Annotated in this window: 50 protein-coding genes and 1 riboswitch (2 of these 51 cut by a window edge); of the genes, 33 read left to right on the forward strand and 17 right to left on the reverse strand. The window is 71.8% G+C overall.

Annotated features, from left to right (window positions below):
- The 3 genes in view from ASE15_RS15980 to ASE15_RS15990 are tightly spaced (at most 48 nt apart) and all read right to left on the reverse strand, a layout consistent with a single transcriptional unit that may run on beyond the window.
- A protein-coding gene (locus ASE15_RS15980; protein ID WP_056764354.1) for a DinB family protein crosses the window boundary here: on the reverse strand, positions 1 to 36 show its 5' end (the start). Its footprint begins 717 nt before the window's first position; only the first 36 of its 753 coding nucleotides appear in the window; it begins with the start codon at positions 34 to 36; its stop codon lies off the left edge, out of view.
- Positions 37 to 84: 48 nt separating this feature from the next.
- Complete coding sequence (locus ASE15_RS15985; protein WP_056764356.1) at positions 85 to 1116, reverse strand: hypothetical protein; 1032 nt, start codon at positions 1114 to 1116, stop codon at positions 85 to 87.
- Between the two features lies 1 nt (position 1117).
- A complete protein-coding gene (locus ASE15_RS15990; RefSeq protein WP_056764359.1) occupies positions 1118 to 2176 on the reverse strand; it encodes an SPFH domain-containing protein in 1059 nt (352 codons plus the stop codon).
- 97 nt (positions 2177 to 2273) lie between these two features.
- Here ASE15_RS15990 and ASE15_RS15995 point away from each other — a divergent pair, with 97 nt between their 5' ends.
- Entirely contained in the window at positions 2274 to 3068 is a 795-nt protein-coding gene (locus ASE15_RS15995) for an NUDIX domain-containing protein (RefSeq protein WP_056764362.1), read from the forward strand.
- A 4-nt stretch (positions 3069 to 3072) separates the two neighbouring features.
- On the opposite strand, the gene ASE15_RS16000 is transcribed toward ASE15_RS15995, so the two are convergent.
- Positions 3073 to 4062: a YafY family protein gene (locus ASE15_RS16000; protein WP_056764364.1), complete on the reverse strand. Its 990-nt coding sequence runs from the start codon at positions 4060 to 4062 to the stop codon at positions 3073 to 3075.
- A gap of 108 nt (positions 4063 to 4170) precedes the next feature.
- Between ASE15_RS16000 and ASE15_RS16005 the strand changes: the two genes are divergently transcribed.
- Complete coding sequence (locus ASE15_RS16005) at positions 4171 to 4647, forward strand: VOC family protein (protein ID WP_056653153.1); 477 nt, start codon at positions 4171 to 4173, stop codon at positions 4645 to 4647.
- Positions 4648 to 4697: 50 nt separating this feature from the next.
- Here ASE15_RS16005 and ASE15_RS16010 read toward each other — a convergent pair whose 3' ends face one another.
- The 3 genes from ASE15_RS16010 to ASE15_RS16020 all read right to left on the reverse strand — a co-directional run bounded on the left by ASE15_RS16010 (position 4698) and on the right by ASE15_RS16020 (position 7550).
- Entirely contained in the window at positions 4698 to 5654 is a 957-nt protein-coding gene (locus ASE15_RS16010; RefSeq protein ID WP_056764367.1) for an IS481 family transposase, read from the reverse strand.
- Between the two features lie 98 nt (positions 5655 to 5752).
- Complete coding sequence (locus ASE15_RS16015) at positions 5753 to 6574, reverse strand: hypothetical protein (RefSeq protein ID WP_056764369.1); 822 nt, start codon at positions 6572 to 6574, stop codon at positions 5753 to 5755.
- Positions 6543 to 7550, reverse strand: a complete 1008-nt coding sequence (locus ASE15_RS16020; protein WP_056653147.1) for a type IV toxin-antitoxin system AbiEi family antitoxin — start codon at positions 7548 to 7550, stop codon at positions 6543 to 6545. Before ASE15_RS16020 ends, ASE15_RS16015 begins: the two co-directional genes overlap by 32 nt.
- A 366-nt stretch (positions 7551 to 7916) precedes the next feature.
- Here ASE15_RS16020 and ASE15_RS16025 point away from each other — a divergent pair, with 366 nt between their 5' ends.
- Together ASE15_RS16025 and ASE15_RS16030 are read left to right on the forward strand one after the other, a co-directional pair.
- A complete protein-coding gene (locus ASE15_RS16025) occupies positions 7917 to 9167 on the forward strand; it encodes an inorganic phosphate transporter (protein WP_082618509.1) in 1251 nt (416 codons plus the stop codon).
- Positions 9164 to 9445 (forward strand): hypothetical protein, encoded by a 282-nt coding sequence (locus ASE15_RS16030; RefSeq protein WP_056764371.1) that lies wholly within the window; start codon positions 9164 to 9166, stop codon positions 9443 to 9445. Before ASE15_RS16025 ends, ASE15_RS16030 begins: the two co-directional genes overlap by 4 nt.
- Before the next feature lie 72 nt (positions 9446 to 9517).
- On the opposite strand, the gene ASE15_RS16035 is transcribed toward ASE15_RS16030, so the two are convergent.
- Positions 9518 to 10069 carry a hypothetical protein gene (locus ASE15_RS16035; protein ID WP_056764374.1) on the reverse strand — a complete coding sequence of 184 codons (552 nt, stop codon included), beginning with the start codon at positions 10067 to 10069 and terminating at the stop codon, positions 9518 to 9520.
- Positions 10070 to 10269: 200 nt separating this feature from the next.
- Here ASE15_RS16035 and ASE15_RS16040 point away from each other — a divergent pair, with 200 nt between their 5' ends.
- On the forward strand, positions 10270 to 14718 hold the full coding sequence (locus ASE15_RS16040; RefSeq protein WP_056764376.1) for a DUF5979 domain-containing protein: 4449 nt from the start codon (positions 10270 to 10272) through the stop codon (positions 14716 to 14718).
- Between the two features lie 54 nt (positions 14719 to 14772).
- Here the strand turns inward: ASE15_RS16040 and ASE15_RS16045 are convergent, their stop codons facing one another.
- The 3 genes from ASE15_RS16045 to ASE15_RS16055 are packed head-to-tail and all read right to left on the reverse strand — an operon-like array spanning position 14773 to position 17052.
- On the reverse strand, positions 14773 to 15894 hold the full coding sequence (locus ASE15_RS16045; RefSeq protein WP_056764379.1) for a low specificity L-threonine aldolase: 1122 nt from the start codon (positions 15892 to 15894) through the stop codon (positions 14773 to 14775).
- A 19-nt stretch (positions 15895 to 15913) separates the two neighbouring features.
- On the reverse strand, positions 15914 to 16549 hold the full coding sequence (locus ASE15_RS20935; protein ID WP_056653123.1) for a hypothetical protein: 636 nt from the start codon (positions 16547 to 16549) through the stop codon (positions 15914 to 15916).
- A 56-nt stretch (positions 16550 to 16605) separates the two neighbouring features.
- The gene (locus ASE15_RS16055) at positions 16606 to 17052 is read right to left on the reverse strand and encodes a YchJ family protein (protein ID WP_235534478.1); all 447 of its coding nucleotides are present in this window, start codon (positions 17050 to 17052) and stop codon (positions 16606 to 16608) included.
- 28 nt (positions 17053 to 17080) lie between these two features.
- On the opposite strand from ASE15_RS16055, the gene ASE15_RS16060 reads away from it, so the two are divergent.
- Positions 17081 to 17545: a VanZ family protein gene (locus tag ASE15_RS16060; RefSeq protein WP_056764381.1), complete on the forward strand. Its 465-nt coding sequence runs from the start codon at positions 17081 to 17083 to the stop codon at positions 17543 to 17545.
- A gap of 85 nt (positions 17546 to 17630) precedes the next feature.
- Here the strand turns inward: ASE15_RS16060 and ASE15_RS16065 are convergent, their stop codons facing one another.
- Positions 17631 to 19220 (reverse strand): asparaginase, encoded by a 1590-nt coding sequence (locus ASE15_RS16065; RefSeq protein WP_200960564.1) that lies wholly within the window; start codon positions 19218 to 19220, stop codon positions 17631 to 17633.
- Between the two features lie 179 nt (positions 19221 to 19399).
- Between ASE15_RS16065 and ASE15_RS16070 the strand changes: the two genes are divergently transcribed.
- A complete protein-coding gene (locus tag ASE15_RS16070; protein ID WP_056653118.1) occupies positions 19400 to 20146 on the forward strand; it encodes an SDR family NAD(P)-dependent oxidoreductase in 747 nt (248 codons plus the stop codon).
- Positions 20143 to 20685 carry a MarR family winged helix-turn-helix transcriptional regulator gene (locus ASE15_RS16075; protein ID WP_056764383.1) on the forward strand — a complete coding sequence of 181 codons (543 nt, stop codon included), beginning with the start codon at positions 20143 to 20145 and terminating at the stop codon, positions 20683 to 20685. The genes ASE15_RS16070 and ASE15_RS16075 overlap by 4 nt, the downstream gene beginning before the upstream one ends.
- A gap of 85 nt (positions 20686 to 20770) precedes the next feature.
- Here the strand turns inward: ASE15_RS16075 and ASE15_RS16080 are convergent, their stop codons facing one another.
- A complete protein-coding gene (locus tag ASE15_RS16080; protein WP_056764385.1) occupies positions 20771 to 21400 on the reverse strand; it encodes a hypothetical protein in 630 nt (209 codons plus the stop codon).
- 180 nt (positions 21401 to 21580) lie between these two features.
- On the opposite strand from ASE15_RS16080, the gene ASE15_RS16085 reads away from it, so the two are divergent.
- The 10 genes from ASE15_RS16085 to ASE15_RS16125 all read left to right on the forward strand — a co-directional run bounded on the left by ASE15_RS16085 (position 21581) and on the right by ASE15_RS16125 (position 34371).
- Positions 21581 to 22351 carry an SDR family oxidoreductase gene (locus ASE15_RS16085; RefSeq protein WP_056653109.1) on the forward strand — a complete coding sequence of 257 codons (771 nt, stop codon included), beginning with the start codon at positions 21581 to 21583 and terminating at the stop codon, positions 22349 to 22351.
- A 160-nt stretch (positions 22352 to 22511) separates the two neighbouring features.
- Positions 22512 to 23534, forward strand: a complete 1023-nt coding sequence (locus tag ASE15_RS16090; protein ID WP_157257683.1) for a LacI family DNA-binding transcriptional regulator — start codon at positions 22512 to 22514, stop codon at positions 23532 to 23534.
- A 208-nt stretch (positions 23535 to 23742) separates the two neighbouring features.
- A complete protein-coding gene (locus ASE15_RS16095) occupies positions 23743 to 25008 on the forward strand; it encodes an ABC transporter substrate-binding protein (protein ID WP_235534481.1) in 1266 nt (421 codons plus the stop codon).
- A gap of 95 nt (positions 25009 to 25103) precedes the next feature.
- Positions 25104 to 26033, forward strand: a complete 930-nt coding sequence (locus tag ASE15_RS16100) for a carbohydrate ABC transporter permease (RefSeq protein WP_056653611.1) — start codon at positions 25104 to 25106, stop codon at positions 26031 to 26033.
- Complete coding sequence (locus tag ASE15_RS16105; protein ID WP_082609061.1) at positions 26030 to 26962, forward strand: carbohydrate ABC transporter permease; 933 nt, start codon at positions 26030 to 26032, stop codon at positions 26960 to 26962. Before ASE15_RS16100 ends, ASE15_RS16105 begins: the two co-directional genes overlap by 4 nt.
- Positions 26959 to 28593: a glycoside hydrolase family 2 protein gene (locus ASE15_RS21555; protein WP_235534484.1), complete on the forward strand. Its 1635-nt coding sequence runs from the start codon at positions 26959 to 26961 to the stop codon at positions 28591 to 28593. Before ASE15_RS16105 ends, ASE15_RS21555 begins: the two co-directional genes overlap by 4 nt.
- Positions 28509 to 29462 carry a hypothetical protein gene (locus ASE15_RS21560; protein ID WP_235534486.1) on the forward strand — a complete coding sequence of 318 codons (954 nt, stop codon included), beginning with the start codon at positions 28509 to 28511 and terminating at the stop codon, positions 29460 to 29462. Before ASE15_RS21555 ends, ASE15_RS21560 begins: the two co-directional genes overlap by 85 nt.
- On the forward strand, positions 29459 to 30691 hold the full coding sequence (locus tag ASE15_RS16115) for an AGE family epimerase/isomerase (RefSeq protein WP_056764389.1): 1233 nt from the start codon (positions 29459 to 29461) through the stop codon (positions 30689 to 30691). The genes ASE15_RS21560 and ASE15_RS16115 overlap by 4 nt, the downstream gene beginning before the upstream one ends.
- Positions 30688 to 32589, forward strand: coding sequence for a PfkB family carbohydrate kinase (locus ASE15_RS21890; protein ID WP_082618510.1), 1902 nt, complete (start codon positions 30688 to 30690; stop codon positions 32587 to 32589). Before ASE15_RS16115 ends, ASE15_RS21890 begins: the two co-directional genes overlap by 4 nt.
- Before the next feature lie 399 nt (positions 32590 to 32988).
- Positions 32989 to 34371, forward strand: a complete 1383-nt coding sequence (locus ASE15_RS16125; protein WP_056764391.1) for a cellulase family glycosylhydrolase — start codon at positions 32989 to 32991, stop codon at positions 34369 to 34371.
- Positions 34372 to 34487: 116 nt separating this feature from the next.
- Here the strand turns inward: ASE15_RS16125 and ASE15_RS16130 are convergent, their stop codons facing one another.
- Positions 34488 to 36401, reverse strand: a complete 1914-nt coding sequence (locus tag ASE15_RS16130; protein WP_082618511.1) for a glycosyl hydrolase 53 family protein — start codon at positions 36399 to 36401, stop codon at positions 34488 to 34490.
- A gap of 108 nt (positions 36402 to 36509) precedes the next feature.
- Complete coding sequence (locus ASE15_RS16135; protein WP_056764393.1) at positions 36510 to 38579, reverse strand: beta-galactosidase; 2070 nt, start codon at positions 38577 to 38579, stop codon at positions 36510 to 36512.
- A 201-nt stretch (positions 38580 to 38780) separates the two neighbouring features.
- On the opposite strand from ASE15_RS16135, the gene ASE15_RS16140 reads away from it, so the two are divergent.
- From ASE15_RS16140 to ASE15_RS16160, 5 genes are all read left to right on the forward strand, one after another.
- Entirely contained in the window at positions 38781 to 40094 is a 1314-nt protein-coding gene (locus tag ASE15_RS16140) for an ABC transporter substrate-binding protein (RefSeq protein WP_056764395.1), read from the forward strand.
- 161 nt (positions 40095 to 40255) lie between these two features.
- Positions 40256 to 41218, forward strand: a complete 963-nt coding sequence (locus ASE15_RS16145) for a carbohydrate ABC transporter permease (protein WP_082609058.1) — start codon at positions 40256 to 40258, stop codon at positions 41216 to 41218.
- Positions 41219 to 41220: 2 nt separating this feature from the next.
- Entirely contained in the window at positions 41221 to 42162 is a 942-nt protein-coding gene (locus ASE15_RS16150) for a carbohydrate ABC transporter permease (protein ID WP_082618512.1), read from the forward strand.
- 134 nt (positions 42163 to 42296) lie between these two features.
- Positions 42297 to 43331: a LacI family DNA-binding transcriptional regulator gene (locus ASE15_RS16155; protein ID WP_056653599.1), complete on the forward strand. Its 1035-nt coding sequence runs from the start codon at positions 42297 to 42299 to the stop codon at positions 43329 to 43331.
- A gap of 128 nt (positions 43332 to 43459) precedes the next feature.
- Positions 43460 to 43579: riboswitch (SAM riboswitch) on the forward strand.
- Between the two features lie 300 nt (positions 43580 to 43879).
- Positions 43880 to 44527 carry a nucleotidyltransferase domain-containing protein gene (locus ASE15_RS16160; RefSeq protein ID WP_056764397.1) on the forward strand — a complete coding sequence of 216 codons (648 nt, stop codon included), beginning with the start codon at positions 43880 to 43882 and terminating at the stop codon, positions 44525 to 44527.
- A 147-nt stretch (positions 44528 to 44674) separates the two neighbouring features.
- On the opposite strand, the gene ASE15_RS16165 is transcribed toward ASE15_RS16160, so the two are convergent.
- Positions 44675 to 45328, reverse strand: a complete 654-nt coding sequence (locus ASE15_RS16165; RefSeq protein WP_082618514.1) for a chitinase — start codon at positions 45326 to 45328, stop codon at positions 44675 to 44677.
- A gap of 90 nt (positions 45329 to 45418) precedes the next feature.
- Positions 45419 to 46534, reverse strand: coding sequence for a hypothetical protein (locus tag ASE15_RS16170; RefSeq protein ID WP_157277253.1), 1116 nt, complete (start codon positions 46532 to 46534; stop codon positions 45419 to 45421).
- A gap of 141 nt (positions 46535 to 46675) precedes the next feature.
- On the opposite strand from ASE15_RS16170, the gene ASE15_RS16175 reads away from it, so the two are divergent.
- The 10 genes from ASE15_RS16175 to ASE15_RS16220 all read left to right on the forward strand — a co-directional run.
- Positions 46676 to 47137 (forward strand): hypothetical protein, encoded by a 462-nt coding sequence (locus ASE15_RS16175; protein WP_157277254.1) that lies wholly within the window; start codon positions 46676 to 46678, stop codon positions 47135 to 47137.
- A gap of 289 nt (positions 47138 to 47426) precedes the next feature.
- Positions 47427 to 48467, forward strand: coding sequence for a LacI family DNA-binding transcriptional regulator (locus ASE15_RS16180; protein WP_056653069.1), 1041 nt, complete (start codon positions 47427 to 47429; stop codon positions 48465 to 48467).
- A gap of 80 nt (positions 48468 to 48547) precedes the next feature.
- Positions 48548 to 49435, forward strand: coding sequence for a carbohydrate ABC transporter permease (locus tag ASE15_RS16185; RefSeq protein WP_231907857.1), 888 nt, complete (start codon positions 48548 to 48550; stop codon positions 49433 to 49435).
- 4 nt (positions 49436 to 49439) lie between these two features.
- Complete coding sequence (locus tag ASE15_RS16190; RefSeq protein ID WP_056653063.1) at positions 49440 to 50267, forward strand: carbohydrate ABC transporter permease; 828 nt, start codon at positions 49440 to 49442, stop codon at positions 50265 to 50267.
- 89 nt (positions 50268 to 50356) lie between these two features.
- Entirely contained in the window at positions 50357 to 51643 is a 1287-nt protein-coding gene (locus ASE15_RS16195) for an ABC transporter substrate-binding protein (RefSeq protein WP_056764406.1), read from the forward strand.
- Between the two features lie 106 nt (positions 51644 to 51749).
- Positions 51750 to 52928: an ADP-ribosylglycohydrolase family protein gene (locus tag ASE15_RS16200; RefSeq protein WP_056653595.1), complete on the forward strand. Its 1179-nt coding sequence runs from the start codon at positions 51750 to 51752 to the stop codon at positions 52926 to 52928.
- A complete protein-coding gene (locus ASE15_RS16205) occupies positions 52925 to 54310 on the forward strand; it encodes an ADP-ribosylglycohydrolase family protein (RefSeq protein ID WP_056764408.1) in 1386 nt (461 codons plus the stop codon). The genes ASE15_RS16200 and ASE15_RS16205 overlap by 4 nt, the downstream gene beginning before the upstream one ends.
- On the forward strand, positions 54307 to 55302 hold the full coding sequence (locus ASE15_RS16210; protein WP_056764410.1) for a ribokinase: 996 nt from the start codon (positions 54307 to 54309) through the stop codon (positions 55300 to 55302). Before ASE15_RS16205 ends, ASE15_RS16210 begins: the two co-directional genes overlap by 4 nt.
- Positions 55299 to 57416, forward strand: coding sequence for an SUMF1/EgtB/PvdO family nonheme iron enzyme (locus ASE15_RS16215; protein WP_056764412.1), 2118 nt, complete (start codon positions 55299 to 55301; stop codon positions 57414 to 57416). Before ASE15_RS16210 ends, ASE15_RS16215 begins: the two co-directional genes overlap by 4 nt.
- Positions 57413 to 57524, forward strand: partial view of a CaiB/BaiF CoA-transferase family protein gene (locus tag ASE15_RS16220; RefSeq protein ID WP_056764414.1) — the beginning only. The gene runs 1097 nt beyond the window's last position; the window shows 112 of its 1209 coding nt (coding positions 1-112); it begins with the start codon at positions 57413 to 57415; its stop codon lies beyond the right edge, outside the window. Before ASE15_RS16215 ends, ASE15_RS16220 begins: the two co-directional genes overlap by 4 nt.

Here is a 57524-nt window from a genome sequence, read left to right on the forward strand (position 1 = left end):
GCCCTCGAACTCCTTCGTCCCGGAATAGGTCGTCATCCCTCCACCATGACCGACCTCGGGCGGTCCTGCCCGGCGACGATCAGGTCACCCCACGACCAGCCGCAACCGGTTCTCCCCGACCCGCACCGTGACCTCCTGGCCCCACGACGCGACGAGCCGGTCCGACTCGACGCCGTCGCCGAACACCACGAGCTGGTCCGACTCGACCGTGAGCCGGAGCTCGCCGCCCGCGTCGAGGAGCCCCTCGGTCAGGTCTGCTCCCGTCGCGGGTGACGGCCACGCCTCGCGCACGAACCATGCGAGTGCCGGGTCGGTGGGGCCGGGGAGCCGGCGTCCGCCGCGCTCGCGAGCGATCGACGCGCACCACCCCGTGGCCCCGGCCCCCGTCGCGACGATGACCCCTGACGAGGACTGGCGCTCGTTCCTGACGGATCCGCGGGTCACGCCTCGACCGCCGGACGCGTCGCCCGGACCGTCCGCCGCGATCCGGTAGCGCGCCGACTGGTGCGACGGGTGACCGACGAAGACCTCGTTGAGCGCGGTGAGGACCTGACCGTCGTCGAGCGACGCCCGGACCGTGGTGAGGTCTTCGGTCCGCAGCCCGAGCACGTGGCTCGTGGCGCCGTCGTCGGGCCCGCTGGGCGCGCGCCCGTCCGTCCCGCGCCCGCCCGTCTCGTGAGCTGCCATCGCTGCTCGCGTCGCGCGGCCCGCGCGCTGCAGGAGCCCGACGGCCGTCGGGACGTCGAGCCGGACGAGCGCGCCCGCGTTGGTCCCCGGCTCGGGGTCGACGCCCAGCACGGGCTGGTCCGTGAGGTACTTGGCGACGTTCGCGACCAGGCCGTCCTGGCCGACCACGACCACGACGTCCTCGGGGGCCACGAGGAACCGGCCGAGGTCGGCCCGCTCGACGTCGGCACGACGCCACTCCTCGGGGATCGCGGCGGCGACCCGGGCTCGCGCCGCGGTCACGGTGTCGTGCCGCTCCTGGACCGCGGCAAGGGTGCGGCCGCGCGAGCGGAGGAAGAACTCGGCCTGCCCACGGGTCGCGTGCCGGTCGAGGAGCTCGTCGAGCTCGGTGCGTCGGTGCACGACGACGGCCCGCCGCTGGAGGGGCACGTCAGGCTCCCCGGTGGGCGGGGGCCACGGGGGCGCCCGCGCCCGCGCCGGCGGCCGAACCCGCTCCCGCTCCCGTGAGCGCGGCGAGCGCCCCGCTGAGGAGGTCGGGCGTGATGGTCAGGCTGCCGATCTTGGGCAGGGCCCCGGCGAGGTCGCGCATCGCCACGGCCAGGATGGTCGACTGGTCCATTCCCTCGTAGACGTCCATGACGGTCCGGAACTTCGCGTTGTTCGCCTCGCCGATCCGGCGGATCTCCTCGGCCTGCGCGAGCGAGGTCAGGTCGCGCCGCTCGGCCGCGGCCCGGGCCTCGACGAGGGCGGCAGCCGCCGCCTCCTCGGCCTCGCGCCGCGCGTTGGCCCCCTCCTGCGCGACGAGCTGCTCGCGCCGCGTCGCGAGCTCGATTCGGCTCGCGAGCTCGTTCTCCGAGATGGTGCGCTCGCGCTCGACCGCGAGCGCCCGCCGCTCGTACGTCGACCGGTCGGCCTCGGCCTGGACGTGCTCGCGCAGCGGGGTCTGCAGGGCGCGCTCGACGTCGCCGTCGGGACGGACTGCGAGCACGTGGACCCCCAGGACCTCGATGCCCGTCGAGGCCAGCCGGGCGTCGGACCCCAGCGCCTCGACGAGCTGGGCCCGGACCTGGCTCACGCCCTGCTCGAGCGCGGTCGTGAGCGGCACGGCTGCGAGATGGTCGATCGCGTGGCTCTGCGCGAGCTGGCCGATGATCGTCGCGACCTGGTCGCGGCCCGTCGTCGTGGCGGCGCCCGAGTCGGGGTCGATCCCGAAGTCGAGGCGCTGCGAGACGACCGCCGGGTCGGCGAAGCGGTAGGTCACGTTGACCTGGACCGTGACGTCCTGGTGGTCACGCGTCGTGGCGTGGAAGAGGACGGGCAGCTCCTGGTCGTCGACCGGCACCTCGCTGAGCACCGACGTGCCTGGCCGGAACCAGAACGCCTGGCCGATCCCGTGGTGCGCGACCCGTCCCGCCTTGAGGTGGATCACGGCGCCCGTGGGGCTGCCGAGGAAGTGTCGCAGCCAGGGGTAGCGCTTGATGGTGGCCATGGGAGGCTCCGTCCGTCGTCGTTGTTTGTGTCACATTGACGATAAGCCTCGACCGTCTTTAGAGTCAACTTGACGATAAGCAGGTAGGGTGGGGAGCATGAGCCCTCGCGAGACGCCCGCGTCACCCGCGTCAGCCACGCCGCCTTCGGCCGCCCGGATCCCGGTCACGGTCGACGTCGTCGCGCTCACGGTCCGCGACGGCACGCTCCAGGTGCTGCTCGTGACGCGCCTGCTCGACCCGTTCCGCGACCGGCTCGCCCTGCCGGGCGGGTTCGTCCTCGCGGGCGAGACCCTGCCGCAGGCCGCGGCTCGCGAGCTCGCCGAGGAGACGGGCGTCGCGGTTCCCGGGCACCTCGAGCAGCTGCGCACCTACGGGCCGCTCGACCGGGACCCGCGCGGCCCCGTGCTCTCGGTCGCGCACCTGCTGCTCGCGCCCACCTACGGCCTGCCGGCCGCGGGCAGCGACGCCGCGCAGGTCGGCTGGTACCCCGTGGACGAGGCGCTCGCGGACGGCGCCGGCCTCGCGTTCGACCACCACCGGATCCTGCGCGACGGTGTCGAGCGCGCCCGCGCCAAGCTCGAGTACTCGACGCTCGCGACGGCCTTCTGCGGCCCCGAGTTCACGATCGCCCAGCTCCGTGCGGTCTACGAGGCCGTGTGGGGCACGCGCCTCGACCCCCGCAACTTCCATCGCAAGGCCGTCGGGACCCCGGGGTTCCTCGTCGAGACGGGGGAGTCGACCTCGGGCGGGACGGGCCGGCCCGCCGCGCTCTACCGGCTCGCGCCCGAGGCGGAGCGGGCCGCCGGGGCGCGTGACGTCGTCGGGAAGGACGAGGCCCCTGCGTCGGTGCCCGCCGTGCTCAACCCGCCCCTCATGCGGCCCGCCGGGTGACCGGCTACCGCGCGCCCGCCTCCCCGGGGCCCTCCGCCGGCTCGCGCGCGCCCGCGGAGTAGAGGTCGGCGAGGCGGCGCAGCAGGTCGCGCAGCTCGGGCGGGTCGAGCACCTCGAACGGGGTGTCGATCGTCGCGAGGAAGCCCGCGACGTCGATCAGCGAGTCCGAGCCGGTCTCCAGTACGCACGTGCCGTCGTCGGACCCCGTGAGGATGCCTGCGGTCGGGGTGACGCGCGCGGCGATCTCCGTCGCGGGCGCGAGGAAGCGGATGCGCGGCCGATGACGCCAGGCGGTCGACCCGACGCCCCGCACGACGTGCTGGGCCACGTCGGGCTCGGGCGGCTCGCGCGGCGTGAACCGCGGACCGCCCGGGGTCCGCGGGCTCATGCGGTCGGCGCGGAACGTCCGCCAGTCCTCGCGCGCGGTGTCCCACGCGAGCAGGTACCAGCGGCGGCCCGTGTAGACGAGGCGGTGCGGCTCGACGTCGCGCAGGGTCGCCAGGCCGTCGCGCCCGACGTAGTCGAAGCGCACGCGCTCGCTGCGGCTGATCGCTGTCGAGACCGCGGTGAGGACCTCGGCGTCGACCGTCGGGCCGCCCGCCGCTGCCGACACGGTCGCGCGGCGCAGCGCGTCGACGCGGTGGCGCAACCGCGACGGGAGCGACCGCTCGAGCTTGGCCAGCGCCCGCACCGACGTCTCCTCGATGCCCGTGACCGAACCGGCGGCCGCGGCCTGGAGGCCCACGGCGACCGCGACGGCCTCGTCGTCGTCGAGCAGGAGCGGGGGCAGCTCGGAGCCCGCCGCGAGGCGGTAGCCGCCCGCGGTCCCGGTACGCGAACGCACCTCGTAGCCCAGCAGGCGCAGGCGTTCGACGTCGTTGCGCACCGTGCGCGTCGTGACGTCGAGGCGCGCCGCGAGGTCCGCACCCGACCACTCTCGCCGCACCTGGAGCAGCGACAGCAGCCGCAGGAGCCGTACCGAGGTATCCAGCATTCCTCGAGTCTCGCAGCGATTGAGGAACCGCACGTTCCACAAGGGTCTCTAGCGTGGGAGACATCAGCACGAACCGTTGCTGGACCGCCCCGGACGAGGAGCCCGACGATGAGCGACACGACCCGCACGACCCCGAGCGCGACCACCGCACGCACCGCTGCCACGACCCCGCGCGGCCTGACGACCGTGAGCTTCTGGTCCGACGACGTCCCGGCCGCGGTCGCCTGGTACACCGAGGTGTTCGGCGTCGACCCGTACTACGTCATGCCGCCCGCGCCGGCCCCGGCCGCGTACGTCGAGTTCCGGGTGGGCGACTACCAGCACGAGCTCGGCATCATCGACCGTTCGTACGCGCCCGCGGGCGCCGCGACGCAGCCCGGCGGGGCGGTCGTCTACTGGCACGTCGACGACGTCGCCGCGACCTACGAGCGACTGCTCGCGCTGGGCGGGACCGAGTACCAGCCCGTGACCCCGCAGGGCGACGGCGGGTTCGTGACCGCGGCCGTCGTGGACCCGTTCGGCAACGTGCTCGGCGTCATGGAGAACCCGCACTACCTCGCGGTCCTGGAGGGGCGCGAGGGGTGAGGACATCTCGCCTCGGTCGACGGACTAGGTGTACCCGGCCAGGACGTTGGTTACAGCCGGCTGATCGGGGGTTGCCCGCCGAGGGCTTGATGGCGACGTCGGGTGTTGTAGTACTCGAGCCAGGGTGCCAGGGCTGCGGTCCGTTCGTCGTTCGAGGTGAAGACTTGTCGGTAGGCCCATTCGGTGGTCAGGGTGCGGTTGAGTCTTTCGACCTTCCCGTTCTGCCAGGGGCAATGCGGCTTGATGAACTTCTGCTGGATGTCGTGGGCGGCGCACAGATCCCGCAGCGACCAGCGGTAGGCCCAGGCGTTGTCCGTCATGAGGCGTTCGATCCGGGTGATGCCGTGGGTGGCGAAGTAGCCGATCGCGCGGGTCAGGAATTCGGCGCAGGTGGTGCCCTTCTCGTCGGGGAGGATCTCGGAGTACGCCAGCCTGGAGTGGTCGTCCACGAGTGAGTGGACGTAGTCATACCCGGTCCCGTGCTTGCGGTCTCGGTTGTCGTTCTCGGCACCGCGGCCGTGGGCTCGCCACCCGCCGCCGTCCGGGATGCGCCCGAGCTTCTTGACGTCCATGTGCACCAGTTCGCCCGGCCGGTCACGTTCGTAGCGCACGGTGATCGCTTTGGAGGCCCGCAGGCGATCGCCCGTCATCGGGTCCAGCACGGCCAGGTGCGGCATGTGGTGGCGCGCCAAGACCCGAGAGACCGTGCGGGGCGGCACGCCGAGCTCGGCCGCGATCTGGTCCCGCCCACGCCGCTGCTCCCGGCGCAAGGCCACGACCCTGGCCTCTGTCTCGGCGCTCGTCCTGGTCGGACTGTGGTGCGGGCGCGAGGACCGGTCAGCCAAGCCGGTCTCGCCCTCGGTAGCGAATCGGTGCAGCCAGTGCCGCACTGTCTTGCGTGAGACGCCCATCGCCGCAGCAATGTGGGCCTGCTTCCAACCATCCCTGCGGCGCTCGACGATCAACATCCTGCCGCGAACGGTCAGACGGGCATTAGCGTGGGACACGAGGACCTCCGGGTTGTGAAGACTTCGACATCTCCACTAAGCCCGGAGGTCCTCCCTTCGACAACCGGAACTGGCACCAACCTCACGGCCGGGTACAACTAGGTGGACTCGACGGACATTCCCTGGTGAAAGGCGTCGATGAGCGCGACATGATGGTCGTGCCGACCGGTATCGAAGAGCGATCTCCCCATGTCCTGAGCGAGGAGTCGGCGGGCAGACGAGCCAGCGAGGATGGACGAGACGATCGGTGCCGTCTCTGGGTTCAGCAATGACCGGACCATCCGGCCGGCGTGCTCGGCCCCGGCGAGCACAGGATCAAAGTCGTGAGCCTCGACGAGCGGGAAGTGCTCGCTGTACAAGAACTGGAGAAGCGGACCCGAGCTGAACCACGAGAGCATCGTCCTCAGGTCAACCGCATCCTTGGTGTCCCGGTCTCGCCGGTCGTTCCAGGCGACGAGCTTCAGGAGGCACTGCGCCGCGGGGGACGGAATTTTCGCGATGATTCCGTCGGGCAATGCCACGTGCAGCGCATCCGTCGCCGCCTCGTGAAATCCGATGGCGCTCATCTCGATCTCGTCCGGCCAGGTGATCGTCCGACGGGCCGTCTCGAGCGGGCCGAAGGGCACGATGTCCACAGGGATGCCATCGATCACGAAGCGGTGCGCTTGTGGCCCCTGGCGCCTCAGCGGGGCGGTCAACCGAGCGAACGCCGCCCAAGAATCGACGGCGATGGCGATGTCCACGTCCTTCGTCTGGCGGGACGGGACTGCTTCCAGCACTCCGATCGAGAAGACTGTGCGGGCGGTCGCGCCGACGAGCAGCACAGGGGTGTCGAGCGCAACGGCGAGGGGCTGCACCACCCTCATCACGTGTGCGGCAAGGACGACGTCAGGATCGGTCGAGTCGGACAAGGAGATCATCGGTCGTCCTCAGCTCGTTGGCGGCCTGTCTCTGGCGAGGGTCGCCCGAACCGAGGAGATCGGCATAGACGAGGGTGCTTGGAGCGACGAGGTCGTCTCCGCGCTCTGGCGGAGGCGTCCAGAAGCGCCGACGAACCTCGACGTCAGCGACCGCCGTCGGCCCGTCAGCCTTCCGCCAGTGATGACGCGCCGCGAGTGCGGCGGGCAGATGCTGCGCATAGAGCACCGTATTCCTGGTGGAGAGCTGCGTGCCCAGCAGGTCGGCGGCGGTCTCGCCTCCGATCAGGACGTCCGAAGAGCGGATCCCGTCCAGGTCGTCCCGCCACCACCCCGGGGCGCGCGACGTGAATCGTCCCAGATCGAGGGTCGGTGCGGTCGAGAGGTTGAAAAGCTCGACCCAACGGTCGAGCAGCGCACCCGTCCGGAGCAGGCGTCGGCGGTTCCTGGCGACATGGAGGAAGCCCGAGCGTTCAAGGTCGTCCATCACATAGGTCGTCGAGCCGAGCGAGGTCCCGGCTCGGGCGCTGATGGTGCGGTACGGAGCATCGGCGAGATCCTCCCAAGTGAGCAGTGCGAAGACCACCCGGAGACCTGCGGGACGAAACGCGGCCGAAAGACCCGCACGAGTGGTGCTCGGCTCCGGGATGCGGCGTCGGCCTTGGATGTCGATGAGCACCTCGCCGAGGTCGAGCCGCATGTTCCCCGCCTCGTCCGCAGAGTCGACAGCCAGCGAGCGGAGGGTGTCGGCGACGTTCATCGAGAGATGCCGAGTCAGGATGAGGGGGGGAAGGTCGGAGTGGATCGGCAGGCTCGCGGCGCTCCGACTCGTCAGGTCGGGTCGGATCAGCAACTGGTAGCGCCGCTGGACTCCCCGGACGCGGACCTCGGCCGTCCGAGGGTATGACTCCAGGACGCGGAGGTCGACGCCGGCGCGACGGAGAGTCCCCGTCACTCGATCGACGATCTGCGCGTTCATTTCATCATCACGTTCAGCGCTAGTGAACATAGGTCAATAATGAACACCGGTGCTGCTCTGTCAAGTACCCAGCCTGTTCCCCGGCCGTGTCGTCGACGCTGGTGCCATGGTGCCGAGGGGACCATCCTGGGTGTTGATCAGTGAGTCGTGAGGCGTTCCTGCTGGAGCGTGCCGGTGCACGTTCCTGGAGAGTGGTCAGAGCACACTGACTCGTCCGGATGGCGAGCCGGAACCGCCCATCCGGCCCGCTCCGCGCAGCCCCCACAGACCCTTTTCGAAGGGCCTTCGAACGCCAGATGAACACCAGGTGAACAGTCGTCGAAGACTCGCCGACTTGGTTCATTCCCCCGTCGAGCACCATTCACCATGGAGTACGTGACCGAGACGATCCTGCTCGCGCTCGTGGTAGTGACGGCCCTGGCCTTCGACTTCACGAACGGCTTCCACGACACCGGCAACGCGATGGCCACGTCCATCGCTACACGTGCCCTCAAGCCCAAGACCGCCGTCGCGCTGTCTGCAGTCCTCAACCTCGTCGGGGCGTTCCTGTCCCTGGCCGTGGCGGCGACCATCGCCAAGGGGATCGTGGACGCGAACATCATCACCCTCGAGGTGGTGCTCGCCGGTCTGGTGGGCGGTATCACCTGGAACCTGCTGACCTGGTTGCTGGGTATCCCGTCGAGCTCCTCGCACGCCCTCATCGGCGGCGTCGTGGGCTCGGTCCTGGCTGCGGTCGGGACGAGCGGGGTCCTGTGGACCGGCGTCCTGTCCAAGGTGATGATCCCGGCGCTGCTCGCGCCCGTGATCGCGATCGGGGTGGCCGCGCTCGGCACCTTCCTGGTCGCGCGCATCACCAAGGACCTGCCGCAGGACACGACGAGCCGCGGCTTCCGCTGGGGCCAGATCGGGTCCGCATCGCTGGTCTCGCTCGCGCACGGCACCAACGACGCACAGAAGTCGATGGGCATCATCCTGCTCGCGCTCATCGCGGGCGGCGCGGTCCCGGCCGACTCGGGCGTCCCGTTCTGGGTGGTCCTCGCCTGCGCGACCTTCATGGCCCTGGGTACCTACCTGGGCGGCTGGCGCGTCATCCGCACGCTCGGCAAGGGCCTCGTCGAGATCGACTCGCGCCAGGGCATGGCGGCCGAGACGTCCTCGGCCGCGGTCATCCTCCTCTCGAGCCACTTCGGCTTCTCGCTCTCGACGACCCACGTCGCGACGGGCTCGATCCTCGGGTCCGGCGTCGGCATGCCGGGCGCGAAGGTCCGCTGGGGCGTCGCGGGCAAGATGCTCGCCGCCTGGGGCCTGACGCTCCCCGCGGCCGGCCTGGTCGGAGCGTTCTGCTTCTGGCTCCAGGACGTCATCGGCGGCGTCGGCGGGACCGTCGCGGTCTTCACGCTCCTCATCGGCGTCTCGGCCGCGATCTGGATCGCCTCGCGCCGCAAGCCGATCTCCGCGGACAACGTCAACGACGAGTGGGACGGCGACGAGACGCCGGCCGCCGTGGTCGACGCCGCCGAGACCTTCACCGTCGTCGCCGCCGAGGCGACGGCCGAGGCAGAGGCCACGGTCGCCGCAGCCCCGACCACCACCCGTCGCGAGGGAGTCCCCGCATGAGCGAGTTCATCCAGTTCGACGCGCTGCTCCAGGTCGTCGTCGCCGGTGCGATCGTCGGTGCGGGGCTGCCCGCGCTGTTCGCGCTGGGCGTCCGCCTGCTCGCCCCCGCGGGGGGCGCCGCGCTCGCGGTGGAGGGTGCGTCGTCGGGCACGGACGCCGCCGGCCCGACGACGGCACGCCCCACGGGCGTCCGTCTCGCCGCAGCCGTGCTGTGCTTCGGGACCGTGCTGGCCGCGTGCGCGGTGGGCATCTGGTTCCTGGCCTCCGGCGGGCACTAGCTGCGCGACCACTCCCTGACCTGCAGGAGGCCGTCCCGTCGTCACGACGGGGCGGCCTCCTGCGTCGTGAGGTCAGGCCGGGCCGAGGAGGTGGGCCGCGAGGTCGAGGAGCTCCTGCTCGGAGACGCCGTCACCCATGAGGCGGACGACCCCGGCGGGGGACGCGTCGATCGTTACCGTGGTCCCAGTCGCCCCGGAGAGCGAAGGACCCGCCGAGACCGCGAAGTCCGTCGAGAGCTCGGACACCTCGCGCCACCCCTCGAGCAGCCCGACGTCCCCCGAGGGGCCCGAGTAGACGTTGAGCATGCGGCCTTGCTCCTGGGCGGGTGCGTCCGCGTAGACCGCGTTCGTCGTGCCGCCGTCCATGTCGACGACGTTCACGAAGAAGAAGCCCTCGGGGAGCAGCCCCGCGTCGAGCTCCTCGGCGGTCTGTCGGACGAGCGCCTCGGCCGCAGTGAGGCTCGGGGCGGGAAGGGGCTCCTCGTCGGGAAGGCCGGTGCTCCGGTGCGTGGGGGTCGGCGGTTCGGTGTTCCCGTCCGCGCCCGTGGTGCACCCTGCCAGGGCGACACCGCCCAGGAGCGTGGCGAGCACGACGGTCGGGAGCTGCTTGTCTGCGATGCGCACACCGGATCCTCGCAGAAGGACCGCGATGCGTCCGGGATATACCACGTTCGTCCTGCAATGTCCGTCATATCGCCCTCTACGGCGGGATAATGCGCGGTTCTGTGACAGAGGGCACATCGATCTCGCGTCATGACCGACGATCTGCGAGGTCTCCTCGGTAGGAAGTTGGACGACCGTCCACGAAACACCAGGAGAGTGTCATGAGTACCCCCTTCAGGGTTCGCAGCCGAGCGGCCTCCCCGCTCCAGCGAACCGTCGCCGCGGCGACGTCCGCGCTCCTCGCCCTGACGGGGGCCGTCGCCCTCGGGGCCGGGCCGTTGGCCGCGCCCGCCGCCGCGCAGCTCCCGATGTGCCCAGCACCCGGCGAGATGCCCGGCATCGGGAACACTCCCGAGTTCACCGACTCGAACATCGCGGTCTACGCCGGAGGCAACTACTCGGCGACCGGCACCGCGGCCGAGTCCGAGGGCCTCCTGGTCGTCATGGGAGACGCCCTGTTCGACAAGGCAGGCGGCGGGACCTACAACGTCGGCTCCGCGGGGGTCGGGTCGCAGATCACGCCCCCCGGTGGGACGACCATGCTCGCCGTGGGCGGGAACCTCGTCGTCGGTCCCGTCACGAACATGGACGTCGGCGCCCAGGTGGCCGGCGGCGGGAACGTCGACGTCGGCGGGACCATCACCAACACGATCCCGATCGCCCTCAACGGTGGCACGGCGACGGCGGGCATGGGCGCGGCGGCCGTCGCGCCCTACACGGACTTCCAGGACGTCATCACCGAGCAGTCCCAGATCCTCGCGGCACCTGCCGGTACCCCCGGAGCGATCGAGTCGTGGGGCGAGGTGCGCTTCACGGGCGACCCGGCGAGCACCTTGCACACCTTCACGCTCGACGGCACGCAGCTGAGCTCTCTCGACCGGAAGTTCTCGGTGTACCTCGACGGCGTCGGCGGCACCGCCCCGATCGTGATCAACGTGACGGGGCCCGTCGTCGACTTCGACACCCAGTCCGTCTTCCTGAACGGCACGCAGGTCAACGCGCTCTCCTCGGCGGAGTTCGGCAACGCCGCGTCCCGCATCCTCTGGAACTTCGTCGACGCGACGTTGCTCGAGCTCGGCGAGAACGACCAGTTCATGGGGTCGATCCTGGCGCCGCTCGCGGACACGACCCTCAAGACCAGCACCAACGGACGCGTCTACGTCGGAGGAGACCTGGCGGTCCTCGGGACCGGGGGCGGGATCGAGCAGCACAACTACCCGTGGATCGGCCCCGGCCCCTTCGCGTGCCGAGACGCCTCCGGGGCGACGTTCTCCGTCGCGAAGAGCGTGACCGGCAGCGGCGCAGACGCCGTGCCGGCCGGGACCACGTTCGAGGTCGACTACTCCTACGTCCTGGACGGCACGACCATCACGGGCACCCTCGACGTCCTCGCGGACGGCACCGCGGTCACGGGTCCGCAGGGCCTGCCCGAAGGCACGGTCGTCACGCTGTCCGAGCCTCGACTGCCTACGGTCCCCGGTGTCGAGTGGGGAACGCCCACGTTCGAGCCGAGCAGCCCGGTCACGCTGGGCGCGGGCGGTACCGTCGCGGTCCGCCTCACGAACACCGCGAACCTGGTCGACGCCCCGGCCGGCGGGTTCTCCGTCGCCAAGGAGCTGCTCGGTTCCGCGGCCGGACAGGTCCCCGAGGGTACCGAGTTCACGGTCGCCTACGCCTACGAGCTCGACGGCCAGACCCAGCGTGGCACCCTGACGGTGCTCGCTGACGGGACGTTCGTCGACGGTCCGCAGAACCTTCCCGTCGGGACGGTCGTGACCTTCACCGAGATCGACCTGCCCGACGTGGCCGGCGTGGTGTGGGGTGCGCCGACGTTCAGCCCGGAGTCCGTCACGATCAGCGACGGTGTCGACGCCCAGGTCACGGTGACCAACACCGCGGCACCCGTGGTCGTCCGCGTGGGCGGGTTCTCGCTCCAGAAGGCCGTCACGGGTGAGGCCGCCGACCTGGTGCCGGGCGGCACCGAGTTCACGGTCGCGTACTCGTACGAGCTCGCGGGCGCCCCCGTGACGGGCACGCTCGTCGTGACGGCCGACGGTACGGTCGTGAACGGCCCGCAGAACCTGCCCGCGGGGACCGTGGTCTCGTTCGACGAGGTCTCGCTTCCCGACATCGACGGTGTGGTGTGGGGCGCTCCGGTGTTCAGCCCGGACACCCTGACCGTCGCGGCGGACGAGAACCCCACGATCGTCCTGGCCAACACCGCGACCGATGCGCCCGCGGGTGGGTTCTCGGTACAGAAGCTCGTGACCGGTGAGGCGTCCGGCCTGGTGCCGGGCGGCACCGAGTTCACGGTGTCGTACTCCTACGCGCTGGACGGGGTGCCGACGTCGGGCACGCTGAGCGTCCTCGCCGACGGCACGGTCGTCGACGGCCCGCAGAACCTGCCGGTCGGGACCGTCGTGACGTTCGCTGAGGTCTCGCTCCCGGCCATCGACGGCGTGGTGTGGGGTGCGCCGACGTTCAGCCCCGCGACCGTGACGATCGTCGACGACGTCAACGCCGAGGTCACGGTGACGAACACCGCGACCGACGTCCCGGCGGGTGGCTTCTCGCTGCGCAAGACCGTCACCGGTACGGCGTCGGGACTGGTCCCCGCAGGTACCGAGTTCACGGTCACCTACTCCTACCAGCTGGACGGCGTGCCCACCTCGGGCACGGCGACCGTCCTCGCGGACGGCACGCTCGTGAACGGCCCGCAGAACCTGCCGGTGGGGACCGAGGTCACGTTCGGTGAGATCAACCTGCCGACCATCGACGGTGTGGTCTGGGGTGCTCCGGCGTTCAGCCCGGCGACCGTGACCATCGCGGACGACGTCGATGCCCAGGTGACCGTCACCAACACGGCCGATGCGGTCGTCGTCCCCGTGGGCGGGTTCTCGCTCCGGAAGGTCGTCGAGGGCGCTGCGTCCGGCCTGGTCCCGGCGGGCACCGAGTTCACGGTCGAGTACTCCTACGAGATCGACGGGGCCACCACGGGTGGCCGGCTGACGGTCCTCGCGGACGGCACGGTCGTGAACGGCCCGCAGAACCTGGTGGCCGGCACCGTCGTGACGTTCGCGGAGGTCGCGCTGCCGGAGATCCCCGGCGTGGTCTGGGGTGCTCCGGTGTTCAGCCCGGAGTCCGTCACGATCGGGGACAGCACCAGCCCCGAGGTCACGCTGACGAACCGTGCCGACCTGACCGTGGGTGGCTTCTCGCTCCAGAAGGTCGTCACGGGCGAGGCCGCTGACCTCGTACCCGAGGGCACCGAGTTCACGGTCACGTACGGGTACGAGCTGGACGGGGTGCCGACGTCGGGCACGCTGAGCGTCCTCGCGGACGGCACGGTCGTGAACGGCCCGCAGAACCTGCCCTTCGGGACGGTCGTCACGTTCGACGAGCTCGACCTGCCGTCGATCGACGGCGTCGTGTGGGGCGCCCCGGTGTTCAGCCCCGAGACGCTCGCGATCGGCGACGGCAGCAACCCGACGGTCACGCTGACCAACACCGCGACCGACGCCCCGGCCGGTGGGTTCTCGCTCCAGAAGGCCGTCACGGGTGAGGCCTCCGGCCTGGTGCCGGGCGGCACCGAGTTCACGGTGTCGTACTCCTACGAGCTGGGTGGCGTGCCGACGTCGAGCACGTTGACCGTCCTCGCGGACGGCACGGTCGTGAACGGCCCGCAGAACCTGCCGGTCGGGACCGTCGTGACGTTCGAGGAGATCGACCTGCCGTCGATCGACGGCGTGGTGTGGGGCGCCCCGGCGTTCAGCCCGGCCTCGGTCACGATCGAGGACGACGTCACCACCGAGGTCACGGTGACCAACACCGCGACCGACGAGCCCGCCGGCGGCTTCTCGCTGCGCAAGGTCGTCGAGGGTGCGGCCTCGGGGGCCGTGCCCGCGGGCACCGAGTTCACGGTCACCTACTCCTACGAGCTGGACGGCGTGCCCACCTCGGGCACCTCGACCGTCCTCGCGGACGGCACGCTCGTCGACGGCCCGCAGAACCTGCCGGTCGGCACCGTGGTGACGTTCGGGGAGGTCGACCTGCCCGAGCTCTCGGGCGTGGTGTGGGGCGCCCCGGCCTTCAGCCCGGCCACGGTCACGGTCGCGGACGGCACGTCCGCCGTGGTCACGGTGACCAACACGGCCGACGTCGTGGCGGCCCAGGTCGGCAGCTTCTCGATCCTCAAGAAGATCGAAGGCCCGAACGCCGCCAAGGTCCCCACGGACACCGAGTTCACGGTGACCTTCGCCGGGACCGTGAACGGCGAGCACCAGGAGGGCACGCTGACGGTCCGCGCCGACGGCACGGTCGTCGATGGTCCGGCGAACCTCCCGGCCGGGACGGTCGTCGAGCTCGAGGAGACGAGCCTGCCGAAGATCGACGGCGTGAGCTGGGGGACCCCGGCCTTCACGGTCGACGGTGAGAAGGTCTCGTCGATCACGATCGGTGCCGGACAGGTCGTCGAGGTGACGCTCACCAACACCGCGGGCAGCGGGCTGGCCGTCACCGGTACGGGGGCACTGGGGATCGCCGCGGCGGCCCTGCTGCTCCTCGGGGGAGGTGCCGTGCTCCTGGTGGGTGCGCGCCGCCGTCGGGCCTGAGCGCCTGACGGGCCCCGCGCCTGACCGACCGTCCGAGCGGGCGTGACCTCCGGGTCACGCCCGCTCGGGCGTTCCCAGGGCTGTGCGGACTGCGGCCGCGAACACGTCGACGTCCTCGGGGGTCGTGTCCCACGAGCACATCCAGCGGACCTCGACGCGCTCGTCGCCCGTGACGGGGTCGGGGGAGGCGGCCGCCCAGTCGTAGAACGCGAAGTCCGCGCGCAGAGCCTCGGCCACGACGCGCGGGAGCACCGCGAACACGGCGTTCGCCTGGGTGGGCTGGGAGAACGTGAGGCCCGACGGCGCCGCGGCCGTCCCGCCGTCGGGCACCTCTCCCGTGGTCGTCGCGGGCGAGAGCGCCGCACGCAGGCGCGCGGCCATCGCGTTGGCGTGCGCCGCGCTGGTGCGCCACAGGTCGTCCTCGAGCAGCGCCGTGAGCTGCGCCGAGACGAAGCGCATCTTCGACGCGAGCTGCATGGTCATCTTGCGGACGAAGTCCACGCCCTGAGCCGCGTCGGGGTCGAGGACCACGACGGCCTCGCCGAACAGCAGGCCGTTCTTGGTGCCGCCGAAGGACACGACGTCGACGCCCACGTCGGTCGTGGTCTCCCGCAACGACACCCCGAGCGCGGCCGCCGCGTTCGCGAGCCGCGCGCCGTCGAGGTGGACGCGCAGCCCGGCGGCGTGCGCGTGGTCGCTGATCGCGCGGATCTCGTCGGGCGAGTAGACCGTGCCCAGCTCTGTGGCCTGCGTGATCGAGACGACGAGCGGCTGCGCCCGGTGCTGATCGCCCAGGTCGCCCACGAACCGGTCGATCGCGCCCGGCGTCAGCCTGCCGTCCGGGGCGGGGACCGTGAGGAGCTTGATCCCGCCGACGCGCTCGGGGGCGCCGTTCTCGTCCTGGTGGACGTGCGCGTGCTCCGACGTCACGACCGCGCCCCAGCGCGGCAGCATCGACGTGAGCGCGACGACGTTCGCGCCCGTCCCGTTGAAGACCGGGTAGGCCGTGGCCGCCTCACCGAAGTGGTGCCGGACGGCCTCCTGGAGACGCTCGGTCCACGGGTCCGCGCCGTACGAGCCGGCGTGGCCCACGTTCGCCGCGGTCAGGGCCGCGAGGACCGCCGGGTGGGCAGGGGCGTAGTTGTCGGACGCGAACGAGCGCGGGGTCGATGACACCCGGCCAGGGTAAGCCCGGTCAGGGCAGGGCGATCCGGTGATCGAGCAGGACGAGGACAGCCGACCCGTCGTCGGTCGTCTCGACCCGGAAGTCGCCCTCGGCCATGGGGCGTTCGTGACGGGTCCTCACGTCGAGGAGTCCGGGGACGTCCGCTCGGTAGTAGACGTCCGGGCCGCCGCGCCAGACCCCGTACGTCATGTGACCGTGGAGCGAACGGCGCTCCTCGACCAGGAGCTGCTCGCCGGGCGGCCGGGCCAACTGGTCCAGCGGGACGTAGGAGCTCATCGAGGAGCCGACCGACATCAGCCATGCGTAGAACACCACGCACAGGAGGACGAGCAGGACGACTCCCGTGGCGAGCCACGCCAGGACGCCGATCCGGAAGGGGTGGTTCATCGACACCCGGACAGCCAGCACCATGCAGACGACGCCCGCGCATCCGCAGATCGCCAACCAGAGCCAGGCGGTCACCGTCGCCGCTTCGTGGCCTCGGACGAGCAGCAGTCGTCCCGAGTCGACATACGGGGCGAGGAGGAAGATCCCCACCGCGGCGATCACCGCGACCACGGCGGGAGTCCCCAGCCAGACGCGCCACGCCCAGCGGGAGCTCCGCGCAGAGGGCGTCGTCGTGTCCGGCACGGTCGTGGTGCTCACGACCGCAGTCAACCAGAAGCGTTCGCGGGGCGGAACCGCACGCCGGGTCGAACCATTCAGCCCCTGTGCTCCCCGTCCACGTAGTACCAGCGCCCGTCCTCGCGCACGAACGAGCTGACCTCGTGGAGCGACCCGCGCTCGCGGGTCTCCGCGGAGCGGAAGTGGGCCACGAACTCGACGACGCCCGTCCGGTCGAGCGGGCCGCCCGCGCTCGTCGCCACGACGTCCAGACGGCGCCACGCCACGTCGTCGTCGAGGTCCAGGTCCGCGGGGCGCGTCGAGGGGTGCCAGGTCGCGAGCAGGTAGTCCGCGTCGCCGACCGCGAACGCCGCGTAGCGTGAACGCATCAGGGCCTCGGCCGTCGGAGCCGTCACGGCGTCGGGACCGGCCGCACCCGGACCCGTGGCGAGGCCGGCGTGGAAGCGTCCGCAGCACGCCCCGTACGTCTCGCCGGACAGGCACGGGCAGCGGGCGTCGTCGGGCAGGGGCGAGGTCGCGGTCACCCGCCCATCCTTCCGTAGGGTGTGAGCCGTGCGCACCCTCCGCTGGACCTTCGCGGTCTACCTCGCCGCCGTCCTGGTCGTGACGTGCTGGCCGTCGCCCGAGTCCACGGCAGCCCCGGGCTGGGCGCTCGCGGTCGTCGACGCGTTCCGCGCGGTGGGGCTGCCCATGACCGTCGCGTTCCTCGAGGCGGCGTCGAACGTGGTCATGTTCCTGCCGTTCGGCGTCCTGGGGCTCCTCCTGCTGACCGGGCCCGACGCCCGGGGCGACCTCGCGGCCGATCCCGCGCGTGGGCTCTGGCGGCGCGCCGGGCTCGTGGTGCTCGCGGGCTTCGCGCTGTCGCTCGCGATCGAGCTGACCCAGCTCCTCATCCCCGGCAGGTACTCGACCGTGCAGGACGTCGTGCTCAACACGACGGGGGCCGCGCTGGGGGCGGCTGCGGCGGCCGGGCTCCTCGCGCTGCGGCGCGCACGGCCGGCCCCCTCGACGTCGTAGGCGACCTGCACCGCGGCGCTGCGGGCGACCCGCGCCAGAGCGGCGCCCACCCCTGAGGGTGAGCGCCGCCGTCGGGCCGGTGGTGCTACCGGCAGGTGACCGCCGCGTGCGCTGCAGTGCTGGTGCTCTGCACGCCCGCGCCGTCCACGTTCTTGTAGGCCACGAGCTTGGCCTCCCCGGCGTCGAGCGACGCGCCCCGGGTCAGGGTGTGCTCGACCGTGCTGCCCACGGGGATCTTGCTGAACTTGTGCTCGCCCGCGGCCGAGGTGACCCGGACGTCGATCGGCACGCTGTCCGTGTTGGTGACCGCGACCCGGATGCTCGCCGTCCGCCCGTTGCACGCGGCCGTCGCGGTCGACGTGAGCAGGACCGAGGTGCCGCCCGGGCCGGCCGGGATGGTCGACGCGGCGCCCGACTGCTCGAAGGTCGGCGTGCCGAACGTCGCGAACCAGTCCTTGGCCTGGTTGAAGTCCTCGGTGAAGGCCCGCGACAGGACCAGGAGCAGGCGGGCCTTGACCGCCGTCAGGTCCTCACCCGCGAGCACCCCGTTGCTGCCCCCGTAGCTCGACCCGGACCCGGTCCGCGTCGTGCTGACGAACCAGACCCCCTTGGCCACGGCCTTGCTGCGCTCCGAGCTCATGGCGCCCGAGATGCCGCCGGCGCCCGTGCCCGCGGTGACCATGCCCTTGACCCCGGCGTCCGCGAACGCCTTGACGGCCTCGCCCCCGGCCTGCTGGTAGGACATGACGATCTCGACGCGCGGCAGCGTCTTGGGGTCGACCTTCGAGACGTCGAACGGCGTGAACCACGACTCCTGGTCGCAGCTCATGACGCGGGCCGGTGCCCGGCCCAGGGTGATGTTCGCGCCGTCGATCCAGCCCAGGACCCCGTACTCGCGCGTCTGGAACGTGTCGGTGCGGTAGGCGTTGGTCTTGGTGACCTCGCGTGCCGCCTGGATCTCGTCGTTGAGCATGAGGACGGTCCCGAAGCAGTACGTCTGCTGGCTCGCCGCGAGGCGCACGGCGTTGTAGAGGTTGGCCGGTGCGTCGGACCCGAAGACGGCCTTGTCGGCCGGGGTGTCGCCCGCGCCCCAGGGACGCATCGAGCCCGAGGTGATGACGGGCTTGCGGGACTGGACCGTGAGGTCGAGCCAGTAGGCGAACTCCTCCTGGGTGTCGGTGCCGGTCGTGACGACCACGGCGTCCGCGGTCTCGAGCTGCTTCTCGACCTCGAGCGTGAGGGCGTGGAACTGCTCCATGGTGTAGCCCGACGATCCGGCGTTGCCGAACTGGACCGCGGTGACGTCGGCGATCTGGTCGATCTCGGGACGGAGCGTGTCGAGCATGTCGGACATGAGGTAGGTGCCTGCGCGGTAGCTCGTGAAGCCGTCGCGCGTGCTGGCCTTGCCGGCCATGGTGCCGCCGGTCGCGACGACCACGACCTTGGGCTTGGACGTCGTGGCGGCCGCGGTCACGGCCTGGTAGCTGCTGGACGTGATGCCTAGCGGGGTCGTGCCCGAGGCGAGGACCATCGGCTGCTGCCCCTGCGCAGCGGCCGTGGTGCGGGACTCGGCGATCGAGTAGGCGACGACGGAGACGAGCGAGACCAGGGCGAGGAGGAGTGCGACGCCGGCCGCGAGGGCGCGGCCGGACAGGGTCAGTGTCAGGGATCTCACGAGAGCCTTTCGGTCAGGGGGACGTCAGGGCTCGGACGCTATGCGCGGCCTGTTTCCTGGGCATTGCCTGGGTGTAAGAAGCACGGTTGTGCCGGATCGCGAGGGTTGTCGGGTGGGTGCGGGCGGCGCGTTCACGGGCATATGCTGTCGTGAAGACAGTAAAATCTGGAGGAGCACTCATGCAGTTCAGCAACAAGGTCGCGCTCGTCACGGCCTCCGGCGCAGGTATCGGCGAGGCCGTCGCGAAGCGGCTCGCCGCTCAGGGAGCGGCCGTCGTCGTCTCCGACGTCAACGACGAGGCCGGCGCGCGCGTGGTCGCCGAGATCGAGGCCGCGGGCGGCCGGGCCGCGTACCGTCGGGCGGACGTCGCCGACCCGGCAGACGTCTCCGCCCTCGTCGGGTTCGCGGTCGAGACGTTCGGGGGGCTGCACCTCGCGGTCAACAACGCGGGGGTCGGCACGCGCCCGTTCCGCCTCGACCAGATGCCGCAGGACGGCTGGGACCGCACGCTCGACATCACCCTGCGCGGGACCTTCCTGTCGATGAAGGCCGAGATCGCCCACATGCTCGCCCACGGCGGCGGCAGCATCGTCAACATCGCCTCGATCGCCGGCCTCAAGGCGTCGCCCGGCCTCTCGCCGTACTCGGCCGCCAAGGCCGGCGTCGTCTCGCTCACGCGGGGCACCGCGATCGAGTACGTGACCGACGGCATCCGCATCAACGCCGTCGCGCCGGGCGCGATCGAGACGGCAGCGCTCGCGTCGCTGCCCGAGGAGGCCCGTGCCGGGTATGCGGCCGACGTCCCCATGCAGCGCCTGGGCCGGCCGTCCGAGATCGCCGACGCGGTCGCGTTCCTGCTGTCCGACCAGGCGAGCTTCATCACGGGCGTGGTGCTGCCCGTCGACGGCGGCACCCAGGTCGCATGACCGACGCGCCGCACCCCGGGGCGGGGCAGGGCTCCGGCCCTGCCCCCGCTCCAGGGGCCCCGGGGGGCATGCTGGGCGACCCGCGCGTCCCCGGGTACCGGTCCGACCTGCTCGACTCCCTGGTCCGGGTCATGGGCCTGTGGACGAGCGGCGACTTCCTCGCCGCGGTCGCGGCGCGCGAGGGGATCGACCTGGACTCGCCCGCCGTCGTGGTCCTCACCGTCGTGTGGCGGCAGGGGCCACGGCGCCCCTCGGCGATCGCGGAGCACCTGTCCACCGGGCCCTCGAACGTGAGCAAGATCCTGCGCCGCCTCGACGCGGCAGGCCTCACCGAGCGCCGCGAGGACCCCGACGACGCGCGCGCGGCACGCGTCCACCTCACCGAGGCGGGGGCGCAGGTCGCGAGGACGTTCGTCGCCGCCGGCGACCGGCTGGTGGACGAGCTGCTCGACGGATGGGCCCCGGAGGACCGGCAGGCGTTCGCGGGACTCATGCGCCGGTTCGAGCGCGCGAGCGAGGGGTTCCTCGAGCGGACGTGAGGGCCCTGGGTCCGGCGTGAGCCCGGCGCCGTGAGCCGGCGCCTGTCCCGGCGCCGTGCGTCCCGGCCCGTATCCGGCGCGCCGCTCACGCCCACAGCAGCCGCCACCACGTCTCGTCCGGTGCCTCCGCACGGTGGATGCGGTGGATCCGGTGCGGTGCGTGCTCGGCGTCGTCGAGCCCCAGCTCGTCGACCGCGTAGGCCCACAGGAGCTCGCACTCGCAGCCGGGGGCGTGGTGCTCGGTCACCAGCAGGTCGGCCTCGAAGCGCACGAGCGCGCCCTCGGACACGAGCCGCTCGTCGCAGCGCCCGGGGCCGAGCACGAACCCGTGGAGCGTGATCTCGCCGGGGTGGGCGACGGTCGCGCGCAGCTGGTTCCCGAGCGTGGGCGAGCCGTTCGACCGGTGGACGAGGTGCGCGGGCGCGAACCGGGCCAGCAGCGCCTCGGCGACCGGGGCGTCGAGGTGCGCGAAGAAGGTCGGTTCGAGCGGGTCGTCGTCGGCGTGCACGATCGGTTCCAGGAGCTCGGGCACCGCGTCGGCGAGCAGCCAGCCGTGCGCGTGCGGTCCGTGGAGGTGGTGGAAGCCGCCTGGGCCGCCGGCCTCGGCGGCCTGCCGTTCCCAGGTGGCGCGCAGGGTGCGCAGGCCCGGCGGCGAGACGGGGTGCCGGGGCGTGGTGCGGCGTCGGGGGTGCGAGGACCGGATGCTGTGGGTCATGCGGGCAGCGTGGCGCAGCCGCGTCCTCGCGCGCGGCGGGCCCGGGGTCATCTGTGGACACGACTCGCGACGTGGGGCTTGTGGATGACCTCCGACCCCGCAGAATGAACAGCAGGGACGGGCGATCCGAACGCCCCAGCGGCACTCCCGCGCACGACGCGCGGTCGGAAGGGAACTCCCATGACCACAGCGCGTGCGACCACAGTTCTCGTGACGGGCGGCACCGGCACTCTCGGCACCCCCACCGTGAACCTGCTGCGCGAGGCCGGGCACGACGTCCGCGTCCTCAGCCGCTCGGCCGGCACGACGCCCGGCGTCGTGACGGGCGACCTCACGACAGGTGAGGGGCTGGGCGAGGCGTTCGACGGCGTCGAGGTCGTCCTGCACCTCGCGACCCGCGGGCCCCGCGCCGACGTCGAGATGGGCCGCAGGCTCGTGACCGCGGCCCGCGACGCGCGCGTGGGGCACGTCGTGTTCCAGTCGATCGTCGGCGTCGACCGCATCCCGCTCGGCTACTACCAGGCCAAGGTCGAGGTCGAGTCGATCCTCACCGCGTCCGGGCTGCCGCACACGATCCTGCGGGCCACCCAGTTCCCGCAGCTCGTCGTCGGGATGTTCACGGCGCAGCGCTTCTCGCCCGTCCTCCTCACGCCCGCGCTCGAGGTCCAGCCGATCGCCGTGCCCGACGTCGCCGCGCGCCTCGCGGAGATCGTCGCCGCCGGGCCCGCAGGCCGGGTCGGCGACATCGGCGGACCCGAGCGCATCACGGGCCGGGAGGCCGCGCGCGCCTGGGCGCGGGCGACCGGGAGCCGCCGACCGGTCGCGCGGGTGCGGGTGCCGGGAAAGACCTTCGCGGCCTTCGCGGCCGGGCACCACATGGTGCCCGGCGAGCCCTACGGGACCGGCACGTACGGGCAGTACCTGCTGGAGAGGTACGGCCGGGGGCGGTGAGCCGCGGCCTGGGGAGGGGACCGGTGCAGCAGTGGCAGACTTGACCCACCCGTCCCCGGCGCGACGCGTCGACGACGCACGGGGGACCGACGACGTGGCACGCGCTCGCCAGCGACGGCAACGAGGGCGGTCTCGGCCGCTGTCCCAGGCAAGGAGGAGGATGGTGGCTCGTATCACGATCGCCGACATCGCGCAGAAGGCCGGGGTCTCGACCGGCGCGGTGTCCTACGCGCTCAACAACCGGCCCGGCGTCTCCGAGGACACACGTGCCCGCATCCTCAAGGTCGCGACGGACATGGGCTGGGCGCCCAGCTCCGCGGCGAGGTCGCTGTCCGGCGCGAAGACCGAGACGATCGGTCTGGTGCTCGCGCGCGACCCGAGCATGCTCGGCGTCGAGTCGTTCTACATGCAGTTCCTCGCCGGGATCGAGTCGGAGCTGTCCAAGCGCGGCTATGCGCTTCTTCTCCAGGTCGTCCCGGACCTCGAGAGCGAGGTGCGGACCTATCGTCAGTGGCGCGCCGCGCGCCGCGTCGACGGGGTCATCATGGTCGACCCGCGGGTCGAGGACCCGCGGATCGAGCTGCTACGGGCCCCCGACGCCCTGCCTGCGGTCGTGGTCGGTGACTCGTCCCTGGCCGGAGGGCTGACCAACGTCTGGACCGACGACGCGGCCGCGATGCGCGAGAGCGTGCGGTACCTGCACATGATGGGACACCGCAGGATCGCCCGGGTCGCGGGCGTCGAGAGCTTCGGGCACACCCACATCCGTGACGACGCGTTCGCGCTCGAGACCGCGCGCCTGGGCGTCGAGGGCGTCGTCGTGCGGACCGACTACACGGCCGTCGAGGGAGCGGCAGGGACGCGCGCTCTCCTGACCTCCGAGGAACCGCCCTCGGCGATCATCTACGACAACGACGTCATGGCGCTGTCGGGGCTCGGCGTCGCGACCGAGATGGGTGCGGCCGTCCCGGGCGACCTCTCGATCATCGCGTGGGACGACTCGCCGTTGTGCGAAGCCACGTATCCCCGGCTCTCCGCGCTCAGCCACGACGTGACGCGCTATGGCGCGCACGTGGCACGTCGGCTGTTCGACCGCATGGACGGCGCGGAGCCGGCCTCCTTCCTCGACTCGACGCCCGCGCTTCGCCCTCGGGGCACCACCGCCCGCGCGCACCTCGCCTGACGCTTCTCCTCCGTTGCCCGATCGTGACCTGAGGTCTTTGACTTAACAGAACTTAAGCGCTTCACTAGATCCTGTTGCGCCAGAGAAGGCCGCGGAGCGCCTCGTCGGACGAGGGTCTGCAGCGTTGCTGACCGGCGCGCGTCAATGACGACAGCGAGATGGGAAGAACACCATGGCAAGGAAGCACGCAGCGGCTGCTCTGGCAGTGATGACAGCGCTGACATTGACCGCTTGCTCAACCGGTGAGGACAGTGGCAGCTCGAGCGAGGGGGGCGTCTCCGGGGACATCACGGTCCTCACGAACCGCACCGACATCGTCGACACCGAGCTCCAGGACTACGTCGCGGAGTTCCAGAAGGTCTACCCCGACGTCAACGTCGAGTTCGAGGCCATCACGGACTACGAGGGAGACGTCTCGATCCGCCTCAACTCCCAGGACTACGGCGACGTCCTGCTGATCCCCAACTCGGTCACCAAGGACCAGCTGCCCCAGTTCTTCGAGCCGCTCGACACGGTCGAGGCCCTGTCCTCGAAGTACCGGTTCATCGACGAGCAGGCCTTCGAGGGCCAGGCCTACGGCATCGCGACGTTCGGCACGGCCAACGGCTACGTGCTCAACAAGAAGGTCTGGGCCGAGGCCGGGATCACGGAGCCGCCGAAGACCCAGCAGGAGTTCCTCGACGCGCTCCAGGCCGTGGGGGACCAGACGGAGGCCGTCCCGTACTACACGAACTACGCCGACGGCTGGCCGCTCTCGCAGTGGCAGAACAACCAGGGCAGCTTCGCGGGCCCTGAAGCGGTTCAGAGCCGGGATGCCCAGGCCGCCCCGTGGTCCGACGGCAACGAGCAGTACGCGATCGACGGGCTGCTGTTCGACGTCGTGGCCGGCGGGCTGTCCGAGAAGGACCCGACGACGACCAACTGGGAGGAGTCCAAGAACCTCCTCGCCTCGGGCAAGGTCTCCGCCATGGTGCTCGGATCGTGGGCCGTCCCGCAGATCCAGGGCGCCACCGAGACCGTGGGCGGCGCCCCCGAGGACATCTCGATCTGGCCCATGCCGTGGCAGACCGACGGCACGTTCCACTCGCGGGTGGGCGGTGACTACAAGCTCGGGATCTCCAAGCACTCCGAGAACAAGGACGCGGCGCGGGCGTGGCTCGACTGGTTCGTGACCGACTCGACCTTCGCCGTCGACCAGGGTGGGATCTCGCCCGTCGTCGGTGCCGGGTCCCCCGACACGCTCAAGGACTTCGAGGCCTTCGGCGTCGAGCAGGTCGAGCTCGCTCCGGCCCCGGCCGGCGAGGAGTCGCTCGACTCCGACATCTACAACGAGGCCGAGATCGACCTCTTCGGTGACCAGTACCGACGCAACCTGATCGACGTCGCGCGCGGCGCTGCCTCAGGTGACCGTCTCTCGTTCTTCGAGGACCTCAACTCGCGCTGGAACGCTGCACGAGTCGCCAACAACGGCTGATCGCAGCCGCTCCGCACAGCAGCGCGGGGCCCGCGACCCCTGTCGCGGGCCCCGCCCTCGCCGCTCCCCTGAGAAATGAGCACTTCATGGCCGTCATGAGTGGAACCACCGCGCCCGCTCGCGCTGCGGACTCCCGCAGCCCGGGCAGTCCGCGACCGACCCGCAGAGGCTGGAAGGTCACGCCCTGGCTCTTCCTGGCCGTCCCCCTGGGCCTGCTGATCCTGTTCACCTACGTCCCCGTGGCGAACATGGTCTGGTACAGCTTCACGTCGTGGGACGGTTTCGACGCCGTCAAGGAGCCCGTCGGCTTCAAGAACTACGTCGAGATCTTCACCCGGCCCGAGATCTTCCGGGTCTTCCTGGTGAGCCTCTACTACCTGGTCGGTGCGTTCCTGCAGCTCGTGCTGGCGATGTACTTCGCCACGGTGCTCAGCTTCAGCACCCGGTTCCGGAACTGGTTCAAGGGGATCATCTTCTTCCCCTACCTGCTCAACGGCGTCGCGATCGGCCTCGTCTTCCTCTTCTTCTTCCGGCCGGGCGGGACGCTCGACGCGCTCCTGGGGCTCGTCGGTGTCCAGGAGGCACCTCTGTGGCTGGGCGACCCGTCGCTCGTCAACGTGTCGCTCGCCGCGACGTCCGTGTGGCGGTACATGGGCCTCAACTTCGTGCTCTTCCTCGGAGCGATCCAGTCGATCCCGAACGAGCAGTACGAGGCCGCGGAGCTCGACGGCGCGACGTCGTGGCAGAAGTTTCGCTTCATCATCCTCCCGAGCATCAGCCAGATCGTCGGGCTCTCGCTCATCCTTGCGGTCTCGGGGGCGCTCTCGGTCTTCGAGATCCCGTTCATCATGACCGGCGGCGCGAACGGCTCCGAGACCTTCGTCATCCAGACGATCAACACCGCGTTCAAGTTCTCCAAGGTAGGCCTCGCGTCGGCAATGGCCGTCGTCCTGCTGCTCCTCGTGCTCCTCGTGAGCTGGGTCCAGCGCCGGTTCTTCCCGGAGGAGAAGGGAGACCTGGCATGAGCCAGCAGCACGTCACCACCGACCGTCCTACCCGGACCAACCAGCCCAGCGTGACCGAGCGGATGCGTCAGGGTTTCGCACAGCAGACCAGGTCGTTCAGCGCGATCCTCGGCCCCCTGGGCACCACGCTCAAGTACGTCTCGCTCGTGATCGCGTGCGCCGCGGCGATCATCCCGCTGGTCACGATCTTCATGGCGGCGTTCAAGTCGAGCGAGGAGTACGCGAACACCGGACCGCTCGACCCGCCGTCGAACTGGTTCAACGTCGAGAACTTCGCCACGGCGTTCGTCAACGGCAAGATGCTCGAGGGGTTCGTCAACACGACGATCATCCTCGTGGTCTCGCTCGCCGGGACGATTCTCATCGGCACCATGACCGCCTACGCCGTGGACCGGTTCGACTTCCGCGGACGCCGTCTCGTCATGGGAATGTTCCTGCTCGCGACGCTCGTCCCCTCTGTCACGACGCAGGTCGCGACCTTCCAGATCATCAACGGCCTGGGGCTGTTCAACACGCGCGGCGCGGCGATCGCCCTCTTCATGGGCACCGACATCATCGCGATCTACATCTTCCTGCAGTTCATGCGGTCGATCCCGCGCTCGCTCGACGAGGCGGCGATGCTCGACGGTGCCAACCGCATGACGATCTACTCGCGCATCATCTTCCCGCTGCTGCGCCCCGCGATCGCCACGGTCGTCATCATCAAGGGCCTCGCGATCTACAACGAGTTCTACATCCCCTTCCTCTACATGCCCTCGCGGGACCTCGGCGTCATCTCGACCTCCCTGTTCCGTTTCAAGGGCCCCTACGGCTCGCAGTGGGAAGTCATCGCGGCCGGCACGATCCTCGTGATCGTGCCGACGCTCGTCGCGTTCCTCCTGCTCCAGCGGCACATCTACAACGGACTCACCTCAGGAGCTACCAAGTGACAGACCACCAGGCCCACCGGACTCTCGTCGCCCGGGAGGTGCACGAGGGGTGGACCCTCTCGATCGCGGGTGGCTCAGCCCCGCAGGGCGCCGGCGTCACGGCTCCGTCGGCCGCCGCTCTCGTCGGCGTCCCGGCGACCGTGCCCGGCAGCGTCCACACGGACCTCCTCGCGGCAGGTCTCATCCCCGACCCGTACCTCGACGACAACGAGGCGCTGCTCGGGTGGGTCGGGCGGAGCGACTGGGAGTACCGCACGACGCTCACCTGGACCGTCGAGGAGGCTGCCGCGCACGAGCGCCACGACCTGGTCTTCGACGGGTTGGACACCGTGGCCGAGGTGCGGCTCAACGGTCGGGTCCTCGGTTCGACCGTGAACATGCACCGGACGTACCGGTTCGACGTCTCGAGCGCGCTGCAGGTGGGTGGCAACGACCTCGTGGTCCGCTTCGCGTCGCCCGTGCGCTACGCCGACCGCCAGAGCCTCGCGCTCGGCTACCGGCCGCAGGTCAACAGGCACCCGTTCAACGCGATCCGGAAGATGGCGTGCAGCTTCGGGTGGGACTGGGGGCTCGACACCACGACGTCGGGCATCTGGCGTCCCGTGCGGCTCGAGTCCTGGACGGCTGCGCGTCTGTCCTCGGTCCGTGTCGAGGCATCGGTCGCCGACGGAGCAGTCGACGGCGCCCCCGGTCGTGTCCGCGTCCAGGTCGAGATCGAGCGGAACTCCGCGGAGTCGGCAGCCGTCCGCGTCGCAGTGAACGTCGCAGGAGTCGAGCGGGTGGTCGAGGTCGCGTCGGGCGCGAGCTCGGCGATCGTCGACGTGGTGGTTCCCTCCGTGGACCTGTGGTGGCCTCGGGGCTACGGCGACCAGCCGCTCCACGACGTCGACGTGGTCCTGTCGAGCGGCCTCGACCTGCTCGGCTCGGCTAGCCGCCGGGTCGGCTTCCGCGCGGTTCGCCTCGAGATGGAGCCCGACGAGCACGGCACGTCCTTCCGGTTCGTCGTCAACGACCAGCCCGTGTTCGTGCGGGGCGCCAACTGGATCCCCGACGACGCGTTCCCGCACCGCGTGACGCGCGAGCGGTACGCCGCGCGGATCGCGCAGGCCGAGCGGGCGAACATCAACCTCCTGCGGGTCTGGGGCGGCGGCATCTACGAGGCCGACGACTTCTACGACCTGTGCGACGAGCGCGGCATCCTCACGTGGCAGGACTTCCTGTTCGCGTGCGCGGCCTACGCCGAGGAGGAAACGTGGTGCGGCTCTCCCACCACGCCTCGCTCGTGCTGTGGAACGGCAGCAACGAGAACATCTGGGGCTATCAGGACTGGAACTGGGAGAAGCGCCTCGACGGGCGCACCTGGGGCCTCGGGTACTACACCGAGCTGCTGCCGCGAATCGTGGCCGAGCTCGACCCGACGCGCGACTACACGCCGTCGAGCCCCTGGTCGGGGACGCTCGACGTGTACCCGAACGACCCCGCGCACGGATCGATGCACTCGTGGGAGCTCTGGAACCGGGAGGACTACCCGCACTACCGCGACGTCGTGCCGCGTTTCCTCGCCGAGTTCGGCTGGCAGGGCCCGCCCACCTGGTCGACGCTCACGCGCTCGATCAGCGACGACCCCTTGACGCCCGAGTCGCCCGGGATGCTCGTGCACCAGAAGGCGATCGAGGGTAACGACAAGCTCATCGACGGGCTCGTCGCGCACCTGCCGCTGCCCGACGACATGGAGGACTGGCACTGGGCCATGTCCCTCAACCAGGCGACCGCGGTGCGCGTCGCGGTCGAGCACCTGCGCTCGTGGAGCCCGGTCTGCATGGGCTCTGTCGTCTGGCAGCTCAACGACTGCTGGCCGGTCACGTCATGGGCTGCGGTCGACGGCGACGGGCACGCCAAGCCGTTGCTGTACGCGCTCAAGCACGCGTACGCCGACCGGCTCGTGACGATCCAGCCGCGCAACGGCGAACCCGGGACGCCGCTCGTCGTCGCCGTCGTCAACGACTCGGGCGAGGCGTGGTCGGGGGACCTGGTGATCCGCCGGCTCCGGTTCGACGGCGTCGAGCTCCAGGGCGTCAAGGTCCCCGTCGGGCTCGGGGCACGGTCCACCACGACCGTGCCGGTGCCGTCCGACGTCGCCGTGCCCGCAGGGTCCGGGGACGAGGTCCTCGTGGCGACGCTCGGCGCCGAGCGTGCGACGTGGTTCTTCGCCGAGCCTCGCGACAGCGCGCTCGAGGCTCCCACGCTGGCCGTCGAGCCGATCCTCACCCCGACCGGGGCCCGCGTGCGCGTCACGACCGACGCGCTCGTCCAGGACCTCGCGCTCCTCGTCGACAAGGTCCACCCGGACGCCGTCGTCGACGACATGCTCGTCACCCTGCTCCCCGGGGAGTCCGTGACCTTCGAGGTCACGTGCCCCGAAGTGCTCGACCCCGCCGCGTTCGCCGACCCGCGCGTCCTGCGGCACACCAACCAGCTCGTCACGGAGGTGGCCCGATGAGGCCTTGGCAGACGCTCCCCACGCACCGGTCCTGGCTCGACGACGAGTGCCGCAGGCTCCTCGGGTTCGGGCGTCATGCGGCACTCGCCGACGGTGGCGCCGCCTACCTGGACGACGACGGGATCCCCGACCTCTCGCGGGGCGTCCAGACCTGGATCACGGCCCGGACCGTCCACGTCTACAGCCTGGGTGCCCTCCTGGGCGTACCGGGCTCGACCGAGATCGCGGCAGGTGCCCTCGCGGGGCTGACGGGCGTGCTGCGCGACGCGGAGTCGGGCGGCTGGCACCACGCGCTCACGGAGCAGGGTGCTCCGGACGTCGGGGCAGGCAAGAGCTGCTACGACCACGCGTTCGTCCTGCTCGCGTCCTCGAGCGCGACCCTCGCGGGGATCCCGGGAGCGCGCGACCTGCTCGGCGAGGCGACCGGCGTCTTCCTCGAGCGTTTCTGGGACGACAAGGCCGGCCGCTGCGTCGACGAGTGGGACACGTCGTGGTCCGTCATGGACCCGTACCGAGGCCTCAACGCGAACATGCACGCGGTCGAGGCGATGCTCGCGGTCGCCGACTGCCTCGGCGACGACGCCTGGCGGGATCGCGCGGCACGGATCTGCGAGCTCGTGGTCGCCCTGGCCGAGGAGAACGACGGACGCCTGCCCGAGCACTTCGACGCCGACTGGACTCCGCAGCCCGAGCTGAACCGCGACCGCCCGGACGACCCGTTCAAGCCGTACGGAGCGACGATCGGGCACGGGCTCGAGTGGGCCCGCCTCCTGCTGCAGACCGAGGCGTCGCTGGGCGAGCGGGCGTCGTCGAGCCTGGCGCCCACGGCCTCGCTGCTGTTCGACCGTGCGGTCGAGGACGGCTGGGCCAGGGACGGCGCTCCCGGGTTCGTCTACACGACCGACTGGGACGGCAGTCCCGTGGTCCGTGACCGCATGCACTGGGTCGCCGCCGAGGCGATCGGCGCGGCCGACGCGCTCCACCGGCGCACGGGCGAGGCCCGCTTCGCCGACCTGTACGCCGCGTGGTGGGACTACGTCGCGACGTACCTCATGGACGTCGACCGTGGCTCGTGGCGGCACCAGCTCGACGAGTTCAACTCACCGGCCGACGGTGTGTGGCCGGGCAAGCCCGACCTCTACCACGCGGTCCAGGCGACGCTGCTCCCGCGCGTACCGCTGGGGCCGAGCCTGGCCCGTGCCGCGCGCGACGGGCTGGTCGTCGCATGACCCCGACGACGCGCACCGCGCCCCAGGTGCTGATCGTCGGCGAGGCGCTCGTCGACGTCGTGCCCGACGCCGCGGGACGGCCTCGCGATCTCCCCGGGGGGAGCCCGGCGAACGTCGCGATCACGCTCGGGCGTCTCGGTCGCGCCGTCACGCTCGCGACGACGCTCGCCCAGGACACGCGAGGCGTCACGGTGAGTCGCTGGCTCGCGGACAGCGACGTGGTCGTGCGGGCGGAGACTCCCGCCTCAGGCCGCACCTCGACGGCGCGGGTCACGCTGGACCCCGACGGGGTCCCGTCGTACGCGTTCGACCTCGCGTGGGACCTGCAGGAGGTCGACGTCGCCGGAGCCGACGTGGTGCACGTGGGGTCGGTCGCGACCGTCCTGCCTCCTGGTGCCGATGTCGTGCGTGACGCCGTACGCCGGGCGCGTGGTCACGCCGTCGTCTCGCTCGACCCGAACGCGCGCCCCGCGCTCGTCGCGGACATGCCGGCCGCGCGCGACAGGGTCGAGGAGCTCGTCGCGCTGAGCGACGTCGTCAAGGCGAGCGACGAGGACCTGCGCTGGTTCTTCCCCGACGAGGACCCGGCAGACGTTGCCGCGCGCTGGGCGACCTGGGGTCCCGGGCTCGTGGTCGTGACCCGCGGCGGGGACGGCTGCACGCTCGTCCGGCCCGACGGTCGTCGACAGGACGTTCCGGGCAGGTCGGTGACCGTGGTCGACACGGTCGGTGCGGGCGACACCTTCACGGGCGCGTTGCTCGACGCTCTCGCAGACATGGGGGTCCATGGGGCCGAGGGCCGGAACAGGCTGCGTGGCCTGTCCGACGCCGCGCTGCGCTGGGCCGCCCGGCGCGCGGCGGTGGCGGCCTCGGTCACGGTCTCGAGGCCGGGGGCGAACCCGCCCACGCGCGCCGAGCTCGCCGAGGTCATGGGCCCGGTCCTCCCGGCCTCGTTCGACGGCGCACCGGTCGCAGGCATGACCTGGGGCTGGACCGGTGTCCGGGGGACGTGGGACGGCCCCGAGGCTCAGCGGTCCATGGACGAGCTCGAGGCGCTCGACGCCGTGACCTGGGTCGCCGTCACCTACGCGGCCGAGCAGGCGACCGCACAGTCGACGGACATCCCGTTCGGCGAGGAGCCCACGGTCACCGACGACGAGGTCCGCCATGCCGTGCGTGAGGCGCAGCGGCGCGGCTGGAAGGTCTGCCTCAAGCCCGTGGTCAACAGTGCCGACGGGACCTGGCGCGGCCACATCGGGTTCTTCGACCAGGACGTGCCGGGCGAACCGACGTGGGACGAGTGGTTCACGTCCTACACGGCCTTCGTCGTGCACCACGCGCGGATCGCGGCCGAGGTGGAGGCCGAGATGTTCTGCGTGGGCTGCGAGATGGTCCGCGCGGACGCTCGCGAGGAGCAGTGGCGCGAGCTCGTGCGACAGGTGCGTGAGGTGTACCCCGGCCTGGTGACGTACAACTGTGACAAGTACCAGGAGGACCGCCTGACCTGGTGGGACGCGGTCGACGTCATCAGCTCGTCGGGCTACTACCCGACAGGTACGTGGGAGCGGCACCTCGACCGCATCGAGCGCGTGGTCGCCCGGGAGGACAAGCCGTTCGTGTTCCTCGAGGCCGGCTGCCCGAGCCGTGAGGGATCGGCTGCCCGCCCCAACGACTGGACGCTCGCAGGGGCGCCCTCGGGCGACGAGCAGGCCGCCTACCTCGAGGAGATGTTCGAGGCCTGCTCACGGCGCCCGTGGGTCTCGGGGTTCTTCCTCTGGGACTGGCCGGCCGAGCTCTACCCAGCGGCGGGGGCAGCGCTGGACGACGACTACTGCATGCACGGCAAGCCCGGTGCGAAGGTCGTGACCGTCGCCTACCAGCGGATGCGGCAGGTCTGAGAGCACGGCGTCACGGTCGTCCGAAGACCTCCAGGGTGATTTCGTCCTGGAGGTCATCGGCGTGCCGGGCGGGCATGGTCGAGGTGCCGACGATCGAGGCGAGGGATTCGGTAGAGGTGCGTTCATTTCGTACATAGGTGAAGCGCTTTGGTAATCGTTTGTATCGCGTGACCCGAAGATCTTCCCGAGGCGCCCCCCTGAGTGATGATCGCCAAGATCTCCGGGCGCCTGGCTCTCCCGGCGAAATGCCTGCGAGACGGGAAAGGGTTGTGCCGGCTGTGAAGAATTCAATGCTCGGTTTCGAGAAAATGAAGCGCTTAAGGTTGCGCACCTGGACAGGTTGTCCGTAAGGTCGACGCGTCGCGAAGACGCGGCAGCCCCGAGAGAACGAGGAAGTTCATGAGAGCGCTTCGCAGGAGGTTCGTGGCCGCTGCGGCCGCAGCAGCGACAGTCCTGGTGACGGCCGTCAGCACGGTCCCGGTCGCGGTCGCGGCCACGGCGGAGGACGGTATCCACGTCGTCGACGGCCGGCTCGTCGAGGGCGACGGGAGCGACCTGGTGCTGCGCGGCATCAACCATGCGCACACCTGGTACCCGCAGCAGACCCAGGCCCTGGCCGGCATCAAGGCGACCGGAGCCAACTCGGCCCGTGTCGTCCTGTCGAGCGGAGACCGATGGACGCGGACGTCGCCGTCCGAGGTCGGCTCGATCGTCGACAGCTGCACCACGAACCGGCTCGTGTGCATGCTCGAGGTCCACGACACCACCGGCTACGGCGAGCCCCAGTACGCGCCGGGCTCGATCACCCTCGACCGTGCGGTCGACTACTGGGAGACGCTGTACCCGACGCTCGCGGGATCCGAGGACCGCGTCCTGGTCAACATCGGCAACGAGCCGTTCGGCAACGACGCGGCGACCAACGCCCGCTGGGCATCCGACACCTCGGCCGCGATCCAGCGGCTGCGCCAGATCGGCTACGAGAACACGATCGTCGTCGATGCTCCCAACTGGGGCCAGGACTGGCAGCACATCATGCGCGACCAGGCAGGGACGGTCTTCGCCGCAGACCCCGACCGCAACACCGTGTTCTCCGTCCACATGTACGGCGTCTACGGCCAGGCGTCGACCGTCACGAGCTATCTCGAGCACTTCGTGGCCGCGGGTCTGCCGATCGTCGTGGGGGAGTTCGGGGACACCCACTCGGACGGTGACGTCGCCGAGGCGGCCATCCTGTCCGAGACCCGCCGCCTCGGGCTGGGCTACCTCGGCTGGTCCTGGAGCGGCAACGGCGAGGGCGTCGAGTACCTCGACATCGTGCACGACTTCGACGCCTCGCGGCCCACGGCGTGGGGCCAGCGCTTGATCGACGGCCAGGATGGCATCCGCCAGACGTCTCAGGAGGCGAGCGTCTTCGGCGACGGGACGGACCCGACCGATCCGACGGACCCGACGGACCCGACCGACCCGACCGATCCGACGGACGGGTCCTGCACGGCGACCTTCGTGGTCGAGCAGGCGTGGACCAGCGGCTACCAGGGTCAGGTCACGGTCCGCGTGGGTGACGAGGCGGTCACGTCGTGGCAGGCCGCCTGGGCCCTGCCGGCCGGGGGTGGCGTCAGCCAGGCGTGGCACGGCATCGTCTCGACGTCGGGCTCGACCGCGACCGTGACCAACGAGTCGTGGAACGGCAGCGTGGCCGCGGGCGGCACGGTGACGTTCGGCTTCACGGGGTCGGGCGCGGCTCCGACGGCGGCGCCCGCCGTGACCTGTTCGGCGAGCTGACACTCGGGCGGTGCGTCAGGGGGCGCATCGCCGTGGCCTGCCCGGCCACCTGCCCGACGGCGCCGCTCACCTCCGAGGTGAGCGGCGCCGTCGGGCGTGCGGTCAGGCGGGGAACGTCAGCCGACGCGCTCCCACGGGCCCCACGCGGAGCCGTCGGGCTGCTGGTTCCTGGTCCACCAGCGCGCCTCGTAGGTCGCGCCCTCGAACGTCGCGCGCTCGCCCGCGACGTAGACGCGCGTCGCGGCCCACGGGCTCGTGCCCGCCTCGTCCGCCGCGGCCGCCTCCTGCCACGGCCCGTACGCCGAGGTGCCCGGCTCCTGACCCGAGGTCCACCACGACGCGACGTACGCGGCGCCGTCGTGCAGGACGACGTCACCCGCCGTGTAGACGGCCGACGCGGTCCATGCCGACGTGGCCGCGTCCGGCGCGAGCTCGGCCGCGACGGGCGCCAGGAGGCGGCCGTCGAGGTCGAACATCGCCTGGTTCTCCCACGCGTTGCCCGACGACGCGTCGGCCGGGTCCCAGCCGTTGCCCTCGACCGACGTCCATGCCGGCTCCCAGTACACGACGCCCAGGCCGCGGCCGCCCGGGGCCGAGGCGACGACGTCCTGGACGGCGCGCAGCGCCGCGGCCTGTCCCGCCGGGGTCGCGGGGTAGCCGGGGACCAGGTCGTCCTCGGTCGCGATGACGTTCTCCCACGCGGGCGATCCGTCCTCGAGCGTGAACGGGTAGGCCGTCTCGACGACCATGACGTCACGGTCGTAGCGGTCGGACAGCGTCCCGACCGCGTTCTGCAGGTCGCCCAGGCTGCCGTGCCAGTAGCCGTAGTAGCTCAGACCGATCACGTCGAAGTCGACCCCGCGCGAGGTGACCTCGTCGAACCACCAGGTCAGGCCGCCGATCCCGTCGTCGATGTTCGTCAGGTGCAGGATCACCTGCGCCTCGGGGGTCACGTCGCGCACCGCCCGGGAGCCCGCGCTCAGGAAGGCCGCGAGCGAGTCCCACTGCGCGGTGTCGTACCCGTCGCCCGGGACCACGTCCCACGTCTGCCCGGAGGGCCACATCATGCCGGGGTTGATCTCGTTGCCGACCTGCACGTAGTCCGTGGTCACGCCCGCGTCCCGCAGCGCGACCAGGACGTCGTGCGTGTGGTCGTAGACGTCCTGCGCCAGCTCGTCGGTCGTCCCGCCGACCCACGCGGACGGGGTGCCCTGCGCGCCCGGGTCGGTCCAGCGGTCCGAGTAGTGGAAGTCGATCATGACGTCCATGCCCGCAGCCTCGATGCGCCGGGCGCTCTCGACGACGTGCGTGATCTCGTTGTACCCGTCGGCCGGGTCGACCCACACCTTGAGGCGGCCCAGGTTCATGCCCGCGTCCGCGAGGATCTCGACCGGGTCGCCCGGCGTGCCGTCGGTGCTCGCGTAGGTCGCGCCGAAGGCCTCGTTCTTCGCGACGCCCGACAGGTCGCCGCCGCGCACGTCGCGCGTCACGCGCCCGCGCTCGAGCGTCACGTCGTCGACCGACGCCCACGCGCCTCCCGGGCCGTCGGTCACGACCGCGACCGTGCAGTCGCCGCCCGTCACGTAGGCCGAGACCGACAGGCGGACCCACTGGTCGTCCTGCTCGGTGACCGGGGTCGTCGTCGCGTCGTCGACCCCGCAGCCCGTGAGCTCGAGCCGCGTCGCGTCGAGCGCGCCGCCCGACTTCACCCAGGCGCTCGCGGTCCACCAGCCCGTGGCCAGGCCCTCGACGGTCTGGGCCGTCGTGACGTCGTAGGCGTCACCCGCCCAGTGCGTCAGCCGGCCCGACGACGCGCCGTGCCCGGCGTCCTCGACCTTCGCCCCGCCGTCGTGCCCCGAGGCGCTCGTGACGGTCCAGCCCGTGAGCCCGGCCTCGAAGCCGGGGTTCACCAGGGTGCCGGGCGCTGCGGCCGTCGTGGGCGCTGCGGGTGCGGCGCTCGCAGGCGTGACGCCCGCGAGCGCGAGCGCGGTCACCAGGACTCCCAGGGTGCTCTTCCTCGTCGATCTCATCCGTCCTCCTTGACGTGGTGCGTTGATGGGTGGAGCAAGGCCCGCGGACGGTCGGGCCGACCAGGGGCGTGGTCGGCCCGACCGCCCGCGGGAGAGCAGGGGCGATCCTCAGGCGAGCGGCGAACGCAGCACGCGCACGGCCCCCGGGGCCACGGTCGCGGCGCCCGGCGCGGCCTCGCCCGTCACGAGGTCGGTGGTCCCGTCGGCGAGCGAGGGGAGCGTGACCTCCTGGTCGGTGTGGTTGATCGCGACGACGTACTCGGCCTCCTCGCCGCGGCGGCGCACCACCTCGAAGCCCTCCGGCAGGCCCGACGGCGCCAGTCCCGCGTCCGCGTAGACGGCGCCCAGGAGCGTGCTCAGCGCGGCGACGTCGAGGCGCGTCGAGACGTACCAGCCCGTGCCCTCGCCGAGCGTGTGCCGCGTGATCGCGGGGGCGCCCGGGGCCGGGCCGTCGACGTACGAGCCCACGACCTGCGCGCCCTCGAGCGTGATGTCGTCGGCCCACACGTCCCCGGGGAGGGTGCCGGTCAGTGCCGGCGCGACCTCTCCGCCGTCGAGCGCGACGCTCAGCGACTCTCCCTCTCGCAGGGGCAGGAACTCCTCGACCGTGAGCCCGAGCGCGCGGCGCAGCGGGGCCACGAAGCCGCCCGGGTGCACCGCGTCGTGCTCGTCGACCGCGGCCGAGAAGTACGAGACCAGGAGCGTGCCGCCGCCCTCGACGTAGCGCGTGAGGTTCTCGGCCGACTCCTCGGTCAGCAGGTACGACGCGGGCGCGACGACCAGGCGGTAGCCCGACAGGTCCTGCCCAGGGTGCGCGAAGTCCACCTGGACGCCGTCGCGCCAGAACCGGTCGTAGAACGCGTCGACGCGCTCGCGGTGCTGCGCGTCCACGCTCGGGCGCCACTCGAGGTCCTGCGCCCAGAACGACTCGGGGTCCCACAGGATCGCGACGTCGGCGTGCACGCGCGACCCGCGGAGCTCGCCGATCGCGCCGAGCTCGGCGCCCAGCGCCACGACCTCGCGCCACACGCGGCTGCCCGTCCCCGCGTGCGGGAGCATCGCCGAGTGGAACTTCTCGGCCCCCGAGCGCGAGGCCCGCCACTGGAAGAACATGATCGCGTCGGCCCCGCGGCCCAGGTGCGAGAACGCGTTGCGCGCCATCTCGCCCGGACGCTTGGCGACGTTGCGCGGCTGCCAGTTCACGCCCGACGTCGAGTGCTCGAGCAGCAGCCACGGCTTGCCGCCCGCGACCGAGCGCGTCAGGTCCGCAGCCAGCGCGAGCCCCACCTCGTTGCGCGGGTCCGCTGCGCGCAGGTAGTGGTCGTTCGAGACGATGTCGACCTCGCGGGCCCAGGCCCACAGGTCGGTCGACGGGCACTCGCCCGCCATGAAGTTGGTCGTGACCGGCACCGACGAGTGGGCGCGGATCGCGTCGCGCTCGGCGACGAAGCACGCCAGCAGCGCGTCGTTGGTGAAGCGGGCGAAGTCCAGGCGCTGCGCGGGGTTGACGACCGAGGCCGCGACGGCGGGTACGCCCACGTGCTCCCACTCGCCGTAGACCTGCCCCCAGAACCGGGTGCCCCATGCGGCGTTCAGACCCTCGAGGTCGCCGTAGCGCTCGCGCAGCCACTCGCGGAAGGCCGCGGCGCTCGCGGGCGAGTAGTCGTCCGAGACGGGCGCGCCGTACTCGTTGTGCACGTGCCACAGGGCGAGCGCGGGGTGCGAGCCGTAGCGCTCGGCGAGCGCGGTCGTGATGCGGACGCACGCGCGGCGGTAGTCGGGCGAGCTGGGCGAGACCATGCCGCGCGAGCCGAACCCCAGGACCGTCCCGTCGCGGGTCACGACGCGCGACTCGGGGTAGGCGTGGAAGAACCAGGCCGGCGGCGACGCCGTGGGGGTGCCGAGGTCGACGCGGATGCCGTGCGCGTGGAGCAGGTCGAACAGGCGGTCGAGCCACGCGAGGTCGAGCTCTCCCTCACGGGGCTCCATGAGCGCCCAGCTGAACATCCCGATGCTCACGAGGTTCACCCCGGCCTCGCGCATCAGCGCGACGTCCTGCTCCCAGACCTCCTCCGGCCACTGCTCGGGGTTGTAGTCACCGCCGTAGCAGATCGCGTCGACGCCAGGCAGCCAGCCGTCGTAGACGGGGCCGACCGGGCGGGGCTTGGCGGAAGTCATGCGCTCTCCTCGAAACACGTCGCTGTGCACGATCACAGGTGTGATCGACCGTGCAACACCTAGGTAACAGCATGAAACATGATGTTGACAAGACCATGCGGGGCGTGAGTACTGTGACCGTGCACAGCCCCACACTGTCGTGAGTCGCCCTGGCCCAAGCCCTGGCGAGAAGCGCGATGGTTCCTTGACGAGGAGGACCTCATGCGCCTGTCCACAGGCACGAAGGCAGCGGCGATCATCGCCTCCGCCGCACTACTGATGACCGCTTGCAGCTCGGGCGGCGGCGGTTCCGACGCCCCGGCGGCCGACGGACCGGTCGAGCTGACCTTCTGGACCTGGGCGCCGAACGTGGACAAGGTCGTCGAGACCTGGAACGCGGCGAACCCCGACATCCAGGTCACGGTCAACAAGCAGGACGGCGGTGACCCCGCCATCACCAAGCTGCTGACCGCGGTCAAGGCGGGCAGCGGTGCGCCCGACATCATGCAGACCGAGTACCAGAAGATCCCCACGCTGGTCTCGGCCGACGCGCTCGCCGACATCTCGGGAGAGGTCGCGGACCTGGCGGACCAGTTCCCCGAGGGCGTCTGGAACGACGTGACCCTCGGCTCCGACGCGGTCTACGCCGTGCCGCAGGACTCGGGGCCCATGCAGTTCTACTACCGCGCCGACATCTTCGAGCAGCTCGGCCTGACCGTCCCCACGACGTGGGACGAGTACGCCGCGACGGCCGCCGCCCTGCAGGCCGCCGACCCGACCAAGTACCTCGGCACGTTCTCGGCGACCGACGCGGGCTGGTTCACGGGCCTCTCGCAGCAGGCCGGCGCCTCCTGGTGGGGCATCGACGGGGACGCGTGGACCGTCGCGGTCGACGACGAGGCGACGCTCAAGGTCGCTGACTACTGGGGTGGTCTCGTCGAGTCCGGCGTGATCGACAACAAGCCCATGTACACCCCCGAGTGGAACGCCGCGCTCAACAACGGCACGCAGATCGGCTGGCTCTCGGCCATCTGGGCGCCGGGCGTCCTCGAGGGCAACGCCCCCGACACCGCGGGCCTGTGGAAGATGGCCCCCATGCCGCAGTGGGACGCCGCGAAGCCGGCCACGGGCAACTGGGGCGGTTCCGCCACGGCCGTGACGAGCCAGTCGAAGCACCCCGCGGAGGCCGCGCAGTTCATCACGTGGCTCAACTCGTCGCAGGAGGGCGTCGACCTCCTCGTCGAGCAGACCGGCATCTACCCCGCGAACATCCCTGCGTCGGCCGAGGCGCTCTCCGAGCCCCCGACGTTCTTCGCGAACCAGCCCGACTTCTACGAGATCGCGGCCCAGACGGCCAAGACCGCGGGCAGCTTCACGTACGGCCCCAACGTCAACGTCACCTACTCGGCGTACAACGACGAGTTCGGCAAGGCCACCGAGGCGAAGTCGCAGGCCGCGTTCACCGCTGCGGTCGAGGCCATGCAGAAGGTCACGCTCGAGGACCTGAAGAGCTCCGGCTTCAACGTCAAGGAATAGGCCCGACGGCGGTCGCCCGGTTCGTCCGGGCGGCCGCCTCGCCCGTCGCTCGCCCCGAGCGGCGGCACCGGGAGCCCCGACGGGCGCCCGCACCACCCCTTCCGCTCCGTGCTTCAGCAGCCGCCTGCCCCCGTCCGGCGGAGACCTTCCGAGGAGAGATCGTGACCACGACCACGCCAGTGCGGCCCAGCGCGCCCCCCGCGGCGCGACGCCGCCGACCGGGTGCGTCCCGGCGCCAGGCAGCCCCCTGGGGCTTCCTCGCCCCGGCGATCGTGCTGTTCGTCCTCTTCCTCGCGCTGCCCATCGCGTACGCGGTCTACCTGAGCTTCCGGACCGAGAAGGTCAGCGGGCTGGGTCTGGGGTCGGGGGCTCGGACCGAGGTGTGGAACGGGTTCGCGAACTACGCGGCGTCGCTCGCCGACCCGGAGTTCCTCGCGTCCGTGGGGCGCGTCGCGCTCTACGGCGTGATCGTCGTGCCGACCATGCTGGGCCTCGCGCTGCTCTTCGCGTTGCTGCTCGACTCGCGCCGGTCGCGGGCCACCAAGTTCTCGCGGATCTCGATCTTCCTGCCCTACGCGGTGCCCGCCGTGATCTCGTCGCTCCTCTGGGGCTTCCTCTACCTGCCGGGCGTGAGCCCCTTCTACTACGTGTTCGACCGGCTCGGCTGGGACGTCCCGTCCCTGTTCTCGTCGGACCTGGTGATCTTCGCGGTCGCGAACATCGCGGTGTGGGGTGGCGTCGGGTTCAACATGGTCGTGATCTACACGTCGTTGCGCGCGATCCCGTCCGAGCTGTACGAGGCTGCCGAGCTCGACGGCTGCAACCAGATCGGCATGGCGTGGCGGATCAAGATCCCCATCGTCGTCCCGTCGATCATCATGACGTTCGTCTTCTCGATGATCGCGACCCTGCAGGTGTTCGCCGAGCCCACGACCCTCAAGCCGCTCAGCAACACGATCTCCAGCACGTGGACCCCGCTCATGAAGGTGTACCGCGACGCGTTCATCCGCGGCGACCTGTACTCGGCGGCCGCGACCTCGGTCATCATCGCCGTCGCGACGTTCGTCCTCTCGTTCGGGTTCCTGCGCCTCGTGCAGAGCCGTGCCTTCGGTCAGGAGAAGTGACCATGACTACCGACGCTGCTGAGACCGCCCTCGTCGCCGAGACCTTCGACGCGCGCCCCGGGGCGGTCGTCAAGAAGTCCCGCGAGGCTCCGCGGACGGGCCACCGGTCCGCGGGCGAGCGCCCGAGCGGGACCGCGACCGCGATCCTGCTCGTGGGCGCCCTGTACTGCCTGCTGCCCGTGCTGTGGGTCGTCGTGGCCTCGACCAAGTCGGGGAGCGAGCTGTTCTCGACCTTCACGTTCGCGCCGTCCTCGCACTTCCTGGACAACGTGTCCGACCTCAACGCCTACCGCGGCGGTCTGTTCTGGCGGTGGATGGCGAACACGGCCCTCTACGCGGGCATCGGCGGGCTGCTCTCGGTCGTCGTCTCCGCGATGGCGGGCTACGCGCTCGCGAAGTACCGCTTCCGCGGGAAGACGGCGGTCTTCAACATGCTGCTCGCCGGCGTGCTCGTGCCCGGTGTGGTGCTCGCGATCCCGCAGTACCTGCTCCTGGCCCAGGCCGGTCTGACCAACACCTACTGGGCCGTGCTCCTGCCGAGCATCATCAGCCCGTACGGGATCTACCTCGCCCGTATCTACGCGGGGGCGTCGATCCCCGACGAGATCGTCGAGGCCGCCCGGACCGACGGCGCCGGTGAGCTCCGGACGTTCGCGCAGGTCGCGATGCCCATGATGGCGCCCGGCCTGGTCACGGTGTTCCTCTTCCAGTTCGTCGCGATCTGGAACAACTTCATGCTGCCGTACATCATGCTCGGCGACGACAAGCTCTTCCCGCTCACGGTCGGGCTGTCGGGTCTGCTGAACCAGGGGGCGTCGCAGCCCGCGCTGTACACGCTCGTGATCACGGGCGCGCTGCTGTCGATCGTCCCGCTCGTGGCCCTGTTCCTCCTGCTGCAGCGCTACTGGCAGGTCGACCTCGCCGCCGGCGCGGTCAAGGCCTGAGGATGTCCCTAGACTCACGTGTCGTGGAGCAGTCCGGGAACGACGTCGTACCCCAGCCCGTCGACGCCGTGCGCGAGGACGGTCGCGAAGCCGCGCGCGGCACCTCCCCGGGTGCGGGGGCGGGCGCCGGACCCGTGCGCGAGAGGCGGGCGGCGGCGTCGGGCAACGGGGCGAAGCGTCGCCCCACGATCCGCGACGTCGCGGACGTCGCGGGCGTCTCGCGCGGGACCGTGTCCCGCGTGATCAACGGTGGCCACTGGGTCTCTCCTGATGCCCTCGCGGCGGTCAACGAGGCGATCCGGACCACGGGGTACGCCGCGAACCAGCACGCGCGCAGCCTCGTGACGGGGCGGTCGAACTCGATCGCGTTCCTGTTGACCGAGCCGCAGCACCTGCTGTTCGAGGACCCCAACTTCTCGATCCTGCTGCGGGGCGCGGCCGAGGAGCTCGCGAAGCGCGAGATGCCGCTGCTGCTCATGGTCGCGGGGACCCCCGAGGAGCGTCGCCGCATCGGTGGGTACGTCGCGGCGGGGCACGTCGACGGCGTCCTGCTCATCAGCTCGCACCAGGGCAACCCGATGCTGGCCGAGCTGCTCAAGCAGAAGGTCCCGACGGTCGCCTGCGGTGTCCCGCTCGGGTACGAGGGGCGCGTCGGGTACGTCGCGGCCGACGACCGGGCCGGGGCGCGCACCATGACGCAGCACCTGCTCGACTCGGGGCGCACGCGCATCGCGACGATCACGGGTCCGCTCGACACCCCGGGCGGGACGCTGCGCCTCGACGGGTACCGCGACGCGCTGGGCGACCGGTTCGACGAGTCGCTCGTCGCGCACGGCGACTACTCGCGCGAGCGGGGCCGGCTCGCGATGGCCGAGCTGCTCGAGCGGCGCCCTGACCTCGACGCCGTGTTCGTGGCGTCGGACCTCATGGCGGCGGGGGCGCTCGTCGCGCTCCAGGCCACGGGGCGGAGCGTGCCCGGGGACGTGGCCGTGGGCGGGTTCGACGACTCGGGGGTCGCGGCGTCGCTCCACCCGGCGCTGACGACCATGCGGCAGCCTTTCGAGCGCATCAGCGCCGAGATGGTGCGGCTGCTGCTCGAGGTCGTGGAGGGCCAGGAGCCTGCGGCCATCACGCTGCCGACGTCGCTCGTGGTGCGGGACTCGGCCTAGGGAGGTTCGGCCTCGCCCGGCCAGTCGCGGTCGTGCGCGACGGGCACCGAGGCGCTCGGGCACAGGGGTGCGCCGTGGCGCGCCGGGGTGATTTGTCCTTGTGTGTCCCGTCTGGCAGGGTGGGCATCGGTCACGAGTGACCGGCGATACGCCCTCCGCGTGCCGGTCCGGCAACCGCGTTCCCGCGCACGGTGCCTCTGAGGAAGACCCGCCCGACCCGGCATCCGGGCCTTCGGGAAGTGCGAGGTCGAGGTCGCGTTCATCGTGGCCTCGACCCTTGCCCTGAGGCCGCCGCTGCGGCCCGGTGGGCTCAGGCCGCCGACTGCCTGCGGTGAGCGCGTTGTCCACAGATCACTGGCCTTCGCTCCGCGTGCTGTCCTGAGCCGTCATCCTGTCCGTGAGGCGTTCGGACGGTCGGGCGACGACGCCGAACCGGGGGAGGGGAGGGTGTGTTTTCTCTGTAGCCACAACAATTGTGGTGGCTACAGAGAAAACACACCCTCCCCCCCCGGGTCCTCGTGGAGGAGATCAGGACTCAGGGGGAGCGGATGGACTGGAGCAGCCCGGTCTCGGCGGTCGTGCCCGGGCTCGAGGGGCCCGTCCTGCGTGCGCTCTGGAACCGTCAGGGCGAGCTCACGGGTGGGCAGGTGCATCGCGTCGCGCACACCGGATCGTCGGAAGGGGTCCGTCGCGCTCTCGGGCGGCTCGAACGGCAAGGGATCATCCAGCGGCGGACCATCGGGTCGACGAACTACTTCCGGGTCAACCGCGACCACCTGTGCTGGCCCGCGATCGAGGCGCTCTTCGACGCGCTGCATCCCTGGTGCGAGCTGCGCCGACGCATCGACGAGCTGCTTCATCAGGTCGTGCGGGACGACGGCCGTCGCCGGTCGATCGGCGTCGCTGTCGTCGGGTCGGCCGCTCGCGGCGACGGCACCGCGGCCGACGACCTGGACCTCCTCGTCGTCGTCCCCGACGACCTTCCGGCCTGGATCGCCCACGAGCTCACCGACCAGCTGCGCCGCGACGCGGGAGCCTGGTCCGGCAACGACGTGGACGTCCACCTCCGCACGATCGCGTGGCTCGACGCCGAGCGCGACCGCCCCGGGGCCCTCGAGCGGTGGGCGCACGACGCCGAGCAGGTGCTCGGGCCACCCGTGCACGAGCACCTGACCCTCGTCGTCCTCCCCGACTGACTGCCGACGGGCCGGCGCAGCCGCCGCGTCCCCGCGCGCCTGCGCACGGGCCCGCTCCGCACCCGCCCGCGCCGCCCCGCACCCGCCCGCGCCGCGCAAAACCGCGCCCGACGGCGGAGGGCGCGCTCCGCCGTCGGGCAACGGACCTCAGCAGGTCAGGTTTTCGCCCGTCGTGGTGCCCAGGAGCTCGGCGTATCGGCGGAACAGCGCGACCCGGTTCGCGACCTGGCGTGGGTTGCCGCCGTCGCACTCGAGCGGGCCGTTGATCGCGCGGATCGTCTCGCGGAAGCCGTGGTCCCCGACGATCGCCTCGTGGCACGTCATGGTGCCCTCGCCCGGCTGCGTGTTCCAGTACCAGAGCGCGGTCTTCCAGGCGACGGTCGCGTCGGTCTCGACCAGGTACGGGTTGTTCAGCAGGTCGATGCCCAGGGCGTCACCCGCGGCCTTGTAGTTGAAGTTCCACGAGAGCTGGATGGGCCCTTTGCCGTAGTACGCGGACTGGCCCGCGGGGCACCCGTACGGCTGCGACGGGTCGCAGTAGTGCGAGTACACGGCGGTGTTGAGCTCGCTCACGTGCAGCAGACCCGTGCTCTCGTGGCTCACGTTCGCGAGGAACGCCGCAGCTTCGCGGGCCGCGACCACCGGCCCGCCCGACGTCGCGAACTCCGGGTACGCCGCGGTCGCCGCGACCAGGCCCTCGTACGTGTAGAACGGGTTGCGGTCCGGGAACATCTCCTCGAACTGCGCCTCCGTCACCACGAAGCCCGTCGTGATGCCGCTCGTCGAACCTGTCTCAGCCATGAGCCACCCTCTCGTCACTGATCCCGGCCGGCCGCTGGGTCGCGGCTCGACGACGAGCCGCGACGGCCGGACGGCGTCTCCGCGGTCACCCTAGGGGACGGGTGCGGGCTCCTCGGCATCGGTGTGCAGGGTGCTCCGGGGGAGGTCATCACCGGGCGTCGCGCCGATCGTGCCGGCTGTGCCCACCGGCTCCACGCGCCCCTCGACCGAGGTGCTCCCGGCCGGATCGGCGGCCGGCACCCCGGTCGGCTCGCCACCCGTCGCGCGGTAGACGAGGGCCGCGACGAGCCCTGCCGACCAGCCGAGGACGAGGGGCCAGAAGAGGCTCGCCTGGACCGAGGACAACGCCAGGTTGAGCGTCGTCGAACGCAGCTCGCCCACCGCGAAGGCCGTGACCGAACGCGACGCCGCAGCCACCGACGACGCCGCGATCGTGACGAACCAGACCGCGAGCACCAGGCTCCAGCGGCTCGCGCGCGGCGGCAGGCGCCGGGTCGCGAGCCACGTGCCCCCGGCGACGACGAGTCCCACGAGCACCGCCAGACCGACCTCGAGCGGCTCGACCACGGTCCGGCCGGCCGTGAAGCGCCAGGCCATCGCCCCCGAGGTCACCTCAGCCAGCAGGTCGACCGGACCGCGCGCGCTGCGGTGCCACACGAGCCACGACCCTGATGCGCCGACGCTCGCCCAGACGAGCGCCCCCACGCCGCCCGCGACGAGCACCGTCGGGTAGGCGCGGGCCCGCAACGGCTTGCGCGCGCGACGCGTGGCCGGGAGCGAGGCCGGGTCGTGGCGGCTCGTGAGGCCCAGGGTGCCGACCGCGACGAGCCCGACGAGCCACCCGGCGGCCAGCCCCCACGAGCCGCCGTCGAACGACGCCGTGAGCAGGAGGAACGCCGGGTTCTCGGGGGAGGGGAACGTGACGTCGGCGACGACGTCGGCGACCGCGCCCGCGGCACCGCCCACGACGACCGCGAACCAGGAACCGAGGAACGCCGCCGGTGTTCCCGTGCGAGGGGGGAGGCGTCGCGTCGCGAGATAGGTCAGCGCGACGACCACCGCCCCCGCGAGCAGGGCCGCGAGGATCGTCTGCCCCGTCACGGTCACGTCCACCCGGTCGCTCAGCACCGCGCTCCCGACCCACAGGACCGACGTGAGGAGCCCGGCGACGAGGACGGCAGGTTCTCGGCGAGACGTCATCGGCATCCCGCGAGGGTAGCGGACGCAGATGAGGCGCCCGCCCGGACCCCGGGAACGGTGCGGAGGCCCGTGCGCGGGCGCGCGCGGCCGGGTGCGCGGCTGCTCGTGCGGTTGCCGGTCGAGCCGCCCGCCCGGATCGTGGGAGGCATGCATCCTGAGCGCGGCACCTCCCGCTTCCCGGTCGACGTCCTCGTGCGGTCCCTGGCGATCGGCACCGCTGCGGGGAGCCGTGCCTCGCTGGGAGTCGCGCCGCCCCTGCTCACCTCGTCGGCCACGGGCCGGGGGGCCACCGTGGCCAAGGTGGTCGCGGGGCTCGGGATCGTCGGTGAGCTCCTGGGCGACAAGCTGCCGGGAGCCGGGTCGCGCCTCGAACCGCCCGGCCCCGCGATCCGCATGGCGTCGGGCGCGATCGGGGCCCTCGTCCTTGCCCGCCGGGCCGAGGTCGGCGTGCTCCTGCCCGTGCTGCTCGGCGCGGCGGGTGGTGCGGCCGGGACCTGGGGCGGGGCAGCATGGCGGGCCGCGTGGGTCGGGAAGGGCCCGGACTGGCCCGCCGCCGTCACGGAGGACGCCGTCGCGCTCTCGCTCGCGGCGTTCGCGGTCCAGCGCTGAGCCGTTCGGCCCCCTGCTCGCCCGACGCCGGAGCGCACCTTCCGCGCGGAAGGTGCGCTCCGCCGTCGGGCACGGCTCCGCAGAAGGTGAGCCCCGCCGTCGGGTCGGCGGTCGCCCGGCGCTGACGCGTCGCGGGTGAGAGCGCCCCGAGCCGGTTGACACCCCCGGAAGCCGCATGCAAGAGTGCCTCCCATCCGGAAACGTTTCCAGCATGTTTCGCACCGCGATGTTGGAAACGTTTCCAGAAACGAGAGCCCAGCACCACCTTCGACGGAGAGGGAAGAAACCGATGGCGTCACGTGCAACGTTGAACGAGGTCGCCGAGCGCGCCGGGGTGTCGCTCGCCTCGACCTCCCGAGCGCTGCACGGGTCCGGAGCCAGCAAGGCCATGGTCGAGCGGGTGCGCGCAGCCGCCGACGAGCTCGGGTACAGCCCCGACGCCGTCGGGCGCTCGCTGCGCATGCGGCGCACGTTCCAGATCGCCTTCGCGGTCGCCGACATCGGCAACCAGGTCTACGTCGAGATGATGTCGGCGATCCACGCGGTCGTCGCGCCCTACGGCTACCGCGTCGTCGTCACGACGACCGGCGACACCGCGCACTCGACCACCGACCTCGTGCGCAGCCTCGCGAGCGGCATGGTCGACGGGATCATCCTCAGCCCCCTGCGCATGAGCGAGGAGCTGGTCGAGGAGATCCGGCAGTCGGCGGTGCCCGTCGTGGTCATCGGACGCTCTCTCGGTGCCCGCGGCATCGACTCGGTCTCGACCGACTCGGCCGGCGGGATCGGCCAGGCCGTGACCCACCTGCTCGACATCGGCCGGCGCCGGATCGCCTTCCTCAACGGCCCCCTCGACACGACCCCCGGCGAGGCCCGCCAGCGAGGCTTCGACGCCGCGGTCGCCGCCCCGGGCTTCTCGGCGGAGCGCGTCGACGTCGAGATCGCGGAGGACTTCACGGTCGCGGCCGGCCTCGCGGCGGCGACCAGGCTCATCGAGCGCGGCGCGGGCGGAGGCGGCCTCGACGCGATCGTCGCGGCCAACGACCTGCTCGCGATCGGCGCCATGCACGCAGCCCGGCAGAGCGGCCTCGACGTCCCGACCGACCTCGCCGTGACCGGCATGGACGACACCGAGATCGGCCGCGTGTTCTACCCGAGCCTCACGAGCGTCTCCCTGGGCTCGGCCGAACGTGGTCGGCGCGCCGCGCAGATCATGCTCGGCCTGGTCGAGGGCACCGCCCAGGAGACCCGGCACGTGGACGTGGGGCCGACGCTCCTCGTCCGCGAGTCCACCCGCCCGACCGACGCACTCGACGGAGAGAAGTCATGACAGCGACCACCGTGGAGGCCGGCCCCCGGCCGTCCACCCCGACAACCCCGCCGCGGCGCAGCCCGCGCAGGACCGGAGGGATGGCGCGCGCGAAGCGGCGCGAGGCCATCGCCCTCGTCATCCCGTCGCTGCTCCCGATCCTCGTCCTGAGCGTCGCACCCCTCCTGGTCGGCGTGGGGCTCGCGTTCACCGACGCCCGCCTGGTCCGCAACCCCGAGTACACGTTCGTCGGGATGGACAACTTCGTCCGTCTGGCCGACAACTCGTTCTTCTGGGACTCGTTCCGGATCGGCATGATCTGGGCCGTCTCCGTGACGGTGCTCCAGCTCGTCGCGGCCATGGGGCTCGCGCTCCTGCTCAACTCCGACCTCAAGCTCCAGGGCCTGACCCGCGTCCTCGCGCTCATCCCGTGGGCCATGCCGCCCGTGGTCGTCGCGATCATGTGGCGGATGATCTACTCGCCCAACGCCGGGCCGCTCAACGCGTTCCTGGGGAGCATCGGGCTGCCGGACGACATCAACTGGCTCGCGGACTTCTCGACCGCGCTGCCCGCGGTGATCGTCGTGGGCATCTGGGTCGGCATGCCGCAGACGACCGTGACGCTGCTCGCGGGCCTCCAGCAGATCCCCGACGAGCTCCACGAGGCCGCGTCGATCGACGGCGCGAACGCCTGGCGCCGCTTCACCGCGGTCACGCTGCCCAGCCTGCGCCCGATCATCACGTCGATCACCTCGCTCAACTTCATCTGGAACTTCAACTCCTTCTCGCTGGTCTACGTGCTGACCGAGGGCGGACCGGGCGGCCGCACCATGCTGCCGATGCTCTACACGTACCTCGAGGCGTTCAAGAACAGGAACATCGGCTACGCGGCCGCCATGGGCGTGGTGCTCGTGGTCGTCGTCGTCCTCCTGCTCGCGATCTACCTGTGGTCCCAGTTCCGCCAAGACCGCGACAGCACGGGGAAGTGATCTGATGCGTCATCTCGTCCGGCCCGCCCAGTACGTGGCGCTGTGCTTCTACATCGTCTTCCTCGGCTTCCCGCTGCTGTGGCTCATCTCGGCGTCGCTCAAGTCGTCGGGAGAGCTCAACTCGCTCAGCGTGAGCCTCGTCCCGCAGGACATCGAGTGGGGCAACTACTCGGCCGCGCTCGAGCGTCAGGGGCTCGTGCGCTCGGCGTGGAACTCCACGGTCGTGGCGCTCGTCTCGACCGCGCTCGTGCTCCTCATCGCGCTGCCCGGCGCGTACGTCCTGGCCCGGCTCAAGGGCCTGGTCCGCGGCATGGGGGTCGGGTGGATCCTGGTCAGCCAGGTGTTCCCCGTCATCCTCATCATCCTGCCGCTGTTCCTCATCCTGCGGACCATCGGCCTGACCGACAGCCTGGTAGGCCTGACTCTGGTGCACACGACCTACACGCTGCCCTTCGCGCTGTGGATGCTCCAGGGCTACGTGAGCTCGATCCCGATCGAGCTCGAGGAAGCCGGCTCGATGGACGGGGCCAGCCGGCTCACGGTCCTGCGCACGATCGTCTTCCCGCTCCTCATGCCGGGCGTCGTCGCGACCGCGATGTTCAGCTTCGTCTCCTCGTGGAACGAGTTCTTCTTCGCGCTCGTGCTGCTCCAGTCGCCCGAGAACTACACCCTGCCGATCACGCTCAAGATGTTCATCGGCGGGGAGGGCAAGGTCGCGCTGGGCCCGCTCGCGGCAGGCGCCGTGCTCGCGGCGATCCCCAGCATCGTCTTCTTCTCCATCATGCAGAAAAGGCTCACCGGCGGACTCCTGTCCGGTGCCGTCAAGGGGTGAGCGCAGTGCGCGCAGCCCCTCGCAGTACCCACCTCACCCGCAGTACCCACCTCACCCGCACGACCCCCACGCCTCAGAAAGGCAGACACATGAAGACTCGTGGTGCGTCCATCGCCGCATGCCTCACGATCGGCACCCTGTTCCTCACCGCTTGCGGAAGCGGCGGGGACAGCGACGCCGGTGGAGACTCCGGTCCGATCACGCTGAAGTTCCAGTCGCTGTCCGACCAGCCCGCGGCCATCGCCGCGACCGAGAGCATCGTCTCGGACTGGAACGAGGCCAACCCGGACGTCCAGGTCGAGATCGTCCCTGCGGGCTGGGACGGCATCTACGACAAGCTCATCACGCAGTTCAACGGTGGTGCCGCGCCGGACATCATCCACTACGAGGCCGCGAGCATCGTGCCCTTCGCGGCGGACGGCTACCTCGCCGACCTCACCGAGCACATGTCCGACGAGTTCCGCTCGGACGTCCCCGAGGGGATCCTCGACGCGGTCACGGTCGACGGCAAGATCATCGCGTACCCGACCGAGCTCCAGTCCTACATGGTGTTCGCGAACAAGACGCTGCTCGACGCCGCGGGCGTCACGATCCCCACGGGCGAGACCATGACGTGGGACGAGATGCGCGCCATCGCGCAGGCCACGACCACGGACGGCACGTACGGCCTGGGCTGGGGGCTCAAGAGCCCCACCGCGGCCTACATGGCGCTCGCGCCGGGCTTCGGCGGCACCTTCTTCGAGGGCAGCGGGGCCGACGCGACGCTCACGGTCGGCGAGGGCGAGATGGCGGTCCCCGAGCTCGTGGACGCCATGGCGTACCAGGACAAGTCGATCCTGCCCGTGACGCTGAGCCAGACGGGGTCCGAGACGCTCGCGACCTTCTACGCCGGGCAGGTCGCCATGACGATCCAGGGCTCGTTCCAGGCCGCGAACATCGCGACCGACGCGCCCGAGGGCTTCGACTGGATCGTGCTCCCGCCGCTCGAGGGCTCGGAGGGCGCCGAGCAGGCCGCCAACCCGCAGACCCTGTCCGTGAACATCGACTCCGAGCACGTCGAGGAGTCCGCGGAGTTCATCGAGTTCTTCACGCAGACCGAGAACCTGGCCGCCCTCAACGAGGCCGACGCGCTCATCCCCGCGACGACCTCCGCGCAGGAGGCCCTCGCGGCCAAGCTCGGCACCGAGAACGGCTGGGACGTGATCCTCTCCTCGGGGCAGCACCTCGTCTCCGCGCCGTACCTCTTCGTCGACGCGTACGCGCAGTGGAAGGACACCGTCGCGACGCCGGCCTACCAGCGCTTCCTGGCGCAGGAGATCGACGCCGACGGCGTGGCCACCGAGCTGACGACCGGCTGGGAAGAGATCACGAAGTAGTGCACGACCCGTGCGGACGGGCGGGAGCCCGCCCGTCCGCGCGGACGACGACCACGGGTGGCCCCGCGTCACCCCGATCAACGAACGACGAACAGGGAGTGACCTGGTGAGCTGGCTGGACGAGAAGGCAGTGGCGGTGATCACCGGCGCAGCCGTCGGCGACGCGCTGGGCGGGGCGACGGAAGGTTGGACGCCGGAGCAGATCGAGGAGCGGCACGGCGGGCGGGTCACGGGCATCGTCGGGCCGTACTACCCCAACTGGCAGGACGCCCGCCCCATCGCGCCGTACCACAAGGGCGACGGGCACATCACGGACGACACCCTCATGACGCAGGCGCTCGTCGAGGTCTACGCCAAGCGCCGCGCGCACCTCGACGCGTACGCGATGGCCGAGGACCTGGTCCCGCTCATGATCGGCGAGCCGCGCTGGGTCCCCGAGCTCGAGTCGACGGTCCTGCTCCTCCAGCGCGTGTTCCTCGCCGAGAAGTGGATCGTCGCCCGCCTGCACTACGGGCACGTCGACCCCCGTGAGGCCGGCGTCGGGAACATCATCAACTGCGGCGCGGCCATGTACGTGGCCCCCGTCGGGCTGGCCAACGCGGGCGACCCGCGCGGCGCCTACGCCGAGGCGATCGACCTGACGGGCGCGCACCAGGCGAGCTACGGTCGCGAGGCCGCGGGCGTGTTCGCCGCGATGGTCGCTGCAGCGGTCGCTCCCGGCGCGACGCTCGACGACGTCGTCGCGGCGGCGCTCGACGTCGCGCACGACGGGACGCTCGCCGCGCTGCGCGCGGTCGTCGACGCGTTCGACGGCTGGACCACGGTCCCGACGACCGACGAGGAGGAGCGCGCCCTGGCGCGCAGGATCCGTGCGGTCGTCGCACCCTTCGACTCGGTGGGCCCCGAGTACCGGCAGATGTCGATGGACGCCCGCCGCCCCTCGCGCACCAAGGCGATCGAGGAGCTGCCCGCCGCCCTCGGGTTCGTCCTGGGGCATCGCGGGGACTTCCGCGGTGCCGTGCTCGGCGCGGTCAACTACGGGCGCGACGCGGACTCGATCGCGGTCATGGCCGGGGCGATCGCGGCCGGGCTCGGCGGCACCGAGGTCGTGCCGACCGAGTGGCTCGACGAGATCGAGCGCGCGAGCCGGACCGACGTCCGCGCGACCGGGCGCCTCATGGGCGAGGTCGCGTCCGACATCCTGCGTGCGGACCGCGAGACGGCGCAGGCCAGGCTCCGTGCCCTCGACGAGATCGAGGCCGCGACGGTGGGAGCGTCGGCGTGAGACTCACCTGGGCCCAGCCCGAGGACCTGCTCGCGCACGAGCTCGTCCAGTCGGCGACCGAGGGCAAGGACGTCGCGGGCGTCGTCGAGCGGTGGACCGCCGCGGGCGGCGAGGTCGTCCCGGCGGTGAGCGGAGCGGGCCCCGTGCCCGCGCCGCCGGCGCTGCGCGCCCTGGCGCGCGAGCTGCTCGACGAGCTCGACGCCCTGCCCGCGGCCCCGGCCCCGCACGAGCCGGACGGGTGGGAGCAGATCGTCGCGCTCCTCCCGGCGCCCCCGGTCCTCGCCACGGTGCCCGACGACGAGCTCGCCCGCCGCGTGCACGGCGCCTGGTCGGGGCGCGCCGCGGGATGCCTGCTCGGCAAGCCGGTCGAGAAGATCCCGCGCGCGGGCATCGAGGAGATCCTGCGGGCCACGGGCCGCTGGCCGCTCACGACCTGGTTCACGGCCGTCGGGCTGCCCGAGGACGTCGCGGCGCGGTGGCCGTGGAACCGGCGCAGCGCGCCGACGTCGCTCGAGGAGAACATCGACGGGATGCCCGAGGACGACGACCTCAACTACCCGATCCTCGCGCTCGCGCTGCTCGAGAAGCACGGTCCGGGGTTCACGACCGACGACGTCGCCCAGCTCTGGCTCGACAACCTGCCTGCGGGGCGCGTCTTCACCGCGGAGCGCGCGGCGTACCGCAACATCCTCGACGCCCGTCCGGTGCCCGAGACCGCGACCCACCAGAACCCGTTCCGGGAGTGGATCGGCGCGCTCATCCGCACCGACGTCCTGGGCTGGGTGGCCCCCGGCGACGTGCGGACCGCAGCGCGCCTCGCCTGGACCGACGCGCGCCTGAGCCACACGCGTAACGGCGTCTACGGCGCCATGTGGGCCGCGGCGCTCGCCTCCGCGTCGATGGTCTGCGCGACGGTCGACGAGGTGCTCGACGCGGCCCAGACCGTGCTGCCCCCGGACAGCCGGATCGCCCACGCGGTGCGGCTCGGCCGCGAGGCGGCAGCCCAGGACGGCGACGTGAGCGCCGGCCTCGACCGGATCCACGCCGCGTACGGCGACCTGCACTGGGTCCACGTGCTCAACAACGCGGCCGTGATCGCCTACGCGCTGGCGAAGGGCGCGGGGGACTTCGGTGCGAGCGTCTCGATCGCGGTGACCGCGGGCTGGGACACCGACTCGGCCGCCGCGACCGTGGGCGGGGTCGTCGGCGCGCTGCGCGGGACCGACGGGATCGGCCAGGCCTGGACCGGGCCGGTCGACGGTCGCATCGCGACCTCGCTCCCCGGAGGGGAGCAGCGCATCGACGACCTCGTCGCCCGCACGCTCGCCCTGCGCCTCACGGCACCGGCGGTCGTTGAGTCCTTCGCGAGGGCCGAGGCATGACCGGTTCCTCGCAGGCGGTCCGCCGTGGACGCGTCGTCGTCGTCGGCTCGGCCAACGTCGACCTCGTCGTCGACGTCCCGCGCCACCCCGGTGGCGGCGAGACGATCCTCGGCGGCGACCTGCGCCGCAGCCCCGGCGGCAAGGGCGCGAACCAGGCCGTCGCCGCGGCCCGTGCGGGAGGCGCCGACACGTCGTTCGTCGGGGCGCTCGGCCGGGACGAGTCGGGCGAGCTGCTGCTCGCCTCGCTCGACCGGGCGGGCGTGCGCACCGACCTCGTCGAGCGCGTCGAGGCCCCCACGGGGACCGCGCTCATCACGGTCTCGCCCGACGGCGAGAACGCGATCGTGGTCGCGCCGGGTGCCAACTCGCACGTGCGCATCGGGGCCGCGCAGGCCGACCGCCTCGCGGCGGCCGACGTCGTGCTCGCCCAGCTCGAGATCCCTCTCGACGTGGTGCTCGCGGCCGCTGCGGCCCGTCGCCCCGGCGCTGTCCTCGCGCTCAACGCGGCGCCGTCGCGCGACCTGCCCGATGAGATGTGGGCCGCGCTCGACCTGCTGGTCGTCAACGAGCACGAGGCCCTCGACCTGGCGGGCGGCCCGGCCGGCCCGGCCGACCCGGCCGCCGCGGCCTCCGCGGCCGACCCGGCCGGGACCGCGAGCCCCGACTCCGTCGAGCGCCTCGCCGCGGTCCTCCTCGAACGCGTCCCTGCGGTCGTCGTGACCCTCGGCGGCGCGGGCTGCCTGGTCGCGCAACGCGGCGCGGACCCCGTCCGGGTCCCGGCCCCGCGGGTCGACGCGGTCGACACGACGGGCGCGGGCGACACCTTCTGCGGCGTGCTCGCCGCCGCCCTCGCGGGCGGGTCCACCCTCGTGGACGCCGCCCGGACGGCCTCGTTCGCAGGTGCCCTGGCCGTGACCCGGCCGGGCGCCCAGGACGCCGTCCCCACGGCCGACGAGGTCACCACCTTCGCGCACCCGGAGCAGCTGCCATGAGCTACACGTTCGACCCGCTCGTCCCCCGCCCCATCGACCTGCCGACGGTCGTCCCGCTCGACGGCGCCACCGGTGACGGTGCCACGCCCGGCGCCCCGCGCGGTCTTGCCGCGCTCGACGAGGCCAAGATCTTCGCGGCCCCCGACGACCCCGCCGAGTGGGCCGCCTGGCGCGAGCGCCTCGAGGCGTGGCGCACCGACGCGCGCGAGCGCCACGGCTTCACGGGCGCGGTCTACGAACGGCCGCGGGCCGCCTGGGCCGCGAGCTGCTTCACGATCGCGCAGGTCTGGCTGTGGGACGAGCTGCTCTACTCGTTCGAGGAGAACCGCTTCACGCCCGAGCGCTTCCTCGCCGACGCCCGCGAGCGCTTCGCAGGCCTCGACGCCGTGGTGCTGTGGCACGCGTACCCGGTGATCGGGATCGACGACCGCAACCAGTGGGACTTCTACCGCGACGTCCCGGGCCTCACGGGCCCCGACGGCCTGGTCGCGACCCTGCACGCCGCGGGCCTGCACGTGTTCGTCGACTACAACCCCTGGGACACGGGCACGCGCCGGGGCGAGGACGACCTGACCGAGCTCGCCGCGGTCGTGGCGGACCTTCCCGCCGACGGCGTCTTCCTCGACACCCTGAAGAAGGCCGAGCCCGAGCTCGTCGAGCGGCTCGAGGCCGCCCGGCCCGGCATCGTCCTGGAGGGCGAGTCCAAGCTCGCGGTCGAGCGCATCGAGGACCACTCGTCGTCGTGGGCGCAGTTCTTCGCCGACTCGTCCGTGCCGGGTGTGCTGCGCGCGCACTGGTACGAGCGTCGACACATGCAGCACCACGTGCGCCGCTGGAACCGGGACCACACCGACGAGCTGCAGTCCGCCTGGGTCAACGGCGTGGGCGTCATGGTCTGGGAGGTCGTGTTCGGGGTGTGGGTCGGGTGGAGCGAGCGCGACGCCGCGACCCTGCGCCGCATGGTCACGGTCCAGCGCGCCGCGAAGGACCTGCTGCTCGACGGCGGGTGGACCCCGCTCGCCGACCTCGCCCCCGAGGCGCGCGAGGCCGGCGTGCACGCGTCGCTCTTCTCGCACGACGGCGTCTCGCTGTGGACGCTCGTCAACCGCGGCGAGCAGGACTGGACGGGCCCGGTCCTCACCGCCGCGCCCGCCGGCCGCCTGGTCGACCTGACGGGCCTCGCGACGGCCACCGACCCGACCGGCGCGCCGGTCGCCCCGACCGGTGGCCCCGTCAGCGTCGACGGCGCCACCACCCCTCCCGTGGTCACGGTCCCGGGGCGCGGCATCGCCGCGCTCCTGCACGTCGCCCCCGGCGCCGCTGAGCCCGACTGGCTCCCCGGCCTGGTCGAGGACATGCGCGAGCACGCGGCGAGCCGGGACGCCCGGTTCCCGCACCGGCTCGCGCGCCGCGTCGCTCCCGCGGCCGAGCCCGAGGCGGGCGCGACACGCGCACCCGACGCGGGCGTCGTCGTCGTGCCTGCGGGGCCCTACGTCCTGACCGTGCGCTACCGCGCCCGGGAGACCGGGATGTACCAGGGCGCGCCCTACGTCGAGGAGTGGAAGCCGCTCTCGCCGCGCCTGCACGACCCGCGCACGCTCCAGCGCGACGGCGAGCTCGCCGCTCCCGTCGCGGTCGCGGCCACCGAGGTCACCAACGCCGAGTTCGCGGCGTTCGTCGACGCCACGGGCTACCGGCCCGCGACCTCGCACCGGTTCCTCGCGCACTGGGTGGACGGCCGACCGCCCGCGGGGCACGAGGACGAGCCGGTGACGTTCGTCGACCTCGACGACGCGCGCGCCTACAGCGCGTGGCGCGGAGGCCGCCTCCCGAGCGAGGACGAGTGGCAGCTCGCGGGCGAGACGGGCGGCCTGCTGCGCGGCGCGCCCGTCGTGTGGAACTGGACCGAGAGCGAGCACAGCGACGGCCGCACGCGCTACGCGATGCTCAAGGGCGGCGCCGACCACGAGTCGACCGGATCCGAGTGGTACTTCGACGGTGGCGTCCAGCGCCCCGAGTTCAGCGCCAAGCTGCTCCTGCCGGGCCTGGGCCTCGCGCGCAGCTCGAGCATCGGCTTCCGCTGCGCGTGGACCACGGACGAGGTGACGGCATGACCGTCTCGCGCAACCCTGCGGACGGCGCGCTCGCGGGCCTCAAGGTCGTCGACGCCTCGACGCTCTTCGCGGGACCCATGGCGGCCATGCACCTGGGCGACATGGGAG

The organism is Oerskovia sp. Root22, from assembly GCF_001429135.1.
Lineage (GTDB): Bacteria > Actinomycetota > Actinomycetes > Actinomycetales > Cellulomonadaceae > Oerskovia > Oerskovia enterophila.

Bases quoted from the DNA above. Each gene is read 5' to 3' on its own strand.
- ASE15_RS16085 (WP_056653109.1), top strand. From the start codon at position 21,581: ATGACCACAGCGCGTGCGACCACAGTTCTCGTGACGGGCGGCACCGGC.
- ASE15_RS16175 (WP_157277254.1), top strand. From the start codon at position 46,676: ATGCATCCTGAGCGCGGCACCTCCCGCTTCCCGGTCGACGTCCTCGTG.
- ASE15_RS16125 (WP_056764391.1), top strand. From the start codon at position 32,989: ATGAGAGCGCTTCGCAGGAGGTTCGTGGCCGCTGCGGCCGCAGCAGCG.
- ASE15_RS16020 (WP_056653147.1), bottom strand. From the start codon at position 7,550: ATGAACGCGCAGATCGTCGATCGAGTGACGGGGACTCTCCGTCGCGCC.
- ASE15_RS16190 (WP_056653063.1), top strand. From the start codon at position 49,440: ATGCGTCATCTCGTCCGGCCCGCCCAGTACGTGGCGCTGTGCTTCTAC.
- ASE15_RS21890 (WP_082618510.1), top strand. From the start codon at position 30,688: ATGACCCCGACGACGCGCACCGCGCCCCAGGTGCTGATCGTCGGCGAG.
- ASE15_RS16165 (WP_082618514.1), bottom strand. From the start codon at position 45,328: ATGGCTGAGACAGGTTCGACGAGCGGCATCACGACGGGCTTCGTGGTG.
- ASE15_RS16005 (WP_056653153.1), top strand. From the start codon at position 4,171: ATGAGCGACACGACCCGCACGACCCCGAGCGCGACCACCGCACGCACC.
- ASE15_RS16135 (WP_056764393.1), bottom strand. From the start codon at position 38,579: ATGACTTCCGCCAAGCCCCGCCCGGTCGGCCCCGTCTACGACGGCTGG.
- ASE15_RS16115 (WP_056764389.1), top strand. From the start codon at position 29,459: ATGAGGCCTTGGCAGACGCTCCCCACGCACCGGTCCTGGCTCGACGAC.
- ASE15_RS16095 (WP_235534481.1), top strand. From the start codon at position 23,743: ATGACAGCGCTGACATTGACCGCTTGCTCAACCGGTGAGGACAGTGGC.
- ASE15_RS16030 (WP_056764371.1), top strand. From the start codon at position 9,164: ATGAGCGAGTTCATCCAGTTCGACGCGCTGCTCCAGGTCGTCGTCGCC.
- ASE15_RS16000 (WP_056764364.1), bottom strand. From the start codon at position 4,062: ATGCTGGATACCTCGGTACGGCTCCTGCGGCTGCTGTCGCTGCTCCAG.
- ASE15_RS16185 (WP_231907857.1), top strand. From the start codon at position 48,548: ATGGCGCGCGCGAAGCGGCGCGAGGCCATCGCCCTCGTCATCCCGTCG.
- ASE15_RS16170 (WP_157277253.1), bottom strand. From the start codon at position 46,534: ATGCCGATGACGTCTCGCCGAGAACCTGCCGTCCTCGTCGCCGGGCTC.
- ASE15_RS15995 (WP_056764362.1), top strand. From the start codon at position 2,274: ATGAGCCCTCGCGAGACGCCCGCGTCACCCGCGTCAGCCACGCCGCCT.
- ASE15_RS16195 (WP_056764406.1), top strand. From the start codon at position 50,357: ATGAAGACTCGTGGTGCGTCCATCGCCGCATGCCTCACGATCGGCACC.
- ASE15_RS15990 (WP_056764359.1), bottom strand. From the start codon at position 2,176: ATGGCCACCATCAAGCGCTACCCCTGGCTGCGACACTTCCTCGGCAGC.
- ASE15_RS16140 (WP_056764395.1), top strand. From the start codon at position 38,781: ATGCGCCTGTCCACAGGCACGAAGGCAGCGGCGATCATCGCCTCCGCC.
- ASE15_RS16100 (WP_056653611.1), top strand. From the start codon at position 25,104: ATGAGTGGAACCACCGCGCCCGCTCGCGCTGCGGACTCCCGCAGCCCG.
- ASE15_RS16160 (WP_056764397.1), top strand. From the start codon at position 43,880: ATGGACTGGAGCAGCCCGGTCTCGGCGGTCGTGCCCGGGCTCGAGGGG.
- ASE15_RS16075 (WP_056764383.1), top strand. From the start codon at position 20,143: ATGACCGACGCGCCGCACCCCGGGGCGGGGCAGGGCTCCGGCCCTGCC.
- ASE15_RS16215 (WP_056764412.1), top strand. From the start codon at position 55,299: ATGAGCTACACGTTCGACCCGCTCGTCCCCCGCCCCATCGACCTGCCG.
- ASE15_RS16090 (WP_157257683.1), top strand. From the start codon at position 22,512: ATGGTGGCTCGTATCACGATCGCCGACATCGCGCAGAAGGCCGGGGTC.
- ASE15_RS16130 (WP_082618511.1), bottom strand. From the start codon at position 36,401: ATGAGATCGACGAGGAAGAGCACCCTGGGAGTCCTGGTGACCGCGCTC.
- ASE15_RS16070 (WP_056653118.1), top strand. From the start codon at position 19,400: ATGCAGTTCAGCAACAAGGTCGCGCTCGTCACGGCCTCCGGCGCAGGT.
- ASE15_RS16040 (WP_056764376.1), top strand. From the start codon at position 10,270: ATGAGTACCCCCTTCAGGGTTCGCAGCCGAGCGGCCTCCCCGCTCCAG.
- ASE15_RS16015 (WP_056764369.1), bottom strand. From the start codon at position 6,574: ATGATCTCCTTGTCCGACTCGACCGATCCTGACGTCGTCCTTGCCGCA.
- ASE15_RS16105 (WP_082609061.1), top strand. From the start codon at position 26,030: ATGAGCCAGCAGCACGTCACCACCGACCGTCCTACCCGGACCAACCAG.
- ASE15_RS16180 (WP_056653069.1), top strand. From the start codon at position 47,427: ATGGCGTCACGTGCAACGTTGAACGAGGTCGCCGAGCGCGCCGGGGTG.
- ASE15_RS16150 (WP_082618512.1), top strand. From the start codon at position 41,221: ATGACTACCGACGCTGCTGAGACCGCCCTCGTCGCCGAGACCTTCGAC.
- ASE15_RS16025 (WP_082618509.1), top strand. From the start codon at position 7,917: ATGGAGTACGTGACCGAGACGATCCTGCTCGCGCTCGTGGTAGTGACG.
- ASE15_RS16080 (WP_056764385.1), bottom strand. From the start codon at position 21,400: ATGACCCACAGCATCCGGTCCTCGCACCCCCGACGCCGCACCACGCCC.
- ASE15_RS16210 (WP_056764410.1), top strand. From the start codon at position 54,307: ATGACCGGTTCCTCGCAGGCGGTCCGCCGTGGACGCGTCGTCGTCGTC.